Origin of the sequence: Tenacibaculum dicentrarchi, assembly GCF_964036635.1 — a bacterium.
Classification (GTDB): Bacteria; Bacteroidota; Bacteroidia; order Flavobacteriales; family Flavobacteriaceae; genus Polaribacter; species Polaribacter dicentrarchi.
Genome location: NZ_OZ038524.1, coordinates 2268700 through 2326370, shown reverse-complemented (window position 1 = coordinate 2326370; position 57671 = coordinate 2268700). Strand labels below are relative to the sequence as shown.

The 57671-nt window shown below is 29.8% G+C and carries 56 protein-coding genes and 2 tRNA genes (2 of these 58 only partly in view); 31 read left to right on the top strand and 27 right to left on the bottom strand.

Annotated elements, in window-relative coordinates; genetic code table 11:
• Positions 1–1228, bottom strand: the 5' portion of a protein-coding gene (locus tag ABNT14_RS10100) for a toxin-antitoxin system YwqK family antitoxin (RefSeq protein ID WP_101903092.1). 305 nt of this gene lie to the left of the window's left edge; the window shows 1228 of its 1533 coding nt (coding positions 1–1228); it begins with the start codon at positions 1226–1228; its stop codon lies off the left edge, out of view.
• 102 nt (positions 1229–1330) lie between these two features.
• Here ABNT14_RS10100 and ABNT14_RS10095 point away from each other — a divergent pair, with 102 nt between their 5' ends.
• Positions 1331–2308, top strand: a complete 978-nt coding sequence (locus tag ABNT14_RS10095; protein WP_101903091.1) for a polyprenyl synthetase family protein — start codon at positions 1331–1333, stop codon at positions 2306–2308.
• A gap of 203 nt (positions 2309–2511) precedes the next feature.
• On the opposite strand, the gene groL is transcribed toward ABNT14_RS10095, so the two are convergent.
• From groL to miaB, 6 genes are all read right to left on the bottom strand, one after another.
• Positions 2512–4140, bottom strand: coding sequence for a chaperonin GroEL (groL, locus tag ABNT14_RS10090; RefSeq protein ID WP_101903090.1), 1629 nt, complete (start codon positions 4138–4140; stop codon positions 2512–2514).
• A 43-nt stretch (positions 4141–4183) separates the two neighbouring features.
• Positions 4184–4459, bottom strand: coding sequence for a co-chaperone GroES (locus ABNT14_RS10085; RefSeq protein WP_058885769.1), 276 nt, complete (start codon positions 4457–4459; stop codon positions 4184–4186).
• Positions 4460–4624: 165 nt separating this feature from the next.
• Positions 4625–4963 (bottom strand): preprotein translocase subunit SecG, encoded by a 339-nt coding sequence (gene secG, locus ABNT14_RS10080; protein WP_101903089.1) that lies wholly within the window; start codon positions 4961–4963, stop codon positions 4625–4627.
• A gap of 144 nt (positions 4964–5107) precedes the next feature.
• Entirely contained in the window at positions 5108–5617 is a 510-nt protein-coding gene (locus ABNT14_RS10075; RefSeq protein WP_101903088.1) for an LptE family protein, read from the bottom strand.
• 25 nt (positions 5618–5642) lie between these two features.
• On the bottom strand, positions 5643–6887 hold the full coding sequence (locus ABNT14_RS10070) for a sigma 54-interacting transcriptional regulator (protein WP_101903087.1): 1245 nt from the start codon (positions 6885–6887) through the stop codon (positions 5643–5645).
• Between the two features lie 115 nt (positions 6888–7002).
• Positions 7003–8457: a tRNA (N6-isopentenyl adenosine(37)-C2)-methylthiotransferase MiaB gene (miaB, locus tag ABNT14_RS10065; protein ID WP_101903086.1), complete on the bottom strand. Its 1455-nt coding sequence runs from the start codon at positions 8455–8457 to the stop codon at positions 7003–7005.
• A gap of 200 nt (positions 8458–8657) precedes the next feature.
• Between miaB and topA the strand changes: the two genes are divergently transcribed.
• From topA to ABNT14_RS10030, 7 genes are all read left to right on the top strand, one after another.
• Positions 8658–11168, top strand: a complete 2511-nt coding sequence (gene topA, locus ABNT14_RS10060; protein WP_101903389.1) for a type I DNA topoisomerase — start codon at positions 8658–8660, stop codon at positions 11166–11168.
• A gap of 65 nt (positions 11169–11233) precedes the next feature.
• Positions 11234–12394: a formimidoylglutamase gene (locus ABNT14_RS10055; protein WP_101903085.1), complete on the top strand. Its 1161-nt coding sequence runs from the start codon at positions 11234–11236 to the stop codon at positions 12392–12394.
• 98 nt (positions 12395–12492) lie between these two features.
• Entirely contained in the window at positions 12493–13869 is a 1377-nt protein-coding gene (gldK, locus tag ABNT14_RS10050) for a gliding motility lipoprotein GldK (RefSeq protein WP_101903084.1), read from the top strand.
• Between the two features lie 50 nt (positions 13870–13919).
• Complete coding sequence (gene gldL / locus ABNT14_RS10045; protein WP_101903083.1) at positions 13920–14576, top strand: gliding motility protein GldL; 657 nt, start codon at positions 13920–13922, stop codon at positions 14574–14576.
• A gap of 44 nt (positions 14577–14620) precedes the next feature.
• Positions 14621–16159, top strand: a complete 1539-nt coding sequence (gene gldM, locus ABNT14_RS10040; protein ID WP_101903082.1) for a gliding motility protein GldM — start codon at positions 14621–14623, stop codon at positions 16157–16159.
• 19 nt (positions 16160–16178) lie between these two features.
• On the top strand, positions 16179–17042 hold the full coding sequence (gene gldN / locus ABNT14_RS10035) for a gliding motility protein GldN (protein ID WP_101903081.1): 864 nt from the start codon (positions 16179–16181) through the stop codon (positions 17040–17042).
• An 87-nt stretch (positions 17043–17129) separates the two neighbouring features.
• Positions 17130–18173: an NAD(P)/FAD-dependent oxidoreductase gene (locus ABNT14_RS10030; protein WP_101903388.1), complete on the top strand. Its 1044-nt coding sequence runs from the start codon at positions 17130–17132 to the stop codon at positions 18171–18173.
• Here ABNT14_RS10030 and ABNT14_RS10025 read toward each other — a convergent pair whose 3' ends face one another.
• On the bottom strand, positions 18174–18566 hold the full coding sequence (locus ABNT14_RS10025; protein ID WP_101903080.1) for a DUF983 domain-containing protein: 393 nt from the start codon (positions 18564–18566) through the stop codon (positions 18174–18176).
• Between the two features lie 75 nt (positions 18567–18641).
• Between ABNT14_RS10025 and ABNT14_RS10020 the strand changes: the two genes are divergently transcribed.
• Positions 18642–20558 (top strand): ABC-F family ATP-binding cassette domain-containing protein, encoded by a 1917-nt coding sequence (locus ABNT14_RS10020; RefSeq protein WP_101903079.1) that lies wholly within the window; start codon positions 18642–18644, stop codon positions 20556–20558.
• 97 nt (positions 20559–20655) lie between these two features.
• Here ABNT14_RS10020 and ABNT14_RS10015 read toward each other — a convergent pair whose 3' ends face one another.
• Positions 20656–21432, bottom strand: coding sequence for an NYN domain-containing protein (locus tag ABNT14_RS10015; protein WP_101903078.1), 777 nt, complete (start codon positions 21430–21432; stop codon positions 20656–20658).
• Positions 21433–21568: 136 nt separating this feature from the next.
• On the opposite strand from ABNT14_RS10015, the gene ABNT14_RS10010 reads away from it, so the two are divergent.
• From ABNT14_RS10010 to ABNT14_RS09990, 5 genes are all read left to right on the top strand, one after another.
• Positions 21569–22528 (top strand): 1-aminocyclopropane-1-carboxylate deaminase/D-cysteine desulfhydrase, encoded by a 960-nt coding sequence (locus tag ABNT14_RS10010; protein WP_101903077.1) that lies wholly within the window; start codon positions 21569–21571, stop codon positions 22526–22528.
• Positions 22528–23337 (top strand): glucosaminidase domain-containing protein, encoded by an 810-nt coding sequence (locus ABNT14_RS10005; RefSeq protein WP_101903076.1) that lies wholly within the window; start codon positions 22528–22530, stop codon positions 23335–23337. Before ABNT14_RS10010 ends, ABNT14_RS10005 begins: the two co-directional genes overlap by 1 nt.
• A 118-nt stretch (positions 23338–23455) precedes the next feature.
• Complete coding sequence (locus tag ABNT14_RS10000) at positions 23456–23977, top strand: gamma carbonic anhydrase family protein (protein WP_101903075.1); 522 nt, start codon at positions 23456–23458, stop codon at positions 23975–23977.
• A 61-nt stretch (positions 23978–24038) separates the two neighbouring features.
• A complete protein-coding gene (locus ABNT14_RS09995) occupies positions 24039–25016 on the top strand; it encodes an endonuclease/exonuclease/phosphatase family protein (RefSeq protein WP_101903074.1) in 978 nt (325 codons plus the stop codon).
• 259 nt (positions 25017–25275) lie between these two features.
• A complete protein-coding gene (locus ABNT14_RS09990; RefSeq protein ID WP_101903387.1) occupies positions 25276–25863 on the top strand; it encodes a CHAP domain-containing protein in 588 nt (195 codons plus the stop codon).
• Between the two features lie 60 nt (positions 25864–25923).
• Here the strand turns inward: ABNT14_RS09990 and ABNT14_RS09985 are convergent.
• Both ABNT14_RS09985 and ABNT14_RS09980 read right to left on the bottom strand, forming a co-directional pair.
• Positions 25924–25996: transfer RNA gene (locus ABNT14_RS09985), tRNA-Phe, on the bottom strand.
• A gap of 60 nt (positions 25997–26056) precedes the next feature.
• A tRNA-Phe gene (locus ABNT14_RS09980) sits at positions 26057–26129 on the bottom strand.
• 120 nt (positions 26130–26249) lie between these two features.
• On the opposite strand from ABNT14_RS09980, the gene ABNT14_RS09975 reads away from it, so the two are divergent.
• From ABNT14_RS09975 to ABNT14_RS09940, 8 genes are all read left to right on the top strand, one after another.
• Positions 26250–26981, top strand: a complete 732-nt coding sequence (locus tag ABNT14_RS09975; RefSeq protein ID WP_101903073.1) for a type III pantothenate kinase — start codon at positions 26250–26252, stop codon at positions 26979–26981.
• Positions 26974–28242, top strand: a complete 1269-nt coding sequence (locus ABNT14_RS09970) for a hypothetical protein (protein WP_101903072.1) — start codon at positions 26974–26976, stop codon at positions 28240–28242. Before ABNT14_RS09975 ends, ABNT14_RS09970 begins: the two co-directional genes overlap by 8 nt.
• 21 nt (positions 28243–28263) lie before the next feature.
• Positions 28264–29574 (top strand): tetratricopeptide repeat protein, encoded by a 1311-nt coding sequence (locus tag ABNT14_RS09965; RefSeq protein ID WP_101903071.1) that lies wholly within the window; start codon positions 28264–28266, stop codon positions 29572–29574.
• A gap of 9 nt (positions 29575–29583) precedes the next feature.
• A complete protein-coding gene (gene lptC / locus ABNT14_RS09960; protein ID WP_101903070.1) occupies positions 29584–30150 on the top strand; it encodes an LPS export ABC transporter periplasmic protein LptC in 567 nt (188 codons plus the stop codon).
• Between the two features lie 33 nt (positions 30151–30183).
• Positions 30184–30381: a hypothetical protein gene (locus ABNT14_RS09955; RefSeq protein ID WP_101903069.1), complete on the top strand. Its 198-nt coding sequence runs from the start codon at positions 30184–30186 to the stop codon at positions 30379–30381.
• Entirely contained in the window at positions 30381–31670 is a 1290-nt protein-coding gene (locus ABNT14_RS09950; RefSeq protein ID WP_101903068.1) for a hemolysin family protein, read from the top strand. The genes ABNT14_RS09955 and ABNT14_RS09950 overlap by 1 nt, the downstream gene beginning before the upstream one ends.
• A 78-nt stretch (positions 31671–31748) precedes the next feature.
• Entirely contained in the window at positions 31749–33866 is a 2118-nt protein-coding gene (locus ABNT14_RS09945; protein ID WP_101903067.1) for a peptidylprolyl isomerase, read from the top strand.
• Positions 33867–34024: 158 nt separating this feature from the next.
• Complete coding sequence (locus ABNT14_RS09940; protein WP_101903066.1) at positions 34025–35767, top strand: hypothetical protein; 1743 nt, start codon at positions 34025–34027, stop codon at positions 35765–35767.
• 324 nt (positions 35768–36091) lie between these two features.
• Here the strand turns inward: ABNT14_RS09940 and lpdA are convergent, their stop codons facing one another.
• Complete coding sequence (gene lpdA, locus ABNT14_RS09935) at positions 36092–37492, bottom strand: dihydrolipoyl dehydrogenase (RefSeq protein WP_101903065.1); 1401 nt, start codon at positions 37490–37492, stop codon at positions 36092–36094.
• Positions 37493–37677: 185 nt separating this feature from the next.
• Here lpdA and ABNT14_RS09930 point away from each other — a divergent pair, with 185 nt between their 5' ends.
• Both ABNT14_RS09930 and ABNT14_RS09925 read left to right on the top strand, forming a co-directional pair.
• The gene (locus tag ABNT14_RS09930; protein WP_200809381.1) at positions 37678–38913 is read left to right on the top strand and encodes a glycosyltransferase; all 1236 of its coding nucleotides are present in this window, start codon (positions 37678–37680) and stop codon (positions 38911–38913) included.
• A 29-nt stretch (positions 38914–38942) separates the two neighbouring features.
• The gene (locus ABNT14_RS09925; RefSeq protein WP_101903064.1) at positions 38943–39545 is read left to right on the top strand and encodes a hypothetical protein; all 603 of its coding nucleotides are present in this window, start codon (positions 38943–38945) and stop codon (positions 39543–39545) included.
• An 84-nt stretch (positions 39546–39629) separates the two neighbouring features.
• On the opposite strand, the gene ABNT14_RS09920 is transcribed toward ABNT14_RS09925, so the two are convergent.
• The 6 genes from ABNT14_RS09920 to ABNT14_RS09895 all read right to left on the bottom strand — a co-directional run bounded on the left by ABNT14_RS09920 (position 39630) and on the right by ABNT14_RS09895 (position 46994).
• Positions 39630–40115, bottom strand: coding sequence for a DUF4625 domain-containing protein (locus ABNT14_RS09920; RefSeq protein WP_101903063.1), 486 nt, complete (start codon positions 40113–40115; stop codon positions 39630–39632).
• A 74-nt stretch (positions 40116–40189) separates the two neighbouring features.
• Entirely contained in the window at positions 40190–40960 is a 771-nt protein-coding gene (locus tag ABNT14_RS09915) for a DUF4625 domain-containing protein (protein ID WP_101903062.1), read from the bottom strand.
• Positions 40961–41012: 52 nt separating this feature from the next.
• Positions 41013–41837 (bottom strand): hypothetical protein, encoded by an 825-nt coding sequence (locus tag ABNT14_RS09910; protein ID WP_101903061.1) that lies wholly within the window; start codon positions 41835–41837, stop codon positions 41013–41015.
• A gap of 50 nt (positions 41838–41887) precedes the next feature.
• The gene (locus ABNT14_RS09905) at positions 41888–44239 is read right to left on the bottom strand and encodes a TonB-dependent receptor (protein WP_159459549.1); all 2352 of its coding nucleotides are present in this window, start codon (positions 44237–44239) and stop codon (positions 41888–41890) included.
• A 252-nt stretch (positions 44240–44491) separates the two neighbouring features.
• Positions 44492–44779, bottom strand: coding sequence for a hypothetical protein (locus ABNT14_RS09900; RefSeq protein ID WP_348719384.1), 288 nt, complete (start codon positions 44777–44779; stop codon positions 44492–44494).
• 193 nt (positions 44780–44972) lie between these two features.
• Positions 44973–46994, bottom strand: coding sequence for a M3 family metallopeptidase (locus ABNT14_RS09895; protein WP_101903058.1), 2022 nt, complete (start codon positions 46992–46994; stop codon positions 44973–44975).
• A gap of 127 nt (positions 46995–47121) precedes the next feature.
• On the opposite strand from ABNT14_RS09895, the gene ABNT14_RS09890 reads away from it, so the two are divergent.
• Together ABNT14_RS09890 and ABNT14_RS09885 are read left to right on the top strand one after the other, a co-directional pair.
• A complete protein-coding gene (locus ABNT14_RS09890; protein ID WP_101903057.1) occupies positions 47122–47370 on the top strand; it encodes a type II toxin-antitoxin system Phd/YefM family antitoxin in 249 nt (82 codons plus the stop codon).
• Positions 47371–47628 (top strand): Txe/YoeB family addiction module toxin, encoded by a 258-nt coding sequence (locus tag ABNT14_RS09885; RefSeq protein ID WP_101903056.1) that lies wholly within the window; start codon positions 47371–47373, stop codon positions 47626–47628. It begins immediately after the preceding gene.
• A gap of 60 nt (positions 47629–47688) precedes the next feature.
• Here the strand turns inward: ABNT14_RS09885 and purE are convergent, their stop codons facing one another.
• From purE to ABNT14_RS09860, 5 genes are all read right to left on the bottom strand, one after another.
• Entirely contained in the window at positions 47689–48168 is a 480-nt protein-coding gene (purE, locus tag ABNT14_RS09880; protein WP_101903055.1) for a 5-(carboxyamino)imidazole ribonucleotide mutase, read from the bottom strand.
• Positions 48169–48193: 25 nt separating this feature from the next.
• On the bottom strand, positions 48194–48790 hold the full coding sequence (locus tag ABNT14_RS09875; RefSeq protein ID WP_101903054.1) for an HNH endonuclease domain-containing protein: 597 nt from the start codon (positions 48788–48790) through the stop codon (positions 48194–48196).
• A 2-nt stretch (positions 48791–48792) separates the two neighbouring features.
• Positions 48793–50067 carry an AAA family ATPase gene (locus tag ABNT14_RS09870; RefSeq protein WP_101903053.1) on the bottom strand — a complete coding sequence of 425 codons (1275 nt, stop codon included), beginning with the start codon at positions 50065–50067 and terminating at the stop codon, positions 48793–48795.
• Positions 50068–50088: 21 nt separating this feature from the next.
• Complete coding sequence (locus ABNT14_RS09865; RefSeq protein WP_101903052.1) at positions 50089–51246, bottom strand: 5-(carboxyamino)imidazole ribonucleotide synthase; 1158 nt, start codon at positions 51244–51246, stop codon at positions 50089–50091.
• 66 nt (positions 51247–51312) lie between these two features.
• Positions 51313–51723 carry a Rieske 2Fe-2S domain-containing protein gene (locus ABNT14_RS09860; protein ID WP_101903051.1) on the bottom strand — a complete coding sequence of 137 codons (411 nt, stop codon included), beginning with the start codon at positions 51721–51723 and terminating at the stop codon, positions 51313–51315.
• A gap of 106 nt (positions 51724–51829) precedes the next feature.
• On the opposite strand from ABNT14_RS09860, the gene greA reads away from it, so the two are divergent.
• Together greA and ABNT14_RS09850 are read left to right on the top strand one after the other, a co-directional pair.
• Positions 51830–52303 (top strand): transcription elongation factor GreA, encoded by a 474-nt coding sequence (gene greA, locus ABNT14_RS09855; RefSeq protein WP_101903050.1) that lies wholly within the window; start codon positions 51830–51832, stop codon positions 52301–52303.
• Between the two features lie 92 nt (positions 52304–52395).
• Positions 52396–52788 (top strand): HIT family protein, encoded by a 393-nt coding sequence (locus ABNT14_RS09850; protein ID WP_101903049.1) that lies wholly within the window; start codon positions 52396–52398, stop codon positions 52786–52788.
• Positions 52789–52802: 14 nt separating this feature from the next.
• Here the strand turns inward: ABNT14_RS09850 and ABNT14_RS09845 are convergent, their stop codons facing one another.
• Complete coding sequence (locus ABNT14_RS09845; protein ID WP_101903048.1) at positions 52803–53951, bottom strand: sensor histidine kinase; 1149 nt, start codon at positions 53949–53951, stop codon at positions 52803–52805.
• A 90-nt stretch (positions 53952–54041) separates the two neighbouring features.
• Here ABNT14_RS09845 and ABNT14_RS09840 point away from each other — a divergent pair, with 90 nt between their 5' ends.
• From ABNT14_RS09840 to ABNT14_RS09830, 3 genes are all read left to right on the top strand, one after another.
• Positions 54042–54902 carry a flavin reductase family protein gene (locus ABNT14_RS09840; RefSeq protein WP_101903047.1) on the top strand — a complete coding sequence of 287 codons (861 nt, stop codon included), beginning with the start codon at positions 54042–54044 and terminating at the stop codon, positions 54900–54902.
• An 8-nt stretch (positions 54903–54910) separates the two neighbouring features.
• Positions 54911–55276 carry a DUF3127 domain-containing protein gene (locus tag ABNT14_RS09835; RefSeq protein WP_101903046.1) on the top strand — a complete coding sequence of 122 codons (366 nt, stop codon included), beginning with the start codon at positions 54911–54913 and terminating at the stop codon, positions 55274–55276.
• 142 nt (positions 55277–55418) lie between these two features.
• The gene (locus ABNT14_RS09830; RefSeq protein WP_101903045.1) at positions 55419–56210 is read left to right on the top strand and encodes an NYN domain-containing protein; all 792 of its coding nucleotides are present in this window, start codon (positions 55419–55421) and stop codon (positions 56208–56210) included.
• 49 nt (positions 56211–56259) lie between these two features.
• Here ABNT14_RS09830 and ABNT14_RS09825 read toward each other — a convergent pair whose 3' ends face one another.
• The 3 genes from ABNT14_RS09825 to ABNT14_RS09815 all read right to left on the bottom strand — a co-directional run.
• Positions 56260–56517 carry a DUF1456 family protein gene (locus ABNT14_RS09825; RefSeq protein WP_101903044.1) on the bottom strand — a complete coding sequence of 86 codons (258 nt, stop codon included), beginning with the start codon at positions 56515–56517 and terminating at the stop codon, positions 56260–56262.
• Between the two features lie 24 nt (positions 56518–56541).
• A complete protein-coding gene (locus ABNT14_RS09820) occupies positions 56542–57165 on the bottom strand; it encodes a YqaA family protein (protein ID WP_101903043.1) in 624 nt (207 codons plus the stop codon).
• Between the two features lie 83 nt (positions 57166–57248).
• A protein-coding gene (locus tag ABNT14_RS09815) for an NAD(P)/FAD-dependent oxidoreductase (protein WP_101903042.1) crosses the window boundary here: on the bottom strand, positions 57249–57671 show its 3' portion. It continues 1134 nt past the right edge of the window; 423 of the gene's 1557 nt are visible here — the last part of the coding sequence; its start codon lies beyond the right edge, outside the window; its stop codon occupies positions 57249–57251.

Below are 57671 nucleotides of genomic sequence, written 5' to 3'. Positions count from 1 at the left end.
CAGTGGCATTGTTTGTTTTTCCAATTTGTTTGATAATTTCTTTTTTATTGCCATTTTCAAAATATAATTCTGAATTAATCAGTTCTCCATTTTCATAAAATTGCTTTACTAAAAGGACTTTATTTAAATTATATTTAAGGTAATTCCCATCTAATTTACCTTTATTATACGTTCCAGATTCTTTAATGTTTTCGTTTATATAGTATTTTTTATAATTATATTTTTCTGAATTTACATATGATTTTTCAAAAAATACACTTCCATTTTTATCTTTTTTATACCATTTTCCGCTAGGTTTACCTGCATTATACTCTTCTAATACAATATTTCCATCACTATATTTTCGAAACCATTTACCGTGCTTTTTATTGTCTTTATAAAATTCTACGATTGTTTTTTCACCTTCTTTATTATATCGAATATAGTCGCCATTAATACGTCCATTTTTATAGTTTTTTTGATATTTTAAAGTGTTGTTCTCGTGGTATCTTTTTTCGGTATAATCGTTATTTGAGTAATATTTTTTTTCCCATTTTAAATTACCTTCTTCACCTTTTTGAAACCAAGAACCAAAATAGTTACCATTTTTATATTCTTTACGACTTTTAATAGCACCATTTTTATGGTAATTTTTTAGTGTATATGTTTTTGGTGTTGTATATTTTTTCTTCCAAATAAGATTGTCATTATCTTTAGAAAACCAAGTTCCTTTAGGAAGTCCATCTTTATATTCTTTTTGAGTTACAATAATTTTATCTTGATGTAATCTAGATTTAGAATGTTCCCAAAACAGTCCATCTTTAATACCATTTTTATAATTTTCTACTGCAATTTCATCACCTTCTTTATTGTAGGTACTCCATTTTTCATTTTTTTTTCCAGCAATATAAAAACCCTTTCTTTTGATTGATTCATCAGTATAATAAACTGTAAATTCACCATTTTTAAGTCCGTTTTTATAGTTTATTTTCGAATATAAAATACCGTCAGAATCATAATTAAATTTTGTTTTTGAAATTAAACCATCCGAAAATGTAATTTTAGAGTAAGCACCATTATAGTCTGCTATTTTAAATAATCCTGTTAATTTTTCGCCTTTTAAATTTTTATAAATAGTTTCTTTTCCAAATTTTTGAATATCAACATCTCTCCAAAGCATTGTTTCTTGAGAAAAAACTACATTTTGATAGATTAAAAAAATAAGTAAGAAGTTTAAAGCTTTATTCATAGCGTTTTAGTAATAAAAAAAATAAATTATTGACTGTGAAATTATTGTTTTTATTATTATTAATCTAGTACTTTTACTTTTAAATTAATTTTTTTGTTGAACATGAAGCCAGTAGAACAAATTAAACTTCCTATTCAAAATGAAATGGAACTTTTTGAAAAAAAATTCAAAGATTCCATGTTATCAAAAGTTCCCTTATTGAATAGAATTACCTATTATATAGTTAGAAGAAAAGGAAAACAAATGCGTCCTATGTTTGTTTTTTTGGTAGCTAAAATGGTTTCTGATGGTGGATTTGATGAGCGAACTTACAGAGGTGCATCTGTTGTCGAATTAATTCACACGGCTACTTTGGTACATGATGATGTGGTAGATGATAGTAATCGTCGCCGTGGATTTTTCTCGGTTAATGCCCTTTGGAAAAATAAAATTGCCGTTTTAGTTGGTGATTTTTTATTATCAAAAGGATTGTTACTTTCTATTGATAATGAAGATTTTGATATTTTAAAATTGATTTCTATCGCTGTTCGTGAAATGAGCGAAGGGGAGTTACTTCAAATAGAAAAAGCAAGAAAATTAGATATTACTGAAGATATTTATTTCGATATTATTCGTCAAAAAACCGCTACTTTAATTGCTGCTTGTTGCGGAATTGGCGCGGCATCAGTAGGATCGAATAATGAAACGGTTCAAAAAATGCGAAAATTTGGAGAGTATATTGGAATTGCTTTTCAAATTAAAGATGATTTGTTTGATTATACCGAAGAAAAAATAGGAAAACCGACAGGAATCGATATTAAAGAACAAAAAATGACGCTTCCGTTAATTTATACCTTAAACAACTGTTCGAAAAAGGAAAAATCGTGGTTAATAAATTCGGTTAAAAAGCATAATACTAATAAAAAACGAGTAAAAGAAGTAATTGCTTTTGTAAACAATAACGGAGGTTTGGAATATGCCACAGCTAAAATGCACAGTTATAAAAATAAAGCCTTGGCAATACTTGAAAATTTTCCAGAATCGGACTATAAAAAATCATTAAAATTAATGATTGATTATGTAGTTGCTCGTAAAATATAAATTTTTATTAGAAGCTATTTCCCGCTTTCCGCACTCGCTTTTTTTTGAAGAAAAATCAAAAAAAGAGCTCAAACAGATGCTTCAATCGGGGCTAGGTATTTACAGCTAAACTAAAATAATTTAGATATTAAATATAAAAACAAACCCTCTTGATTATTTTTATCAAGAGGGTTTGTAAATTTATTTTATAATGATGTTAATTATTACATCATTCCTGGCATACCACCACCCATTGGAGGCATAGGAGCTGCATCTTCTTTAATATCAATTAAAGCACATTCGGTAGTTAAAATCATCCCTGCAACCGATGCTGCATTTTCTAAAGCAACACGAGTTACTTTTTTAGGGTCAATAATACCAGCTTCAAGCATATCAACATAAGCTTCAGATTTAGCATCATAACCAAATCCTTTTTTACCTTCTAAAACTTTGTTAATAACAACAGAACCTTCACCACCTGCATTTTCAACAATAGTTCTTAAAGGCGCTTCAATTGCTTTGTAAACAATTTGTATACCTGTAGTTTCGTCTAAGTTTTCAGTCGTAATAGCTTTTAAAACTTTTTTAGCACGAACTAAAGCAACACCACCACCAGCAACGATACCTTCTTCTACAGCAGCACGAGTTGCATGTAAAGCATCGTCAACACGGTCTTTCTTTTCTTTCATTTCTACTTCAGAAGCAGCACCAACATATAAAACTGCAACACCACCAGATAACTTCGCTAAACGTTCTTGTAGCTTTTCTTTATCATAATCAGAAGTAGTAGTTTCAATTTGAGCTTTAATTTGATTTACACGAGCTTTAATCTGTGTATCATCACCAGCACCATTCACAACAGTAGTATTATCTTTATCAATAGTAACTGTTTCAGCAGTACCTAATAAATCTAAAGTAGCGTTTTCTAAAGAGAAACCTCTTTCTTCAGAAATAACAGTTCCACCTGTTAAAATAGCAATATCTTCTAACATTGCTTTTCTACGGTCACCAAAACCAGGAGCTTTTACTGCAGCAATTTTTAAACCACCACGTAATTTATTAACAACTAAAGTAGCTAATGCTTGTCCATCAACATCTTCAGCAATAATTAATAAAGGTCTTCCTGATTGAGAAACAGGTTCTAATATTGGAAGAATTTCTTGTAAGTTAGAAATCTTTTTATCAAATAATAAGATATAAGGGTTATCTAAAGTAGCAATCATTTTATCAGCATCGGTAACAAAATAAGGAGATAAATAACCTCTATCGAATTGCATACCTTCAACAACGTCAACATAAGTTTCCATTCCTTTAGCTTCTTCAACAGTAATTACACCTTCTTTACCAACTTTACCAAAAGCAGTTGCAATTAAATCACCAATAACTTTATCGTTATTAGCAGAAATAGAAGCTACTTGTTGTATTTTTTCTGATGAATCACCAACTTCTTTCGATTGTTTAGCTAAATCTTCAGTAATAGCAATAACTGCTTTGTCAATACCACGTTTTAAATCCATAGGATTTGCACCTGCAGCAACGTTTTTTAAACCTTCTTTAACAATAGCTTGTGCTAATACAGTTGCAGTTGTAGTTCCATCACCAGCTAAATCGTTAGTTTTAGATGCTACTTCTTTAACCATTTGAGCTCCCATATTTTCTAGAGAGTCTTCTAATTCAATTTCTTTAGCAACAGTAACACCATCTTTTGTAACGTGAGGCGCACCGAAAGCTTTAGAAATAATTACATTACGTCCTTTAGGACCTAAAGTTACTTTTACTGCATTTGCTAATGCATCAACTCCACGTTTTAAACCGTTACGAGCATCTACATCAAATTTTATATCTTTTGCCATTTTTAGATCTGTTTTTTATTAATTTTAAATTGATAAGAGAAAATTAAATGATAGCGAAAATATCGCTTTCTCTCATAATTAAATAATCTTTTTCTTTGTGTTTTAAGTCAGTACCTGCATACTTTCCGTATAAAACAGTATCACCAACTTTAACAGTTAAAGGTTCTTTTTTTGTTCCTTTTCCAACGGCAACAACAGTTCCTTTTTGAGGTTTTTCTTTTGCGTTATCAGGTATAATAAGCCCAGATGCGGTAGTCGTTTCTGCAGCAGCAGGTTTTATAAGAACTCTATCTGCTAAAGGTTTTATTTTTAATCCCATTTTATATAAATTATGATTAAGTATTTTTGTTTCTACGCGTTAAAAATAGGCAGAAATTATGCCATTAAAAAATGTATGCCACTTTTTCTAAATCCTTGAAAATTGCGTACAAAAAAATGCCAACGTGTCATTTACGTTGGCATTTTATATTGTATGTTTATAAGATTACTTTACGCTATCTTTTGTAGTCGTTGTTGCAGGTACGTCAGGAGTTGTAGCTTCTACGTTTTCTAAAGCACTATCTAATTGAGGTGCATTAGTTGAAGTTCCTCTAGGAATTGCAAAATTCGCCATTAAAATTAAAGCAAACATAGCAATTGCTAAAGTCCAAGTACTTTTATCTAAGAAAGTATTTGTGTTTTGTACACCACCAATGTTTTGAGCACTACCACCTCCAAGAGAAGAAGATAATCCGCCACCTTTAGGGTTTTGCACCATTACAATTAAGATTAATGCTATTGCAACAATCAATATTAATACTAAAAGTAAAGTATATGTTGTCATTATTTATTTTGATTTAGTTTTCAATTTTATAAAAGTATAACATACTTTTATTAGAACTGCAAAGTAACTACTTTTTTCTGAATATTTCAAACTTAATCTTTTATAAGCTTTAATTTGATGTTTTTAGCAGGTTTTATTCTAAAATTACCATTTAGCTACAGAGGCATTAAAAACATCTTGTGTTATTCTCTCTAAAATTTTATTTAAAGCAGTTTCTAATACACCACCTGTTAATTGTTGTGTAGCCTGATAATCATGATAAAAAGAAAAACGTTTTTCAAAATTATCTTTTTCATTTAAGCTATTTTCAAAAATAACATTTACGGTAATTGTTAACCTGTTTTGTGCGGCTTTTTGATCGGCAGTAGCACTCATCGGATTAATTCTGTAATCTACAATTTCGCCAGAAAAATGTAACTGCCCGTTTGTGTTTACTAAGGTTAGGTTTGTTTGACGTGTAAATAACTCTTGTAAATCTTGGGTGAATTTTTGGCTTAAAGTTGGTTCAATTAAAGGTGCTTGATTTTGAAAAAAATCAACTTGAATTGTTTTAGCTTCGCCTGTATTTCCTCCTGTAAATGAATATGCACCGCAACCTAGTAGTATAAATAGTATGCTGATAGAAATTAAAAAGATGTTTACACAGTTTTTCATAATTTTAAGAATATTGTTGTTGCTATTATAAATCGTATTGTTTTATTTTACGGTATAAAGTTCGTTCAGAAATTCCAAGTTCTTTAGCTGCTAATTTTCGTTTATTGCTGTTTTTTTCTAAAGATTTTCGAATCATTTCAATTTCTTTTTCTTGTAATGATAAATTTTCGTCTTCTTCAATAGTTTCGGCGTATTCGTAATTATTTTCAGATGCTACTGCTGATGAGGTAGCCGATTGTGTAATTTGAACCACTTCTACATTTTCATTTTTCACAGGTTCTTTCTCTTGGTAAATACGTTCTATTAAGCCATGATTTTCTTCTTTTACTTGCTCGGTATTGCCACTTTGCATTAAATCTAGGGTTAATTTTTTTAAGTCATTGATATCGTTTCGCATGTCGAATAAAATTTTGTACATGATATCTCGTTCGTTAGCAAAATCAGAATTACCAGATTGTCCTCCTATAATTGTAGGGAAATTCTCTTTGTTTTTTGGAAGGTATTGGACTAGTTTCTCAGCAGTAATTAAACGGCTTTCTTCAACTACAGATATTTGCTCGGCTAAGTTTCTTAATTGACGAATATTACCTGGAAAGTGGTAGTTTAATAAAATTTTTATAGCATTATTTTCTAGGCGAATGGTTGGCATTCGATATTTTTGAGCAAAATCTGAAGCAAATTTTCTAAATAATAAGTGAATATCATTTTCTCGTTCTCGCAAAGGTGGTAATTCAATTTCAATAGTACTTAATCGGTAATATAAATCTTCTCTAAATTTTTCTTTAGATATTGCTTGTTGCATATTTACGTTGGTAGCAGCAACAATACGGACATTTGTTTTTTGTACTTGTGATGATCCTACTTTTATAAATTCACCATTTTCTAAAACACGTAACAAACGAACTTGAGTGGTTAGGGGTAATTCACCAACTTCATCTAAAAAAATAGTTCCTCCGTCGGCAACTTCAAAGTATCCTTTACGAGAAGTTGTTGCACCTGTAAAAGCACCTTTTTCATGCCCAAATAATTCGCTATCAATTGTTCCCTCAGGAATTGCCCCACAGTTTACCGCAATATATTTTGCGTGTTTTCGGTGTGATAATTGATGTATTATTTTAGGGATACTTTCTTTACCAACACCACTTTCACCTACAACCAACACAGAAATATCAGTAGGCGCAACTCGAATGGCTTTTTCAATAGCACGATTTAGCTGGGTATCGTTACCAATAATTCCAAAACGTTGTTTTATAGCTTGTAAGTTTTCCATATTTTATGATGTAGTTGCAAAGTTTTTAATTTGAAGGTTTTTTGGTGGTTTGATTATTGGAAGCTTTAAGGTTGATGATTTTTTATCAACCTTAAAACTTTTTAAATATATTTTGTTAATTGTTATCAGAATATCCAATAACAGTTCCTTTTAAGGTTGCAGAAGTGCAATCTTCTATTTTTATCATTACAAATTCACCTAATTTGTAATTTTCTTTAGGAAAAACAGCTACAGTATTTTGTGTATTTCTAGCTTTCCATTCATTCGGGTTTTTCTTAGAAGTACCTTCAATTAAAAACTCTTCAATTTTACCTAAATGTTGTTGTGTTCTATATAAAGCATGTTCTTGTTGTAAATCGATAATTTCTTGTAAACGTCTTTTCTTTACATCAAAAGGAACATCATCGGGCATTTTTTTAGCCGCTAAAGTTCCTGGTCTTTCAGAATAAGCAAACATAAAACCAAAGTCATATTTTACATATCGCATTAAATCTAAGGTGTCTTGATGGTCTTGTTCTGTTTCTCCACAAAAACCAACAATCATATCTTGCGATAAAGACATTTCAGGAACTATTTTGAAGATATTATCAACAAGTTCCATATATTCTTCTCTAGTATGTTGACGGTTCATGGCTTTTAACATATTGTTACTTCCACTTTGTACAGGTAAGTGAAGGTATTTACAAATGTTTTTATGTTTTGCCATAACACGAATCACATCTAAACTCATATCTTGTGGATTAGAGGTTGCAAAACGGAATCTCATTTTAGGAAACTCAGTAGCTGCCATATCTAATAATTGCGCAAAATCTACGGCAGTTGCTTGTGCCATTTCTGAAGATTTCTTAAAATCTTTTTTCAATCCGCCACCGTACCATAAATAACTATCTACGTTCTGCCCAAGTAAAGTAATTTCTTTAAAGTTTTTGTCGTGCATCGATTTTATTTCCTCTAAAACACTTTTAGGGTCTCTACTTCGCTCGCGTCCACGAGTAAACGGAACTACACAAAAAGTACACATGTTATCGCATCCACGAGTTATTGATACAAATGCCGAAACTCCGTTAGAGTTTAAACGTACAGGAGCAACATCACCATAAGTTTCTTCTTTAGAAAGGATTACGTTTATAGCATCTCTACCTGCATCAATTTCATCTAATAAATTAGGTAAATCTCTGTAAGCATCTGGTCCTACAACTAAATCAACTATTTTTTCTTCTTCTAAAAATTTTTCTTTTAAACGTTCTGCCATACATCCTAAAACACCCACTTTCATGGTCGGATTTGTTTTTTTAACAGCATTGTATTTTTGTAAACGTTTACGGATTGTTGTTTCTGCTTTTTCTCTAATAGAACAGGTATTTACTAAAACTAAATCGGCTTCCTCTAAAGTTTGTGTAGTATTAAAACCTTGTTCGGCTAAAATAGCAGCTACAATTTCGCTGTCATTCATGTTCATTTGACAACCGTAACTTTCTATAAATAATTTTTTTGAGTTTTCTTTTTTATGTGTTGTTACAAGTGATTTTCCTTGTACTTTTTCATCGATAACCTTCTCTGTGTGCTCCATATTCATAATAAAAATGATGGCAAAGATACAACCAAAATATAAGTTTTATGACAAATTGGCAGAAATTTATTATTGATTTTTTGCTATTTAGAGAGGAAAAGTTCAACAAAAAGTTTTTTTTAAAAAAAAACATTCTACTTTTGCAAACTCAAAGCATCGTTATAATAATAGGATGCAAAAAGAGATAATTGAACAGAGATATGGCAAAGAATTTAGTTATAGTTGAGTCACCTGCAAAGGCAAAAACGATTGAAAAATTCCTAGGAAAAGATTTTCAAGTAGAATCTAGTTATGGTCATATTGCAGATTTACCTTCGAAGGAATTAGGAATTGATGTTGAAGGTGATTTTAGTCCGAAATATATAATTTCTGATGATAAAAAACCAGTTGTTAAGAAGTTAAAATCTTTGGCTAAAAAAGCAGAAACTGTTTGGTTAGCAAGTGATGAGGATAGAGAAGGGGAAGCAATAGCTTGGCATTTAAAAGAGCAATTAAAATTAAATGACGATAATACAAAACGTATTGTTTTTCATGAAATCACTAAAAATGCTATTTTAAAAGCAGTTGAAAACCCTAGAGATATTGACTATAATATGGTCAATGCACAGCAAGCTCGTAGAGTTTTAGATAGGCTTGTTGGATATGAATTATCACCAGTTTTATGGCGAAAAGTAAAAGGAGGTTTATCGGCAGGTAGAGTACAATCTGTTGCAGTTCGTTTAATTGTAGAAAGAGAACGCAGTATTCTTGATTTTAAATCAGAAACACATTATAAGGTTATTGCTCAGTTTGCAAATACTAACGGAAAAACATTTAAAGCAACGATTCCTAAAAGTTTTTCATCTAAAAAATTAGCTGAAGATTTTTTAAAATCGTGTGCAGATGCTGAATTTTCTATTGCTGATTTAACTAAAAAACCAGCAAAAAAATCGCCAGCAGCACCATTTACAACATCAACTTTACAGCAAGAAGCTTCTCGTAAATTAGGCTTTCCTGTAGGGAAAACAATGCAGGTTGCACAGCGTTTATATGAGGCGGGTTTAATTACTTATATGAGAACCGATAGTGTTAATTTATCTGATGATGCAAGAAATGCAGCTGAAGAAGAAATTAGTAATTATTACGGAAAAGAATATAGTAAACAAAGAGTGTTTAAGTCGAAAGCAAAAGGTGCACAAGAGGCGCATGAGGCAATTCGTCCTACAAACATGAAAACACATAGCATTGATACTGAATACGATCAAACGAGGTTGTACGATTTAATTTGGAAAAGAACTTTAGCTTCTCAAATGAGTGACGCACAATTAGAGCGTACTAATGTGAAAATAGCTAATTCTGAAAATGAAAAAATATTTACTGCAAACGGTGAAATGATTAAGTTTGATGGTTTCTTAAAAGTATATTTAGAAGGAACTGATAACGAAGAAGAAGAGCAAGCAGGTATGTTACCAAATTTAACTACTGGCGAAAACTTAGCTTATAATTTTATTAATGCAACACAACGTTTTACAAGCCCTCCTTACCGTTTTACAGAAGCATCTTTAGTAAAACAATTAGAAGAGTTAGGTATTGGTAGACCATCTACTTACGCTCCAACAATTTCTACTGTACAACGAAGAGGTTATGTAGAGAAAGGAGAAAATGAAGGTGTAGAACGTAATTATGAACAGATGATTCTGTCTAATAAAGTTGTGCAAAGTGAATTATTAACAGAAAAAACAGGCTCAAATAAAAATAAATTAGTTCCTACTGATATAGGAAATATTGTAAATGATTTTTTAGTTGCAAATTTCTCTAATATTTTAGATTTTGGATTTACAGCCAGAGTTGAAAATTCTTTTGATGATATTTCAGAAGGAAATGAAGATTGGATAGAAATGATTAAAGGATTTTATATCGATTTTCATAAAACAGTAGAGCATGTAAAAGAAAACGCCGAAAGAGAAAGCGGAGAGCGCATTTTAGGAAAACATCCTGAATCAGGAAAAACAATTTTAGTTCGTTTAGGGAAGTTTGGACCAATTGCACAAATTGGAGCTCCTGAAGATGAAGAAAAACAATTTGCATCTTTAAATAAAGAACAACATTTAGGTACAATTACACTTGAAGAAGCATTAGAATTATTTTTGCTTCCGAAAAATTTAGGTACCTATGAAGATCAAGAGGTAATTGTTTCTAATGGACGTTTTGGACCTTATATTAAATTTGGAGCAATGTTTGTTTCTTTAGATAAAGGTGAAAATCCGATGGAAGTAGATTTGCCAAGAGCCGAAGAACTAATCGTAGCAAAGCAAAAAGCTGATGCACCAATTTACTTTTATGAAGAATTACCTGTGCAAAAGGGCGTAGGACGTTTTGGTCCATACTTAAAATGGAATTCAATTTTTATTAATGTAAATAAAAAATATGATTTTGATAATCTTACTGATGCCGATATTATTGAATTAATAGAGGTTAAAAAACAGAAGGAAATCGATAAAGTATTACACAATTGGGAAGATGTTGAAATTCGAGTAGAAAAAGCACGTTGGGGACGTTTTAATGTTATAAAAGGGAAAATAAAGGTAGAAATGCCTAAAACGACCGACATTGAAAAGATGACTAAAGAAGAAGCTGTAAAAATTATTGAGTCAAAAACACCTAAAAAGAAAGTTGTAAAAAAGAAGGCAACTAAAAAGGTAGTGAAAAAGAAAGTGGTGAAAAAGAAATAAAACATCGCTCAAAAAAAATAGTTTAGTATATTGCAAGCATCTTAAAAGCCCTAATAATTATAATAATGGATTTTAATTTTTTTATTCCTATAAAAGATACATTAGTAACGAATTTAACTTCGCAATCTATGAAATCTTTAGGCAGAAATATTGAAATACATACAAAGGTAAACGGTTTGCCCGATTTATCAGAAGTAAGTATTGTTGTTATAGGTGTAGAAGATGGTCGAGGAGCTCCTGATAACCAGGGTTGTGGTGATAATTTAGAAGCTATTCGTGAAAAATTATATAAATTATTTCCAGGTAACTGGAAAACTAAAGTAGCTGATTTAGGTAATATAGAACAAGGAAATACTCTTAAAGATACTTATTTTGCAGTGAGTTCTTCTATTGAATATTTGCTTAGTAAAAAAATAATACCTATATTAATAGGCGGTAGCCAAGATTTAACGTACGCAAATTATAGAGGTTATGATTCTTTAGAACAAACAGTTAATTTAGTATCGGTAGATAGTAAATTCGATTTAGGTGCAATGAATGAACGTTTACGTTCTAGTTCTTTTTTAAGTAAAATTATTATGGAACAGCCTAATAATTTGTTTAATTATAGTAATATAGGGTATCAAACTTATTTTAATTCACAAGAAGAAATAGAGTTATTAGATAAATTATATTTTGATGCCTTTAGGTTGGGCGAAGTTAAAGATGTAAGGCTTGTAGAGCCTATAATGAGAGATGCTGATATTATTAGCATAGATATTAGTTCTGTTCGCCAAAGCGAAGCACCAGCAAATAAAAATGCCTCACCTAATGGTTTCTATGGTGAAGAAATTTGTGCTATTGCAAGATATGCAGGAATAAGTGACAAAGTAACCTCTTTTGGTGTCTATGAATATAACAGCCTATTTGATTTGAACAATCAAACTGCAAGTTTAATAGCACAAATGATTTGGTTTTTTATTGAAGGAGTTAATGCTAGAGCTAAAGATTATCCATTTGTATCTAAAGATAATTACCGTAAATTTACGATATTATTAACAGACGATGATCCTATAAACTTTTATAAAAGTGATAAAAGTGGTCGTTGGTGGATGGAAATAAATATGATTTCGAATACTAAACACAAAAGGCATGCGTTAGTACCGTGTAACTATAAAGATTATGAACAAGCATTAAAAGGAAAGATGCCAGACAGATGGTATAAAGCGTTGCAAAAACTTGTTTAAGAATAAGTTATATTTAGATATAAAAAAGTAGAACACGTAATTGTTTTTTAATGAAAAAAATAATAGGTTTACCATCCCCATTATAAGAAAGATATAATATGAAAAAAGTAGTAATATTTGCATTGTTAGTATCTCTAATTTACGCTTGTGGTTCAAGTAGTGATAGAGGAGAGTTAGTAGGAGACAAGTCGAACAGAAAGTGGTTTGCTGAAAAACCGTTTGGAATGGCTAAAATTCCTGGAGGCTCTTTTACAATGGGTAAGCAAGATGAAGACCCTTTAGGGGCTATGAATGCTCCAACAAAAACGGTAACAGTACAGCCATTTTATATGGACGAAACTGAAATAACAAATAGCGAATACAAACAATTTGTTTTTTGGGTACGTGATTCTGTTACTAGAACAAAATTAGCCTATCAGGCTGAATTTGCTTCAGGAGGAGAAAGTGAAGAAGGAGGAAGTAAAAATGCTGAAGGTATTCAATTGTACGCTTTTGCATCAACAGATACGTTGAATGAATCACCATATGCAAAATATATGCGTGAAAATTACTACGAATTAGGTGAAGGGTTAGATTCTTTAAAACCTCTAAATTGGGAAGAAGATCTTGCTTGGGAACAACAGGAATATCCTGATGCTGATTATGTAGAAGTTATGGACTCTTTATACCTTAAAAAAGATGAATCCTTAAATGGAATAAGAACTTTTAATACAAAATTTTTAAAATATAGGTATTATTGGTTTGATAATGAGCAGGCAGCTAAAACAGGTAAAAATAGAAAAGATTTTATGAAAGATGAGGTTGTTGATGTATACCCTGATACCACTGTCTGGATTAAAGATTTTAATTACTCATATAATGATCCAATGCATCAGGAATATTTTGCACACAAGGCATATGAAGATTACCCTGTAGTTGGAGTTACTTGGAACCAAGCAAAAGCTTTTTGTCATTGGAGAACACAAACCAAAAATAATTTCCAACGATCTAAAAAGAAATTAGGATTAGTTCCTTCTTTCAGATTACCTACCGAAGCAGAATGGGAATATGCTGCTCGTGGTGGGTTAAATTTTGGAAAATACCCTTGGGGTGGTCCTAGTACAACAAGTGATAGAGGTTGTTTTTTAGCAAACTTTAAACCTGTACGTGGAGATTACGCTGCTGATGGCGCTTTATATACCGTAGAAGCAGACTCTTATAATGCTAATGAATATGGTTTGTTTAATATGTCAGGTAATGTTTCTGAATGGACAAACACAGCATACAATCAAATGTCTTACTACATGGGGTCAACAATGAATCCAAATGTAGAAATTAAAGAAAACCGAAGAAAAATTATCCGTGGTGGTTCATGGAAAGATGTAGCGTATTTCTTAGAAGTGAGTTCTCGTGATTGGGAATATGCTGATACAGCAAGAAGTTACATAGGCTTTAGAACAGTACAAGATTATTTAGGTACAAACAAAAGCAAGTAAACAAGAATTAATAATAGTAATAAATAATAATCCCCAACAAACAAACAATTATGGCACAGTCAAGAACAAAAAAGAAATTAACCAACATGGCGTATGGTTTAGGAGCATCTGTAGTAATATTAGGAGCTTTATTCAAAATTATGCACTTTAAAATCGGACCATTAACAGGTGGAGTAATGTTAACAGCTGGTTTAGTTGTAGAGGCACTTATTTTTGCAATGTCGGCATTTGAACCAATTGAAGAAGAATTAGACTGGTCAAAAGTATACCCAGAATTAGCAGGAGGACAGTCTTTAGGTAAAAAGACGAAGAATGTTGAAGCTGTACCTGAACAAGCACAAAGTATGTTATCTGAAAAATTAGACACTATTTTAAAAGAAGCAAAGTTAGATGCAAATTTAATTTCAAGTTTAGGAGAGAGTATTAAAGGTTTTCAAGGAGCTGCAGAAGGTTTAACAGCTACTTCAACGACAGTTGCATCAACAAATCAGTATAACGAGCAAATGTCAATGGCTGCTGCTAAATTAGAATCTTTAAACGGATTATATACTACACAAGTTGAAAATGCTGCAAAGCAATCAGAATTAAACTCTTCTTTAGTTGAAAATTCTCAACGTTTACAAGAGCAAATGCAATCATTAGCAACCAATTTATCTTCTTTAAATGGAGTATATGGAGGAATGTTAACAGCAATGTCAACTAAATAATTAATTAGTTTATCTAATTTTATTAACTAAACAAACTAATTAAAATGGCAGGAGGAAAACAGTCACCAAGGCAAAGGATGGTAAACTTAATGTACCTTGTATTCATATCGATGTTAGCGATGAATATGAGTAAAGAAGTTTTATCAGCATTTGGATTAATGAATGAAAAACTTTCGGAATCTAACATTAGATCTACCGAGAAAAATGCAGCAGCATATGCAACTTTAGCTGAAAAAGCGAGTCAACAAGCAAAGCAGTATGGTGAGGCTAAAAAGAAAACAGATGCACTTAAAATAAGCGCTGATAATCTTTTTTCTTACATTGCTGATTTGAAAACTCAAATGACCAGTGAGGTAAAAAAAGAAGACATGAAAAAGTATGAATCTATGGACAAATCAGGGTTCTTAGATCAATACTTTTTTGCTAGTGGAAAAACAACTGCTAAAGGAAAAGAATTTGTAGCAAAAATTAATGATTTTAAGAATAAATCTTTAACAACTTTAGGTGCTTCTGAATTATCAAAAGTAGTTGCTGCTCGTTTTAGTACAAATGATGTTAAAGGACAAGATGGCGTTACTAAAAAATGGTTAAGCTATAATTTTGAAGGATTTCCTTTAATTGCATCATTAACTAAATTAACACAAATTCAGGCAGATATTAAAACTACAGAAGCAGATGCTTTAACAGCTTTATTACAAGGTGAGTTAGAGAGTGCTGTATCTATGAGTAATTATGATGCAATGATTGTTTTTGAAAAAAATGCATATTATCCAGGTGAGAAATTATCAGGAAAAATCGTTTTAGGTAAAAATGATCCGAATTTAACAGCTGAAAAAGTTATTTTAAATGGTAAAGAAATGGCTGCTGATAAAATTCAAGCAGGACAGGTTATTTTAGATGGGCCAGCAGGTTCAGTAGGTGACAAAGAATTAAAAGGAGAATTTCAATTTAAACAAGGAGATTCGATAGTAACTATTCCTATTTTAGGAGGATATTCAGTAATTCCTAAACCAAATGAAGCAGTTGTTTCTGCTGATAAAATGAATGTTGTTTACCGTGGTTTATCAAATCCATTAACGATATCTGTACCAGGAGTATCAGGAAATAAAGTTTCTGCATCAGCACCAGGTTTAAAAAGAATTAAAGGAGATAAATACATAATGAATCCAGGTAAAGGAAGTGAAGTAACTATTAGAGTTTCTGCAACTTTACCAGGAGGAGGAAAAATTAGTACTCCTAAAAAATACAGAATTAAAGATATACCTCCAGCTGTTGGTATGGTAAGAAATCAATATGGAACAGTAAAAATGCCAAAAGCAAGTTTAGCTAGAATTAACGTAGCTGCTGGTTTACCTGATTTCTTATTCGATTTAAAATTAAATGTATCTAGCTTTAAAGTTAAAGTACCAGGACAGGTAACAATCCCTGTAAGTGGTAGAAACTTAAATGCTAGAGCAAAACAGGCACTTGCAAAAGCAAGAAGAAATGATATTATTGTTATTTATGATATTAAAGCTTCTGTTTCTGGGTCTAATTATAAGATTAAGAAAGTATTACCTGTCAGTATTGAGATTACTAATTAATAAGTAAAAATTTTAAAGTATGAATTGGAAGCGTTTTTATATGGTTTTATTTGCCCTTGCAACTACAAGTTATGTAGGTGCTCAGGCTAACCTTTTAAATTCTAAAAAGGTCGAAGAGATTGGATTTAAATCTGAAGCCCAAATTGCTTCAGAGGATGACAAACCACTTCCTTATGGCTATATTAGCGATAGAGATGTATTGTGGTCTAAAGTGGTATGGGAATATGTAGATATAAATCAAAAAATCAATTTACCTTATTATTATCCGGTTGATACTACAAATGCAGGTTTAACAAGACGTTCATTATTTGATACTTTATTAAAAGGTGTTAGTAATGGTGAAATTACAGAAGTATATAGTGATTCTTATTTTACAACAAAAATAGGAATGGAGGAAATTAAATCAATGACCTATAACGAACGTGACGATGGTTACGGAAATATGGATCCTTATTCAGTGCAATCTGCAGATATTAAAGGATACATGTTAAAAGGAATTTGGTATTTTGATAAAAGAGGAGGAGAACTTAAGTATCGTATGTTGGCTTTAGCGCCAATGGGTCCTGATGTTCAGGTTCTTGGAGTAGAAGGGATTGATGATAAAGATAGTGCGTATGAATTGTTTTGGGTATTTTTTCCAGATGCAAGAGAAACATTGCACAATTCTAAGGTGTTTAATCCTATAAATTCTTCAAAACCATTATCGTATGATAACCTACTTAATGCTAGAAGATTTAATTCAACAATAATAAAAGAAGAGAATATTTACGGAGATAGAAATATTAAAGATTATGTTCGAGGAAATTCTTTATTTCAATTATTAGAAGCCGATAGAATTAAAGAAGGTATTCGTAATCGTGAAATGGATATGTGGAATTATTAAATTCATATTTCATAAAAATTAAAAAGAGCTTACATTTGTAAGCTCTTTTTTTTTTGCAATAAATAGTACTATTTTTGTAGTATGGATATTAATGTAGATTATATTATAGTAGGTTTAGGTTTAGCAGGAATTGCTTTTACAGAAAAATTATTAAAGGCAAATAAGTCATTTGTGATTTTTGAAGATAATTCACAAACCTCTTCCTTAGTTGCTGGTGGTGTTTACAATCCTGTTATACTGAAACGCTTTAATGCCGTTTGGAATGGGCATCAACAAATACAAACAGCTTTACCTTTTTACAAGAATATAGAAGAGAAATTAAATATAAAATTAGATTATAAATTTTCTATTAAAAAAGCATTTACTAGTATTGGCGATGAAAATAATTGGTTTTTAGCTTTAGACAAGCCAACATTATTAAATTATATGAACCCTGAAATTAGTAAAGAAAAAGTTGCGGGGCTTCTTGGTGATTTTGGTTTTGGAGAGTTAAAAAATACAGGGCGTATAGATACTGCTTTACTAGTAAAATCATATAGAAATTATATTCGAAATTTAAATAGATTAATAACTGATTCTTTTGATTATTCAGCAATAACTATTTTAGAAGATGTAATTCAATATCAAAATATAACGGCTAAAAAAATAGTTTTTTGTGAAGGTTTTGGAATTACTGAAAATCCATTTTTTAATCACTTACCATTAAACGAAGCAAAAGGAGAAACTATAACAATACACGCCCCCGATTTAAAAATTGATTTTTTATTAAAATCAAGCGCTTTTGTAATGCCTTTAGGAGATGATTATTATAAAGTAGGTGCTACTTTTAATTGGACAGATAAAACCTGTAATCCAACAGAAGAAGCAAAACAAGAATTAGTAGAAAAACTAAAAAAAGTATTTACAGTTCCTTATACTATAACAGGGCATACCGCAGGAATTAGACCCACAGTAAACGACCGAAGACCAATGGTAGGAGTACATCCAAAACACAAAAATTTAGTCGTTTTAAATGGTTTAGGAACACGTGGTGTTATGATTGGACCAACAATTGCTCAAAATTTATTTAATCACCTAGAAAATGGAAGTGAATTAGATGCTGATATTGATATTAAACGATTTGACGAATAATTATTTCTTTGAAATTTTCTTAATATTTTTATCATAAGAAATAAAAATATTTATCCAAATAATTCTAGATAAACGCAAGGTAAATGGCGTAAGAAGTAATGAGACAACTATAATCGCAATAAAACTTTGTAAAATAGTTAAACCGATAAATACTTTTGAAATAATAAAAATAGCTACAAATAAGGCAACTGCTAATCCATAATTTACATACATTGCTCCAAAGAAAAAAGAAGGTTCCATCATGTATTTTAAATCACATTTTGGGCAATTATCGTGTAATTTAGTGATTTTTTTAGGATTAAGTGTCATCTTATATTTGAAGAATTCACCTTCATGACATTGCGGGCATTTCCCTTTAAAAATACTATATAATTTGCTTCCTTTTTTAAACATAATCAATTATAAATTTATATATTTTTGCAAAGATAATTTTTTTATCATTCACCATAAGTAACAATTATTACATATATGTTAAACGTACACAATTTATCGGTTTCTTTTATGGGAACTGATTTGTTTTCAGGAATTACTTTCAAGTTAAATAAAGGGGATAGAATTGGACTCATAGGAAAGAATGGCGCAGGAAAATCAACTTTATTAAAAGTACTTTCTAAAGATATTGAAACTAGTGGAGGAACAATGGCTTTTGATAAAGATATCCGTATGGGTTTTTTACGTCAGGATATTGATTTTGTTGAAGGAAGAACAATTTTAGAAGAAGCATATCAAGCTTTTGAAGAAATTAAAGAAATTGAATTAAAGTTGGATGATATTAACAATCAATTAGCTATTAGAACCGATTATGAAAGTGAAGAATATAGTCAATTAATTCACGATTTAACAGATTTAACCGAACGTTATGAACTTTTAGGAGGATATAATTATCAAGGTGATACCGAGAAAATTTTACAAGGTTTAGGATTTCAACGTGAAGATTTTGATAAGCTAACAAATACCTTTTCTGGAGGATGGAGAATGCGTATTGAACTTGCAAAATTATTACTGCAAGACAATGATATTTTATTGTTGGATGAGCCTACAAACCACTTAGATATTGAATCTATTATTTGGTTAGAGAATTTTTTAAAGTCATATTCAGGGGCAATTGTATTAGTTTCTCACGATAAAATGTTTTTAGATAACGTAACTAACAGAACTATTGAAATATCATTAGGACAAATTTATGATTATAAAAAACCGTATTCTGAATTTTTAGTTTTAAGAGCTGAAATTAAAGAAAAACAGTTACAAGCTCAGAAAAATCAAGAAAAAGAGATTAAGCAAAAACAACATTTAATCAATAAATTTAAGGCAAAAGCAAGTAAGGCTTCAATGGCACAATCGCTAATGAAACAACTTGATAAAGTACAACTTATTGAAGTTGATGGCGATGATAATGCCGCAATGAATGTAAAGTTTGCAATATCAAAAGAACCTGGTAAAATTATTGTTGAAGCTGATAGTTTATGTAAAAGTTATGGAGATAAACATGTTTTACAAGATGTTGATTTATTAATTGAACGTAACAGTAAAATTGCTTTTGTTGGGCAAAACGGACAAGGTAAATCTACTTTAGCAAAAATGATGGTTGGTGAAATTCCGTTTGAAGGAAATCTGAAATTAGGTCATAATGTTGAAATAGGATATTTTGCTCAAAATCAATCTGAAGAATTACCACCAGAAAAAACGGTGTTAGAAATTATGGAAGATGCCGCTTCTGACACTAACAGAATGCGTGTTAGAGATATGTTAGGTTCTTTCTTATTTGGTGGAGATGCTGTTGATAAAAAAGCAAAAGTATTATCAGGAGGCGAGCGTAACCGATTAGCATTATGTAAATTATTATTATCACCATTTAACGTGTTGGTAATGGATGAGCCTACAAATCACTTGGATATAGCCTCTAAAACAGTATTAAAAACTGCTTTAAAAAACTTTGATGGAACATTAATCGTTGTATCTCACGATAGAGATTTTTTACAAGGATTAACATCAACTGTTTACGGATTTAAAGACAAAGAAATTAAAGAATATTTAGGCGATATTGATTATTTCTTAGAACAGCATAAGATGGAAAATCTTAGAGAAGCTGAAAAAAGAACGGTTGTTAAAACTGAAAAACCAACAGCTAAAAAAGAAGCATATCAATTATCTAGAGAGCAAGAAAAAGAGTTGAAAAAACTTAAAAATAAGTTATCTAAAACAGAAAGAGATATTGCTGATTTAGAAGATGAAATTGCTAAAATAGATTTAGAATTAGCAAATAATTATGACGAAGTTTCGGCTCGTCCTAATTTCTTTGAAAAATATAAAGCTAAAAAAGCATCATTAGATACTTTAATGGCTGATTGGGAAAAAATAGAAGAACAAGTTTCTAATTTTTAAACTTAGTTTTTATAAAATAGTATTATAAAAAACTACTTACAACAATCTTAAATGATTTTAGTAAGTAGTTTTTTTATTAAAAATCAGAAAAAAATAATTATTTAATTCGTAATAACGGATGATTTAAACCGCCAACTTCATTTTTAATAACTTCATATTTATCAATATTTTCAAAAAGACGAGTTAGGTTTTTAAAACCATAACTTCTAGGGTCAAAACTTGGGTCAATTTTTCTAATATTTACACCTAATGTAGAAATATATGCATTTTCTTCTTCATTAGTAGAAATGTCAAAAGCTTTATTAATTGTTTTTAAATCTGCTCTTGATAATCTAATTTTTTCAATAATAGTTTTATTTTTTATATTACTATTTTGTTTTATTGATTTTGATTTTACAGTTTCATTTTGATTATTTAATTGATTTTGAATTACTTGTTCATTTTTTAAATTTTCAGTAAATGTGAAAACTTCACACGATTTTACAAAGGATTCGGGTGTTTTTTTCTCACCAATTCCCATCACAAAAAGACCTTCTTCTCTAATTCTTTTTGCAAGTCCAGTGTAATCACTATCGCTAGAAACAATACAAAAACCTTCGGTATTTTTTCCGTGTAAAATATCCATAGCATCAATAATTAAGGAGCCATCTGTAGAATTTTTACCAGTAGTATATGAAAATTTTTGAATCGGGCTGATAGAATGTTGATTGATAATAGCCTTCCAACTATTCATTTGCGGAGTTGTCCAATCGCCATAAATTCTTCGGATAGTTGCTTTTCCGTATTTAGAAACTTCTTCAATAATTTCTTTTAATAATTTTGGTTGTGCATTATCGCCATCTATAAGTACAGCGATATTAAATTTATTTTCCATATTTATTAAGATATTTAGAAATTTGAATTATAATGCTAACAAGTTCGTGTTTTTTTATTGTAAAATCAAGTTTAAAATAGGTATTAATTAATAGATAAATCTAGTATTTTTGCCGAAATAATTTTGCTTTTTTTAGATGAATATAAATGAAAAAAAAATTTTTGAACAAGATTTTATTAGTGAAAATCAACAAGTAATTCATACTATTTTAGAAAAAAAAAATATTGAATTATGTATCAAAAGAGAAGATGAAATTCATCCGTTTGTTTCAGGAAATAAGTTTCGAAAATTAAAATACAATATTATTGAAGCCAAAAATCAACAAAAAAATACGTTATTAACTTTTGGAGGTGCGTTTTCAAATCATATTGTAGCCACTGCCGTAGCAGGAAATTTAGCAGGTTTTAAAACTATTGGAATTATCCGAGGCGATGAATTAGCAAAAAATATTGAAAAAACATTAGCAGGAAATTCAAGTTTACAAAAAGCCCATCAAAATGGAATGGAATTTAAGTTTGTTTCCAGAGAAATTTATCGAAATAAAACATCCGAAGAATTTATACAAGAATTGAAAAATGAATTTGGTAATTTTTATTTAATTCCTGAAGGAGGCACAAATATTTTGGCAATTAAAGGTTGTGAAGAAATCTTAACTGAACAAGATAATAAATTCGATTATATTTGTAGCGCAATAGGTACTGGAGGAACTATTTCAGGATTGATAAATTCAGCTAAAGAACATCAAAAAGTACTTGGTTTTCCTGCTTTAAAAGGTCATTTTTTACAAAAAGAAATAGAAGGATTAATTGCTGATACTAATAAAAACTGGCAGTTAATAACTGACTATCATTTTGGTGGTTACGCAAAATATAATCAAGAATTAATTCGTTTTATAAACGAGTTTAAAACACAAACAAATATTCCGTTAGACCCTATTTATACAGGGAAAATGCTATTTGGAATTTTAGCGATGCTTCAAGAAGATTATTTTGAAAAAAATAGCCGTATTTTAGTAATTCATACAGGAGGTTTACAAGGAATTAATGGGGTTAACAAAAAAATAAAAAATAAAAATCAAGAATTAATTATATTTTAATGAGAATACAGTCTGTTTTTTACATCGTACTAAGTGCCACTTTTTTAATAAGTTGTGGTTCAAATAAAAATATCGTTTCTAAGCCTCGAAAAAAAGTGCTTGTTAAGCAAAAAGTAATTATTGAGCAAGAAGAAGAAGTTGCTCCTGAAGTTTATCAGTTAGAACAGGTAAAAGTTACAAGTAAAACAACTAAAAATCATACCGAAGCTTATATTCAAAAATTTGCACCTATTGCCGTTACAAAAATGCACGAACATAAAATTCCTGCTAGTATTACCTTGGCGCAAGGTGTTTTAGAATCGGGTAGTGGAAGAAGTGCCTTGGCAATTCGTTCGAATAATCACTTCGGAATTAAATGTCATAAAGGTTGGCAAGGAAAAAGTGTAACGCATGATGATGACGAAATAGGAGAGTGTTTTAGAAAATATAAATATCCGCAAACCTCGTATGAAGACCATTCACAATTTTTAATTTCTAGAAGTCGTTATGCAAGTTTATTTAAACTAGGACATACCAATTATAAAGGCTGGGCGTACGGATTAAGAAAAGCAGGCTATGCAACTGATAAACGATATCCACAGAAATTAATTTCGATTATTAATAAATATAATTTAACGAAATACGATAGAATTAAGCCTAAAAAAGAAACAAGTATAGCAAGTACTAAAACGCTGCATCACCAAGTGCAAAAAGGTGATACTTTATATTCTATTGCTAGAAAATATCAAATATCGGTAGGTGATTTGAAAAAAATTAACAGCCTTATTAACAACAGCATTAGTATTGGTGAAAAATTAATAGTCAACTAAAAATAGTGTTTTTTAGTATTTTAAAAAGTCGTTATTCAAGATATTTCTTAGAATAACGACTTTTTATGATTGTTATTTAAGTAAAAAGAGGTAAAATTATATTTTTTAAAATAAGCAGATGAAAGTTATAAAAACGATAAACGGAAAAACACCTCAAATTCCTGCCGATTGTTATGTTGCAGAAAATGCAACAATTGTTGGCGATGTACAAATGGGAAAACAGTGTAGTGTTTGGTTTAATGCCGTAATTAGAGGTGATGTTCATTATATTAAAATGGGCGATAAGGTAAACATTCAAGATGGTGCAATAGTTCATGCAACCTACAAAAAATCACCTACAACTATTGGAAATAATGTGTCGGTAGGACATAATGCAATTGTACACGGTTGTACAATTCACGACAATGTTTTAATAGGTATGGGAAGTATTATTATGGATGATTGTGTCGTGGAATCAAACTCAATTATTGCCGCAGGTGCTGTAGTTACTAAAAATACTCGTGTAGAAAGTGGAAGTATTTATGCTGGTATTCCTGCTAAAAAAGTAAAAGATATTTCGAAAGAATTAATTTCAGGTGAAATTGATAGAATCGCCAATAATTATGTAGAATATTCTAGTTGGTTTAAACACGAAAAGTAAAAAAGTTGATTTGTTTTTAATTGACTTATATAGATTAGTTTAAACGTAATTTTAACACTTTATGAAAAATAAAATCAGCCTTTTAGTAAAGGTAATATCCGTATTAATAGTCGCTTTTTTCTTGTTTTTTTACTGGGCATCATCCCCAACAATTAATAAAGAAGAATATGCTAAATTGATTACATTAGAAAATAATAACAGTCTAAAAAACGATTCAATACATAGTATTATTACTTATAACGTTGGTTATTTAAGCGGAATGACCAATAATTTACCCGTAGCAAAATCAAAAAAATTATTTAACGATAATTTCAATAAAGTTAAAACTGAACTTCAAAAAATAACTCCCGATATTATTGCTTTTCAAGAAATTGATTACAACGCTTCAAGGTCTTACAAAGTAAATCAAGAAGCCGAATTTATGAAATTAGGCTATAAATATGCCGCAAGAGGCGTTAATTGGGATGAAACCTATGTGCCGTTTCCATATTGGCCGCCAAGCATGCACTTTGGGAAAATTGTTTCAGGGCAGTCGATTCTTAGTAAATATGAATTAAAAAATTATGAACGTATCGTTTTAGCCCGTGTTCCTGATAGCCCTTTTTATAGAGATGCCCTGTATTTAGACAGACTTTTACAAGTTGTAAAAGTGCTAATTAACGGCAAAGAAGTTGTTGTTTTAAATATTCATTTAGAAGCCTTCGACACCGAAACTCGTGTTAATCAATTTGAACAGGTTTTAGCTGTTTTTAATTCTTATAAAGACAAATTTCCAACTATTTTATTGGGCGATTTTAATTCAAAAGCAAGAGATAATACAGCGATTATTCAGCAATTAATAACAATGAAAGGAATTGGAAACGCAGCTTTTACGGCAAATAACCCTGCAAATACTTTCGATACCAAAGATTTATATGAGCGTATCGATTATATTTTTTATACCGAAAAAACTATAGAATATATAAGCGGAAAAGTACTAAATAGTTTTGGGCAAGCTTCCGATCATTTACCGATAGAAATGAAATTTAAGTTAAAGTAATTTTTTAAAAATGATTATTAGAAGCAATTTCCCGCTTTCCGCACTCGCTTTTTTTTTGAAGAAAAATCAAAAAAAAGAGCTCAAACAATTGCTACAATCGGGGCTAGGCATTTGTGCTATTTAAGAATATTTCAGCTATTAAAAGCCTGTTTTAACTTTATCTGAAAGAAGAAAACACGTCCTTACGGTGTTTTTACTGTTGATGTATTGTTGGACTAAATTTAGTATGATATTTATCTATTTTAAAAATAAATCTAAAATGGCAAAAATTAACACCCTAATTATAGTAGTTTTAGTAGTGTTTATTAGTGGTTTTTACACGATAAAAATGCCTCGTTCACAACTCGCTCCTGTATTTGGCGATAAAATAGATAGTTTAAACGGCGTTATGGTGTATTACAACGGACATGTAGGAACTATAAAAGGGCGAAATCGAGCTAAAGACGGCTATAATATTGGGTTAAAATATCAATGTGTAGAATTTGTAAAACGGTATTATTATGAATATTTCAAACATAAAATGCCTAATAGTTACGGACACGCAAAAAGTTTTTTCAATACGCGTTTAAAAGATGGTAAATTAAATAAAGACCGAAATTTAATACAATATACCAATGCGAGTAAATGGAAGCCTAAAAAGAACGATTTACTAGTTTATAGCGGTACTATTTTTAATCGGTATGGGCATGTTTCAATTGTTTCAAAAGTAACGGATGGTAAAATTGAAATCATACAGCAAAACCCAGGTGTTTTAGGTAAATCACGAGTAGAATTTGATTTGAAAAAAGAAAATAATACCTGGAAAATTGAAAATAGTCAAATTTTAGGTTGGTTAAGGATGCGTTAGTTTTCAGATAAATGCTTTAAAATAAAAAACCTGAACAAATAAATGTTCAGGTTTTTGCGGTGGTGCCTCCAGGAATCGAACCAGGGACACAAGGATTTTCAGTCCTTTGCTCTACCAACTGAGCTAAGGCACCGTTGTGCTTATATAAAAGTAACAAATAAGTTTAGCAATTTTGCAATTGAAAAAATTATTGTGGTGCCTCCAGGAATCGAACCAGGGACACAAGGATTTTCAGTCCTTTGCTCTACCAACTGAGCTAAGGCACCAGTTTGCTACTTTCGTTTAGCGGGTGCAAATATACAACTCTTTTTTACTTACACAAACTTTTTGATGATATTTTTATTAAAAAAATGTAATGTAACTTTGAAATCTAAAAAAATACAACCATGAATTTGAGTATTGATATTGGAAATACAAGAGGTAAAATAGCTGTTTTTCAGAATGATATAATTGTAGAGGTTATTGTTTTTGATACTTCCGAAATTATAAAAATTATCGAAAAAATAATTTCAAAATATTTTGTTTCAGCAAGTATTATAGCTTCAGTAGCTAGTATTTCAGAAAAAACATCCGAAGAAATAAAAAAGAGATTAAATCCTATTTATTTGACAAATCAAACAAAAGTGCCTTTTAAAAACCTTTATGGAACACCAAAAACTTTAGGAGTAGATAGAATTGCACTCGCAGCTGCCGCCGTGAAAATTTATCCGAAGAAAAATATTTTAGTAATTGATGCCGGAACTTGTATTACTTTTGACTTTATCAATCATAAAAAAGAATATTTAGGAGGCGCAATTTCGCCAGGTATTGCTATGCGATATAAAGCTTTGCATCATTTTACATCAAAATTACCGTTATTAGAAACAAAAGAAGTTGATAATTTTATAGGATTTAACACAAATACTTCTATACATTCGGGAATTGTAAATGGTGTATGCAATGAAATAAATGGCATTATTGAGCAATATCAAAAAAAGTTTAACGATTTAACAGTTGTTTTAACAGGAGGTGACACCTTTTTCTTGGCTAAACAATTAAAAAGTGGCATATTTGCCCATCCAAATTTTGTTTTGGAAGGATTACATACCGTTTTGACATATAATTTAACAAATGATTAAGAAACTTATATCAGTATTACTTGTATTAAGTGCAATAACAACATTTGCACAAAGAAATAGTGCTTCGCCTTATTCTTATTTTGGAATTGGTGAAACTTTTGAAGGAGCAACTGTAGAAAATGTTTCTATGGGAAGAATTGGAGTTGCTTTAAATGATATGCATCATTTAAACTTTGTAAATCCAGCAGCAAATGCATCTTTAAGAGTTGCTACTTATGGCATTGGAGCTAGTTCAAATTTTTTAACACTACAAAAAGAAAATACTTCAAGTTCGGGGAGTTCAACAAGTTTACGATATGTTTCTTTAGGGTTTCCTGTAGGTAAAAAAGCAGGGTTATCGGTAGGTTTACAGCCATTTACATCTGTAGGATATTCATTATTAAATACGGAAAATAAAGATGAAATAACTTCTTTTAAAGGCGAAGGGGGAACAAACAAAATATATGCTAGTTTTGGTACTTATATAATTAAAGGACTTTCTGTTGGAGTTGAAGCAGGTTATGTTTTTGGAAACCTAGAAAATAACGTAATCTATCAAAAAAACGGACTTCCTTTAGCTACAAAATATCAAGATAAAATAGATGTAAGAGGTGGTGTTTTTAAATTTGGAGCACAATATAAAACTCTTTTGAATGATAAAATAAACCTATATACAGGTGCTTCTTTTGTTGTTAAAAGTGATTTATCGACTGATGGAAACAAAAAGATGTCTTCAATTATTTTAAATGTTTCAGGGAAAGAATCAGAAAAAAAGCAGTTTTTTGATAAATCTGTTAACGGAAACGTAACAACTCCTATGAAAAGTATTTTTGGTTTTGGTTTAGGAAAAGAAAATAAGTGGTATGTAGGAGTTAATCAAGAATTTAAAAGTGCTCTAAATACCGATAATAATTTAGCCGCTGATGGTAGCCAATATAAATATGATGATTCAAGTAGGTTGTCAATAGGAGGATATTATATTCCTAAAATCAATTCAATATCAAGCTACTGGAAAAGAGTTACTTATAGGGCTGGTTTGCGTTTTGAAGATACAGGGTTATTAATGCAAACAGGTACTGATTTTACAGAAATAAAAGACTTTGGCATAAATGTTGGATTAGGATTGCCATTGCCAAGACAATTATCGAATGTAAATATTGGCTTAGAGTACGGGCAAAAAGGAACAGTTAGTAATAACTTAATAAAAGAAAAATATTTTAATGTTCGATTAAGTTTATCTTTGAATAGTACTAAGTGGTTTCATAAAAGAAAAATAGATTAACAAAACAAAACGATTAATAGGATGAAGAAAATTACGTATTTGCTAACAGGATTATTTTTGTTTGTGGCAGTAAACGGTGTCAAGGCGCAAGCAAGTCAAGAGTGTAACATGAAGTACAACCTTTTTAAAGGAGACACAAAAACAGGTAAGTATGATGCTGCCAAAATAAGTTTAGAATACTTATTAACAAATTGCCCAAAATTATCTGTTAATATTTATAAATACGGATCTAAAATAGCAAGTAAAACAAAAGATCCTGTCTTAGCTAAAAGAATTTATGAAGCGAGGTTACTAAATTTTCCTGTAAAAGGTGCTGCAAAAGCACATAGTGATTACGCAACTTATTTAGTGAAAAATAAATTAGCTACAGACCAAGAGGTTTTTGTGTATCTGAAAAAAGCATACGATATTTCTCCTAAAGATATGGGAGTAAAAAATATTTTTAGATACTTTAAATCAACAGCAGAAGCAAACAAAGATACAAATCCTCAAAAAGTTTTTGATACTTATGATGATGTAATGGAGTCTGTTAATGAAAAATTAGAAGATTACAATAAAAAAGTATCAAAATTACAATTGAAAGATTCTTTAGGAACTATTGGAGCTAGAGAAAAAAGAAATTTAAAAGCTTTTACAATTAATTCTACTGCTTTAGGACAAGTAGAAGGAGGTTTAGATGCTATGATTTCTAAAATAGCAACTTGTGAACGATTAATCCCTATTTATACTAGAGATTATGAAGAAAATAAAACCGATGGAGTTTGGTTAAAAAGAGCTGTTTCAAGAATGTATAATAAAGGATGTCAAACAGACCCTTTATTTGAAAAGTTAGCAAATTCATATGCTGAAACAACACAATCGGCTGATGCTTACAATTTCTTAGCAGGAGTTTTAGCTAAAAATGGTGATAAAAATGGAGCTACTCAAATGAAAAAGAAAGCTTTTGATTTAGAAACAGACCCATTTAAAAAGGCAAAATATAAATTAAGAGAAGCACAAAGTGCAGGAGGAAATAGAGGAAGAGCTTTAGCGTATGAAGCGTTAAAATATAACCCAAACATGGGGAAAGCATATTTATTTATCGCAAGTTTATATCAAAGAAGTGCCAATTCTTGTGGTGCTGATGAATTTGAAAAAAGAATGGTATATGTAGCTGCTTTAAACAAAGCTTTAAAAGCGAGTAAAGTAGATCCAGGATGTGGTGCTAATAGATATATTGCTAGCTATAGAAAAAATATGCCATCAAAAAAATTAGTATTCCAAAAAGGAGTTGCTTCAGGAGCAACGCATAAAATTGGATGTTGGATTGGTGAAACTGTTCGTATTCCATAATAAATATTGATGAAGCAAAATATCACAAATAAATGTAAAAGCATTGTTGCCATTTTTATGGTAACAATGCTTTTTTCATGCGTAAATTCTAAAAAAGAAGTACGAGATTTTTTAGCCGATAAAAATATGCCCGTAGGAACGGCTAAAAATATGTATCATGTTAAAAAAGATTCAGGGAAAATAACCTCTAAAACAAAAGCGCCTATTTTTCATGATTTTTCTAACCGTAAAGACCATCCTTATATGGAATTCCCAAAAGGAATTAAAATTGTTTCTATTGATAAAACCCAACGTGATTCAACAAGTATTTCGGGGAATTATGCCATAACATATACTAAAACGGCTATTTCTGAAATTAAAGGAAATGTGGTTATTTTAAATTATAAAGAAAATACCAAGTTAGAAACCAATCAGTTATTTTGGGATCAAAAAGAACATTATTTCTTTACCGAAGATGGTTTTAGATTAACAACATTAAATGATACTATCAATGGTTTTGGTTTTGAATCGAAAGAAAACTTAACCAAATGGATTGCCAAAGATATAACAGGAAATTTACAAGCTAACCAAAAATAAAACACAGGCTAAATACAAGCATAGATAAAATATATGAACACTTTTTGGAAATATTTACAATACGGCTACTTAGTTATTGGCGTACTTTTTTTTATTGAAGGGATTTTAAAATTTAATTCAGATAAAGAAGAAGCATTTATTATGTTTGGTTTTGGTATCTTTATTACTTTAATTTTCTTTTTTAAACGTCATTTTAGAAGAAAACTAGCCAAGAGAAATCAACAAAAATAATGGAATTTGAAATCATTGTAATTTTTGTATCAATATTATTTTCAGCCTTTTTTTCAGGAATGGAAATCGCTTTTATCTCAGCCAATAAATTACATATTGAATTAGAGAAAAATAGAGTAGGATTTTTACCTAAAATTTTAGCAATATTAACCGAAAAATCTTCAAAATTTATCACTACAATGCTAGTTGGTAATAATGTAGCTTTGGTTATATATAGTTATTTTATGGGGCGATTGCTAATACACTGGTTTCACTTGCTCTTACCAAGTAATATTATTTTTATAAACTATTTATTAGATGATTTAAGTTTGTTAACTCAAACAGTAATATCTACCATTGTTATTCTAATAACAGCAGAGTTTTTACCAAAAACAATGTTTCGAATTTATGCAAATGAAATGCTTAAGTTTTTTGTAGTTCCTGCCTATTTTTTTTACTTGTTATTTTATGGAATTACATGGGTTATTACTAAAATTTCTGATTTTTTTCTCTTCCTTATCTTCAGAATAAAAGAAAACGAAACTAAAACTGAATTTAGTAAAGAAGAACTAGGAAATTATATTGTAGAACAACTAGATAGGGGAAATGATGATGATATTGATTCAGAAATTCAAATTTTTCAAAATGCCTTAGAATTTCACAAGGTAAAAGCTCGTGAAATAATGGTACCTCGTACCGAAATAGTGGCTATTGATATGCACGAATCAGTAGAAAACCTAAAAAACATATTTATAACAACAGGTTTATCTAAAATATTGGTGTATAAAAATTCGTTAGACGATATTTTAGGATATATAAATGCTTTTGAATTATTTAAAAATCCTATGTCTATTAAATCAATACTATTGCCAGTTGAATTTGTGCCAGAATCAATGATAATTAACGATGTTTTAAACAGTTTAATGAAAAAAAGAAAAAGTATTGCTGTTGTTGTTGATGAATATGGAGGTACTTCGGGTATTATTACTGTAGAAGACGTGGTAGAAGAATTGTTTGGTGAAATTGAAGATGAACACGATAGCCAAGAATTGTTAGAAGAAAAAATAAACGATTTTGAATTTAATTTTTCAGCACGTTTAGAGGTTGATTATTTAAATGAAGAATACGATTTAAACATTCCCAAAGAAGAAGCTTATGAAACCTTAGGGGGGTTTATTATAAATTATACTGAAACAATACCCGAGCAAGGTGCTATTTTACAGTTAGATAAACTCTATATAAAAATACTAAAAGTAAGTGCCACAAAAATTGACGATTTGTATTTAAAAATTACCGATAAAGAAGCTTAAAAAAAACAGCTTTAAAAAACATTGTTTTATTTAAAGCGAAATTGTATTTTCGCTCACTGTTAATAAAATAAATAACGTATGGCAATTTTATCGAAAATTAGAGAACGTTCAATGTTCTTAATTCTTGTAATTGGTTTAGCACTTTTTGCTTTTGTATTAGACCCTTCTACAATATCAGACTTTTTTAATGCAAGTAAAGTAAATGAAATTGGCGAAGTAAATGGAGAAACCATCTCTCGTCAAGAATTTGCGGAAGCTTTAGAAGCATATAAAACACAAACAGGTAACCGTGTTTCTGAAATGCAGGCAGCAAAAACTGTTTGGGGAAATATTGTTAGACAAAAAATTTATAAAACTCAGCTAGAAGAAGCAGGAATTACTATTGGTGATGCTGATATTATGAATAGTTTATATGAAACAGAGTTTATACAAAATGATCCAAGGTTTCAAACTTCAAATATTTTAGATAAAAATAAACTAAAAAGTTATTTAGTTACAATTAAAGAAGAAAATGGTGCTGATTGGAGAAATTGGCAAAATTATATGGCTTCTTTAAAAAATAACCTTGAAAAAACAGCATACGATAATCTGGTTTCGGCTGGTTTAGGTGCATCTTTAAAAGAAGGTGAGGCACAATATTTAAATGCAAACACAAAAATTTCTGGTAAATATGTATATGTTCCTTACACGTCAATTAAAGATGATGAGGTAAAAATAACAACAAACGATATCCAAAATTATATTAGTAAGCATTCTGCAGAATTTCAAGTGGCTGCTTCAAGAGATATCAACTTTGTAAAGTTTGATATTAAAGCAACAACTCAAGATGAAACGGCTATTAAAGCACAAGTTGCTACTTTAATTGAAGATTCTGTAACTAAAGGAAATGTTCCTGTAAAAGGATTAAAAAATACGACTGATTATGCAGTGTTTTTATCAGAAAATAATTCTGATACAACACTTGATAACAATTACAAATTCAAATCTCAAGTACCACAAGTGGTAGCAGAAGCTATTTTTGAAGGTAAACAAGGCGATGTTTTTGGTCCTTATAAAGATGCAAATTATTTTAAATTATCAAAAATAACAACGGTAACTCAATTACCAGACTCTGCTAAGGCAAGTCATATTTTAATCCCTTTTGTTGGAGCTGCAAGCGCAGATGCTACGGTTACCCAAACAGAAGAACAAGCAAAACAAACTGCTGATAGTTTATTGGCAATTGTAAAAGGAAGTAGTGCTAAATTTGCTGCTTTAGCAAAAGAGTTTTCTTCGGATAAAGGTTCTGCTGAAAAAGGTGGTTTTTATGATTGGTTTGGTTATAACAGAATGGTTCCTTCTTTTAGAGATTTTGTTTTTGAAGGAAAAAAAGATGCTGTAGGGGTTGTAAAATCTCAATTTGGATTCCATGTAATTAAAATTGATGGTCAAAAGAATTTTCAGCCAGTGGTTAAATTAGCAACATTTTCTCGTAAAATTGAAGCTTCTGAAGCAACTGAAGATGCTGTTTTTAAAAATGCCGAAACATTTGCTTTAGCATTATCAAACGGTAAAAGTTTTGACGAAGTGGTAAAAGATAAAAAATTAACTTCTCAGCCAGCAATTGGTTTAAAACCTTTAGATGAAACAGTAGCAGGTATTGGAAAAGAAAGAGAAATTATTACCTGGTCTTTTAACAAAGAAACCAAAAAAGGCGCTTCTAAACGTTTTGATATTGAAGGTGGTTATGTAGTAGCAACTTTAACTGGTAAAACAGCAAAAGGTTTAATGTCGGCTGAAAAAGCAACTTCAAAAGTGCGTCCTATTTTAACAAACTTAAAAAAAGCTAAATTAATTGAAGCTAAAATTAATGGAGCTACTTTAGATGAAATAGCTAAATCAGTTTCACTAACTGTTAAAAATGCTACAGATGTAAATTTACAGTCACCAACAATTTCTGGTGTAGGGTATGAACCAAAAATAATAGGTGCAATGCTTAACGCTAAAGAAAATACTGTAATTAAAAATGTAGTAGGTGATAAAGGTGTTTTTGCTTTTCAAGTAACAGCTAAAAAATTACCAACAGCATTACCAAATTACGATTCTTTTAGAAAGCGTTTAGTAAACGAAAGAAAAAATAAAACATTCCAAATGTATGAAGCGATTAAAAAAGCATCAAACATTGAAGACAATATGACTTCTTTTTACGGAATCTAAAAACTAAATAAAATATTAAAAAGCCAAACAAATTTGTTTGGCTTTTTTTTTGTGCTTTTTTTAAATTTAAAAGGATTTACTATTGCTGATTATAATTAAAAGATTAATTTTGTATTTTATTAAGATTGAATAAAAATAAGTAGAAAAAATCAAAGAAAATGAAAAAAAGTAATTTAATTTTTAGTGTACTACTATTAGGGTTTTTAACCCTATTAACTATGGTTTCTTGTTCTGAAGATGAGCCAATCCCTATAGTAGATATCGAATTAAACAGTAAAGAATTAACGCTTACCGAAAAAGGAACAGCAGGAATTATCAATGTTTTAAAAGGGAATGGAGCTTATAGTGTAACTTCATCAGATAAAAAAATAGCGACAGCTAGTATAATTATTGATAAAGAAACTCAAAAAACAACAATTTCAGTAACACCTGTAAGCGCAGGAACAGCCACCATTACGCTTGTTGATGCTGCCGATAAAAAATCGGAAATTACTGTATTGGTAAAAACACCTGATGTGGCTATTGAAAAATCATTAGTAAATATTTTAGTAGATGAAATTGCTACCGTTAAAATTTTAGCAGGTTCTAGCCAGTATGAAATAAGTGTAAATAATAGCAATGTAACTGCCGAAATAGTAGGCATGGATATTAAAATTACAGGGAAAGTATTAGGAGAATCTGAAGTAACTTTAACTGATGTTAAAACTAAAAAAACCGCTGTAATAACCGTTAAAATTACACCAGCACCTGAATTAACTCTTGATAAAGAAAAAGTGGAGTTTATTTTAACACAAACAGGAACAGTAACTATTTTAACAGGAACAGCTCCTTATGTTTTAACAGATAAATATACTTGGAGTAAATCAGAATCAACTTATAAAATTGTAAATAAAGAGGGGCAAGAAGATGTTAATGGAAATATTATTGTTTTTGATAGTGCCAAAACAGCTTCAGATAGTTATGTTATTACCGATGCTAAATCAAAAGAAATAGATTTAGATGTAAAGGTATTTAAGGCATTAAGTGTATCGGAAACTGAATTAGAAATTCCAATGGGAAAATCGGTTGAAATAACTGTGGAGGGTAAAATAGATGCGATATCAGTAAGTTCAACAAATTCAAGTGTTGCAACTGCTGAAATAAAAGATGAATATGGCTCAAGTAGCCGTACAGTAGTTATAAAAACAACTCAAGTTGGTTCGGCAGAATTAACCTTTACCGATGGAGTTACCACAGAAAAAGTAACCGTAATAGTTGTTGCACCAAATCCATTAGCTATTTTTAATGATGATATTGAGGTAAACGCTACAACTCTTTATGATTTAAGCTATTTAGATTTAACTCTTCAAGGAGGAATTGGTGAATATGATGTTACTTTTAGTAAAGAAAATATTTTAACTTTTGATGAAATACAACAATCACCTTTAGATGATAGCAAGTATTATTTAAAATTAAATCGTAATTTTTCTGTTAGAAAAGGAGGTGAGGTAGTTGTTACGGTATCAAGAAAAGATGATGCTACTGATTCAAAAAGTTTTACAGTAAAATATAAAACATTAATATCAGCTTCAATTAAAATAAATGGTGTGGATGTTATTCAGAAAGATAGTTCAGAATACGGAATGGCGACACCTTATTTTACAGCAAATCAAGAAAAAAGTTATGATGTTTATGTAGCATTAGGTGCTACTATTGATTTTGAAATTTTTAATAATACTATTGATAATTGTACCGTAGATGCTTCAGGTTATGGTTCAGACCGTGGAGAAATTACTGGCGATGCTACTAAATTTAGTGTAAAAACACTAAAATCGGGTAATTATTATTTGTCGATAGTAAAAGGAAATCCTGATGATAAAAATAAAGAACAAGTACTTTTAATAACTGTTAGAATTCAATAATTAAATTGTTTTAGATAAAATTAAAATTTATATATACAAAAAGCAATCTCAAAATGAGGTTGCTTTTTTTTTCTAATTATTTTTTAAAAGAGATAAACGTCATGCTGAATTTATTTCAGCATCACATCAAAAGGAGAATTTTGGCAAATTAGCTAAATTAAAGTTGACGGACTCGAATTCTAGCCCCGATTGAAGCAATTGTTTGAGCTCTTTTTTGTTTTTTTCAAACAAAAAAAGCGAGTGCGGAAAGCGGGAAATAGCTCCAAAAAAAAAAGACAATCTCAAAACGAGATTGCCTTTTAAAAAAATGTATTTTAAAATATTCTAAGCATTCAAAGGCTGACCATCCCAGGCACCTTTTGCAGCTTCTTTTACAGCCTCTGAATAAGTTGGGTGACCATGACAAATTCTTGCCAAATCTTCGGCAGATGCTCTAAATTCCATGGCAACGGCAGCTTCCATAATTAAATCGGCAACACGTGCACCAACCATGTGAACTCCTAAAATTTCATCGGTATTTTTATCGGCTAAAACCTTTACAAAACCGTCTAAATCGCCACTAGCTCTAGAACGACCTAAAGCACGCATTGAAAATTTACCCACTTTATAAGCAACATCAGCATCTTTTAATTCTTGCTCTGTTTTACCAACAGCCGCAACTTCTGGCCAAGTATAAACAATTCCAGGAATTAAATTATAATCAATATGAGGTTTTTGCCCTGCTAAAAATTCAGCTACAACAACACCTTCTTCTTCGGCTTTATGCGCTAACATTGCTCCACGAACAACATCACCAATTGCATAAATATTAGAAACACTTGTTTGTAAATGGTCATTTACATCAACCATTCCTCTGTCGGTAAGTTTTACACCCGCTTTTTCTAAATCTAAGCCTTTTGTAAATGCCTTACGACCAACAGCAACTAAACAATAATCACCAGTAAAAGTAACTTCTTCGCCTTTTTTGTTAGTCGCTTTTACGATAACTTCATCGCCATTTCTTTGAACAGAAGTAACACCGTGATTGGCGTTAATTTTCATTCCTTGTTTCTTTAAAACTTTAGTAAGTTCTTTAGAAACATCAGCATCCATAGTAGGTGTAATTTTTGGAGCGTATTCAATTACCGTTACATCAGCACCTAAACGCTTGTAAACAGAACCTAATTCCAGTCCAATAACTCCACCACCAATAACTAATAAATGCTTAGGAACTTCTTTTAAATTTAAAGCTTCTGTAGAAGTGATAACACGCTCTTTATCTAATTCAATAAAAGGTAAAGTTGACGGTTTAGAACCTGTAGCAATAATGATATTTGTACCTTCAATTACTTCTGAAGTTCCATCATTTTTAGTAACTTTTACGTGTGTAGCATCTTCAAAAGAACCCAAACCTTCATGAACAGTAATTTTATTTTTGTCCATTAAATATTTAATTCCAGCAGTAGTAGTTTCTACAATATTATCTTTTCTTCCTACCATTTTGTTGAAATCGAAAGAAGGCTTTTCAACGGTAATTCCGTGTGCATCAAAATGATTTACAGCATCGTGATAATGATGTGAAGAATCTAACAATGCTTTTGAAGGAATACATCCAACATTTAAACAAGTTCCTCCTAAAGTCGAGTATTTTTCGATAATAGCTACATTAGACCCTAATTGTGCCGCTCTAATAGCTGCAATATATCCACCAGGACCAGAACCAATAACGATTAAATCATATTTCATAAGTCGTATTTTTAATATTTATGTTTTGCTGATAAAGTTACAAATTATCAGTTTTATGTTTAGTTTTTAAGTTGAAAATCAAGAATAATACTTGCAAAATTACATATAATAGTTGATTTGCTGAAGTATGTATTCGATTAGTTTTTACCAAAAAATAACATTAAATATCCTAACTTTGAAGCCTTATGAAGCAATTATTAATTATCGGATATGTTTGGGTAGAACCAAACTCTTCTGCGGCAGGAAGCAGAATGTTACAATTAATTGAATTATTTAAAAAAAATGATTATAAAATAACCTTTGCATCGCCAGCACAAAAGGGCGAAAAGGCGTTTAATTTATCAGAAATTGATGTAAATGAAGCGTCAATTGCATTAAATTCGGCTTCTTTTGATGATTTTATCAAAAACCTAAATCCGTCAATTGTGCTTTTTGACCGTTTTATGATGGAAGAGCAATTTGGTTGGCGTGTTGCCGAAAATTGCCCTGATGCGATACGTATTTTAGATACCGAAGATTTACATTTTTTACGTAAAACCCGTCATCAGCAATTAAAAAAAGGTCAAAATTTTTCTACGGATGCGTTGTTAAAATCTGTGGATGCAAAACGAGAAATTGCGTCTATTTTAAGATGTGATTTGAGTTTGATAATTTCTACGTATGAAATGACATTGCTTAAAAATGTTTTTAAAATTGATGAAAATTTACTGTATCATTTGCCTTTTTTATTAGATGAAATTGATGATAAAATCATCAATAATTGGAAATCTTTTAAAGAGCGAGAAAATTTTATATTTATCGGAAATTTTTTTCACGCTCCAAATGTGGATGCCGTTTTAACGTTGAAAAATTATATTTGGAAAGAAATTCGGAAGCAACTTCCAAAAGCCGAAATTCATATTTATGGAGCGTATGCAACTCAGCAAATAAATCAATTACATAATAAAAAAGAAGGATTTTTAGTAAAAGGTTTTGCTTCGGATGCTATAGAAGTTGTAAAAAATGCAAAAATTGTTTTAGCTTCAATACGTTTTGGAGCAGGCATCAAAGGGAAATTAACAGAAGCGATGATTTGCGGAACGCCAAGTGTTACTACAAATATTGGAGCAGAAGGAATGCACGATACTTTGCCTTGGAATGGTTTTATTGAAGATGATTTTGAAGAATTTGCCAATAAAGCGGTAGTAATTTATTCTGATGAAAATCAGTGGAAAAAACACCAAGAAAACGGCATTGAAATTATCAATACTATTTATGACAAAGAAAAAATTGAAGTTCCTTTTATAAATCAGCTAAAAAAAATCCAAGAAAATTTAAGCGAACATCGCACACAAAATTTCCTTGGAAGTTTATTACAGCATCAAACCATGCAAGCCACAAAATACATGAGCAAATGGATTGAAGCTAAAAATAAGGTGTGATTTTTGATGTAACCTATCAAAAAAATCAGATGTTTAAAAAAATACTTTTTGCTTTTATTGTATTAACTTTAATAATTTCATGTTCTTTTAAAAGAGTTGTTTGTACGTATAATTATAACACGGTTGCCCACGGAATTGATTTTAAAAACACCAACAGTACCAACGGAAAATGGGCATTAAATATGTTAAATATTCGTGGAATTAGGGGAACTGTTGATGATAATTTAAACACTATTGTTTTTGATAAATTTATGATTTGGACGAAAGGAAAAGTGGTTAAAAAAGAAAATTTTAAAGATAATCAAGGGAAGCAATATCCTTTTGAAATTTCAGAAAACCCTACAAAAGAAGATTTAATAAATTTTAAAAAAACAACAAATTATAATTATTTAATCAATATTTTTTTGCTAGAAGATACCCAAAAATCTAAAAATAGAGAAATAAAAGTAGTTATAAATATTTATGATTTAGGGAGTCAAAAAATGATGTTGAGCCAAGAAGTAATTGGTTTTTTAGATAAAGAAAATGGAACAGATATTGGGGGTGATTTTAAGGTTAATGTGATACCCGATATGATGTATAAAATATTGACAAAAGGGCTTAAGCGAATTGAAAAAAAATCTATTTATTAATTTTTTATCATCATGGTTTGTAATTTAAAAATCAAAAAAAATCTAATATATTTTTAAATATATCAGATTTTTAGGCTTTCGTAATTACTGAATTTTAATATCAACCGATGTTCTACTTTGCCAACCCGTAATATCAATTACTGAAATTTGACAATGATAATCACCTGAATCAATATTTGTAGGAATTGAAATTTCTTGTGAAATTTCATAAGTTTTAGGATTGTTTGTAATATCATAATTTTCCATAAAAATAAGCGGAGAAACAGGCGTTTTTATAGGGCTTAAATCGCACAAACTTCCTTGGTCATCGTGTGTATGATGGTCAAAATTATTATGAATATCAATGGCATAGGAAGCCAAACCGATATTATCGGCAACTTTTACTTTTATCGTGTATTTTTTACCTTTTTTTAATACGGTACAGGATTGTGGAAATCCACCAGTATAATTAATGCTAATACTTGGTTTTTCTTTGTCAATTTCTTCAGATGTATCGTTACAACTTATCAGAAATAAGCTTAAAAATAATAAAATTCCTGTTGATTTGATGGTTGATTTTAATAACGTCATTTTATATAATTATTATAATAAAGCCTACAAGAAAGAAATTCAAGTAGGCTTTTTTAATGTTTATTACTTGCTGCTTATTTTACTGTTAATGCGTACGATTTAATTACTCGTTCCTTGTTTTTATCTTGAACAATAATATCTAAATCGTATGTTTTATTTGATTTTAAAGCATTGGTAATCATTAATTTTTCGTTTAGGTTGATTTCTTTAATATTTTTATCAGAATAATTAAATTCTTTTTCGATATGATATTTCCAACCTTCTCCTTCTATAAATTCTGAAACTGATACCACTACATTTTTTATAGATTCTCTTGATTTTATAAGCCCTTGAATGTTTAAATTTTCACCAATAATAGCTGTTTTATCATTGTTACTAGCAGTTCCGTATGTAATATCTTTTAGTAAAATATCATAAGGCATTACTTTTAAAACATCTTCTCTTGTTTTCTTTTTCCCTTTTTCATCTTCCACAGTTATTGAAAAAATATAATCGGTAGCTTTGGCATCGTAAGAAATATCGACATGTTTATGAAAATTTACTTCTTTAGCGCCTTGATAACCTTCTGTAAATAGTTCTTTTAGTTTCCAATCGCCCTTTACGCTATCTTTTAAATAAATTTCAACAAGAATATTTTTAATTTTTTCATCTGCAAAAATTCCTGCTCCGATATGGATATTTCCTCCTTGTTTTATGGTTTTATCGCTACTATGCCCAGCGCCAAATTCTAAATTAATAATTCCTAAAGCGGGTGCTACTATAATTTCTTCTTTTGTACAAGAAATCATGGTTATTGCAAATACAGTTGCTAAAATAAAGATGTTTAAAATTTTTTTGTAATTCATTTTAATTGGTTTTATTATTGATTTTGGTTATTATTAATTTTGATTATTGCGATTATTTTATGTTAAAAAGAACAGATAGTTTTACCATTTCTTTTTCACCTTTTTCTTGTACATAAATGTTTAGCCAATATTCTTGTTTTGGTGATTCTGCTAATAAATCATAATGATAATGTATGTGCGGATTTTTAATTCCTTCATATAAATTTTTAGGAAGTATGGTTACTACGCTATTCCATTTTCCGATGGCTACTTTTTGGTTAGCTCTCCATTCTTTAAACCATAATTCATACTTAATTTGTGTTACCGTATTTGGTTCAGAAATATATTCAAATTCAGTATGTAGTTCATCTTCACCAAAATTTACAGTATTATTTTCGCCAATTTCTAAGTGTTTAAATTTTTGAAGAATACTTAATTTTTTAGTGATAACACTTTTTGTTCCGTCTTCATGTTCAACGGTAATTTTAAAGTTATAAATGCCTGTAGCAGCTTTAAATGAAGGGTTTTGCTTGTTTTCTTCATCAAAATATAAATGATAATGAATGTGTGGATTTAATTGATTTTCATAATTTTTAACAGGAACTACATGATTTTTCAAGCCCCAAATTACTTCGCCTTTATTGGCTTTGGATGTGTTATAATCTTCAACATCGAAATAAATTTTAGTTACTTTACTTGTTCCTAAATAGTCAAATTCAATATGAATATCTACGTTTGATTGTGGCAAAATAAAATCAGAATTACCAATTTCTAAGCCTTTAAATCTCTCTTGATTGATATTTTCTTCAAAACTATCAGGCGTTGGATCTTCGTTATTACACGATATAATAAAAAAAGAAGTTACTAGTAAAAACAATGTTTTAAATGTGTTTTTCATGGTGTAAAAATTAAAATGTTTGAATAAAAAAGTGATTATAATTAAGTTGTTTAAAATGTTTGTATAATACTTATTGAAAAATTTCTATTAGGTTCAGGAACTTCAATTAATCGATAAAAACTGGTGTGGTTAAAAACTGTTTTATTGAAAATATTATTTAATTTCCCTTGAATTTTTAGCGGATTTTTTTTCGAAAAAACTGAAATATTAGAGTGTAATCCTGCATTAATTACGGTAGCTCCATTGGTTGGTTTTTCAGGAGGAACAATATCATGTTGATTTACTGTGCTTCTTAGATTCGAGAAAAATTTAGTTTTTTCAAAAAATGCCCAATCCTTAAAGGTGTATTCAAAAGAAAAAACACCTGTTAATGGCGGCGAAAACGGCAGTGCAAAATTCTTCTTTTCACCGTTTAATTGTCTCGATTTTACGTATTCTAAAGAAGCAGTAAAGGCTATTTTTTTAATAGGAGTATATTCTAAGGTAATTTCGCCACCATATCTAAAAACCTTATTTTGAGTATATTTATATTTCTGAAGCGTTTCATAATAGCCAGAAGTTGGGGTTAAATAAATATAATTATCAAAATAATTAGCAAAAGGCGTTAGTTGAATACTTGCTTTTTTAAAATTATTAAATTTAGAAAAATCAGCTTTAAATTCTGTATCTATTTGATACGAGCTTTCGGGTTTTAAATCAATTTTTCCTTGCTCATATCGATACATATGATAATTTACGCCATTAGAAGCAAGCTCATTGGCTAGCGGAATTCGAAAACTTTTACCAATATTTATTTTATAAAGCGTATTTTTTAACAAATAACTAATTCCTGCGGATGCACTAAAATTATCAAAATGCAAGTTGTTTTTTGTGGAACGCTGTAGTTTTTGCATCGAAATAACACCATTTTTATTAACAGGAGATACAAATGATTCGTAATAGGGTTGTGTTTTTAGGTTTCCGTAATCGTAACGAATACCAGCATCAATATGTAAATTGGTATTAATTTTTAGTTGATTATATACAAAAGCTCCCATAGTAAAACGGGTATATTCAGGAATAAGAAAGCCCCAACCAGCAATTTTATTATGCTGATATTCTACATTAATTCCTATTGCTATTTTATAATTATCAAAATAATAATTCTCATTTTTGATATTAAAATTATAGGTATTTTTATTAAAACGGCGTTCCATAGTGCTTGTCGGTTTTGACATATATCCGTGTGCAATAGGCTCAGAATGTTCTTCTCTATCATTTTTTTGAAAACCAATTTCGATATCTAGCATGTTGTTTTTAAACGTAAAATGGGTATTGTTATTTATTTTAAAATGATTTACTTTATGAAGTGGTAAATCAATATCGTTGCTACTTTTATCGTAATCAATTTTAGAAGTTCGCACTTCTAGCCCGTGAGCATTGGCAAAAAAACCGTTTTTAGCATCAACATTGCTAATGTAAGTGGTGGAGTTCAGGGCATCATCGGTATATCCTAAACTAAAACCGATATTATGATTTTTCCCTGCGGTATTTCGCAAATAATTTTGATGTAAATCAAAAATATAATTGTCATACGTTATTTTATCAACAGGCACTTTGTAATCGCCATATTGCTGATGCGTAATTCGAGTTTTATAATACCAATGTTTGTAGCGTTGCTTTACACCGAATGAAATTCCGTATAAATTATTGTTATTTTTATGAGTGATATTCACTTCTCCTGCTAAAGAATTTACATCGGGTAGGGTATTATTTTTGATATTAATGACCCCCGCAATAGCATCAGAACCGTACGTTAACGAAGCTGCTCCTTTGGTAATTTCAATACTTTCAACATTGTATTGATCAATTTCTAAACCATGATCGGCACCCCATTGTTGCGCTTCATGTTTTATACCATTTTCAACCACCACAACCCTGTTAAAACCAAGCCCTCTTATAGTAGGTTTTGACTGCCCCGAACCAATAGTTATCGCACTAACTCCTGGTATATTTTGAAGTGTTTGCATTAGGCTATTATCCCTATTTTGAGCTAAAAATTCCGTGTTAATTTTTTGCTTATTGCCACTGTATTTAATAAAACTTTTCACAGGTTTTTGTGTAATAGTAACCTCGTTTAATATGGCGTTATCTGGTGTAAGCGGAATGATTAGTAGGGCATTTTTTTTAGAAAAACCAACTGTTTTTTGATAATTAACATAGCCTACGTGCGTAATTCTTAGCAGTTTTTTAGGGCTTTTTTCTTCGGATATTTCATCAGATATTTGATGAAATATAGCATTTCCGTTAAGGTTTGTATAGGTGTGTTTCCTCCCGATGCTCACATGAGCATTAGGTAGCACTTTATGTGTTGTTTTATCAATTATAGTTATAGTAAGATCCTGCTTTTTTTGAGAAAGCATTTTTTGACTAAAAAATAAAAGATGAAACAATACACAAAATAAAGCGCTGAAGCTTTGTTTTGTCATAATGATCTAAAAAATAATAAAAAGTAAGTGGTTGTTTTACAGTTGAATAGAGGTTTTTTAAACGGGTATTTAATGCTGAAACAGATTGAAGAATAGATATTTATACCGATAAATAAATCACACAAAAACATCATCAACTAATTTAGGTTGATTATTGTATAATAGCTAAATAAAAAGCATAAATATTTAAGCAATAGTAGGCGGTGCTCTTAATCTTTTAATGGAAGAATAACAAAAAGATAAGGTTATTGATTTATAATTTTCAATAACAATTTTATTAGCAGTAAAAGTTACTGCTTCGGTAAAAATATTCGATGAAAAATTAAACGAAGAAAACGCAAAGTAACATACATCACAATGATCGTTTACAGACTCGTGTAAGTGTGTTAATTTTTCTTTACAATTATGGTGCTCATCATTTTCATGATGATGGCTTGCTTTAACAATACTAGGAAGCATAAGAAGAAACACCAAAAATATAGCGGTGATTTTACTTAAGAAACTATTTTGTTTTACGACCATTTATTTATTAAAAAAAGCAAAGGTAAGTTATAAATTAAATAAGGAGTAAATAGTTCTGTTAAAATTTGTGTTTTTTTACGAGATATGTAAAATCAATAATTACGGATTATAATTTTATAATCCGTAATTATTGATTGTTTATTTTTTATGAAATTAATCCAGCACGTTTTAAAAGTGCATCTGGTTTTGGTTCTTTTCCTCTAAAGCGTTTGTATAATTCCATTGGTTTTTCAGTTCCACCTTTTGAAAGTACATTTTCTTTAAATTTAGTAGCAACTTCTTTGTTGAAAATTCCTTTTTCTAGGAAATACTCAAAAGCATCAGCATCTAAAACTTCCGCCCATTTATACGAGTAATATCCAGCAGAATATCCTCCTTGAAAAATATGAGAAAAAGCGGTACTCATACAATTTTCGGCAACTTCAGGATATAATTTAGTATCAGCAAAAGCATTATTTTCAAATTCTTTAACTGATTTAATTGTTTCTGGTGATTCGTTACCGTGCCATTGCATATCTAATAATCCGAAACTTAATTGACGTAAAGTTTGCATTCCTTCATGAAAACTAGCCGATTCTTTAATTTTATCAACATATTCCATCGGAATTGTTTCTCCAGTTTCATAATGCTTTGCAAATAATTCTAAAGCATCTTTTTCGTAACACCAATTTTCTAAAACCTGACTTGGCAATTCTACAAAATCCCAAGAAACCGAAGTTCCTGATAAACTTGTGTACGTTGTATTAGCAAGCATTCCATGAAGTGCGTGTCCAAATTCATGGAATAGGGTAGTGACTTCGTTAAAAGTTAATAAAGAAGGTTTTGTTTCGGTTGGTTTGGTAAAATTACAAACAATAGAAACTTGCGGACGCTCGTTAATATCATTTTTAATTTGTTGCGATTTATAAGAAGTCATCCAAGCACCGTTTCTTTTTCCTTTTCTTGGGTGAAAATCAGCATAAAAATGTGATACAAAATTTCCGTTAGTATCGGTAACATTGTATGTTTTTACGTCTTCGTGATATTTATCTATTGATGTAATTTCTTCAAATTTTAAATCGAATAATCTATTTGCTATTTCAAAAGCACCATCAATTACATTTTCTAATTTGAAATAAGGCTTCAATAATTCTTGATCTAAAGAAAAAAGTTCTTTCTTTAATTTTTCAGAATAATAAGCGCCATCCCATTTTTGAAGCTCATCGATACCGTCTAATTTTTTAGCGTAGGCTTCTAAATTATCAAATTCACGTTTTGCAGCAGGTTTTGCTTTTTTCAATAAGTCATTAGAAAATGATAAAACTTTTTCAGGATTTTCCGCCATTCTTTCTTCTAAAACAAAATGAGCATGGGTTTTATAACCTAATAAATTAGCTCTTTTATAACGAAGATTTACAATATCTAAAACGACTTGTTCATTATTGTATTTATTATCTTGAAAAGCTTTTTTACCAGCTGAAATAGCGAATTTTTTACGTAATTCTCGGTTATCAGCATAAGTCATAAAAGGAATATAACTTGGATAATCTAAGGTAAAAATCCAACCTTCTTTTTCTTTTGATTTTGCAATTTCTGCAGCTGCTTCTTTTACACTTTCTGGTAATCCTGATAAATCATTTTCATCAGTTAAATGCATTTGAAAAGCATTGGTTTCTGCTAAAACATTTTCACCAAATTGTAATGATAATTTAGATAATTCTGCATCAATTTTACGTAATTCTGTTTTATCAGCATCGTTTAAATTAGCACCATTTCTAGCAAAACTCTTGTATTGCTTGTCTAATAACGTTTGTTGCTCTGGTGTTAAATTTAAAGAATCTTTAGTTTGATAAACACTTTTAACTCTATTAAAAAGAGCTTGATTTAAAGTAATGTCATTTCTAAACTCACTTAATAAAGGTGAAATATCTTTTGCTATTTTTTGAATTTCATCATTAGTTTCAGCAGAATTTAAATTGAAAAAAATTGATGTAATTTTATTTAATTTTTCCCCTGTAAAATCTAAAGCAACAGTTGTATTTTCAAATGATGGAACATCAGAATTTTTAACAATTGTGTTAATTTCTTCTTTTGCTAATTCGATTGCTTTTTCAATAGCTGGTTTATAGTGTTTTTCTTCTATTTGAGAAAAAGGAGGTGTTTTAAAATCTTGTAATAAAGGATTCATTAAATAAGTGCGTTTTAAAATGAATAAAAAAGTAAAAATAATGAAATTTACTTGTAGTAAATAATGTATTGTTGCGTAAGTTTTTTAAAAAAGTACCTTTTTAAGTACTTTTTTGTATATTTGTACTATGGAAATAGTAAATTATACAGACTTTCGTTCAAATTTAAAATTTTGGTTTGATAAAGTAGTCAATGATGTAAGTGATATCATTATCAAGCGTAAAAACGGTAAAGATTTAGTTTTAATATCATTGGATGAATATAACTCATTAAAGGAAACGACCTATTTGTTAACAGGAAAAAACAGAGATATTTTGTTAAATTCTATCAAAGAACTTGAGCAATACAAAGGTGTTCAAAAAAACTTAATCGAGTAGATGAAATTAACGTGGTCTACTTCTTCTTGGGAAGATTATTTATTTTGGCAGAAAGTCGATAAGAAAATAGTAAAGCGAATTAATGAACTTATTAAAAACTGTATGCGAACACCTTTTGAAGGTATCGGAAAACCTGAAGCTTTAAAAGGTGATTTACAAGGTTACTGGTCAAGGCGTATAACATCAGAACATCGATTGGTTTATAAATACGAAAATGAACAACTATTAATAGCAGCTTGTCGTTATCATTACCGCTAAGTAAAAAACCTCACCAATTTTTAAAATTGATGAGGTTTGATATTTATAAAGATTTACTTTTTATTTACGTACTCTTTCAGACGCTTTTTCAACCTTTAGTTTTAATTCTTCTTTATAAGCGATAATTTTATCTAAAATTGTAGCATCCGAAGCACCAATAATTTGAGCTGCTAAAATACCTGCATTTTTAGCACCATCTAAAGCAACAGTTGCAACTGGTACGCCTCCTGGCATTTGTAATATTGATAAAACAGAATCCCATCCATCAATAGAATTTCTGCTTTTTACAGGAACTCCAATAATTGGTAACGGACTCATAGATGCTACCATTCCTGGTAAATGAGCCGCTCCACCTGCACCTGCAATAATTACTTGAATTCCACGTTTGTGGGCATTTTTAGAATAATCAACTAATTTTTCAGGAGTTCTGTGAGCAGAAACAATATCTACTTCTATTTTGATATCAAAGCTTTCTAAAATATCGATTGCTTCTTGCATGATTGGAAGATCTGAATCGCTTCCCATTATAATACCTACCATAATTTTATGTTTTTGTGTTGTTTTTTTATTGAATTTCAGGAAGTAATTCCCAAATATTGATATTAAATTCTTCGTTGATAGCTCTTAAATAATTAACAGCATTAATATCGTCATTAATTAATGTTTCAAAGAAAATAGTTGCAGATTTACCAGAAAGTTTAATATATACTTCTTTTCTCTTTATATATTTTTTTCTTTCCTCTGCTAAAAGAAGGTCATCTAATTGAAGTAAATCAATAAGATTTTTAGCTTCAATATCGTTTGCATCTGCTAAAAAATAATGACCATCTTGGTATAAAATTCTATCTTCAAAAGTGGCATCTGTTGGATGTAAAATAGGTTGAAATTTCTCCCATTTAGAAGATTTTTCTTTATTCCATTGATGTTTTACTAAAAACCAATTTTGATAAGAATCAGCTTCTTTTCCTTTTAATGTTGGGTTAAAATGCTCGATATCTTTCGCATCTGTTCTGCCAATATATTTTTCTGTATAAGCACAAAATCCTTTTTGCTCTTTGTATAAAATATTAGAAATTTTTTTATTATTTGCAGAATTTCCAACAATATAATTTAAGTTTTCTTTTAGAATTTTAGAATCCTCTTTTTTTATGCTTCTTTTCATACCTAAAAATTATAAGTATCTCCTAGTTTCATAAATTCAAAAAGCATCTTTTTCTTCTTTTCAGTATCTTTTTCCTTTGGAATAGCCTGTTTTAAATTCAGGTATTTTTTGTAAGCATTTTGCCCGTGTTTATTGTAATAATTAATTCCAAAATCATTTTTTAACATATCGTTTGGGTCATCGCCAATAGGAGAACTTCCTCTTTTAACAGCAACTTTTCCATCGGTATCAAAATATAAAATAAAGCGTTCTTCAGGTTCAAAAGAAGCAGCAATAAAAGGAGAATGTGTGGCTACAATAAACTGCGCATCTGGAGCAAGGTTTTGATAATTTTCCATCAAAGACATTTGCATATCAGGATATAAAGAACGCTCAGGTTCATCCATTAATATAATTGCATCTTTGGTATTTAATTTGAATAACGGCAAAAAAGAAAGTAATAATCCTTTAGTTCCAGTACTTGTGTGTTGTATCGGAATTATTTCTTCATTTCTTTTATTGATGATAGGAATGGAATATTCGGTATTAACTAAGTCAACTTCTAAATTTAATTTTTCTAATAACGGATTAAATTTATCAGCAAATTCCATTAATTTATTAGGGTTTTCTTTTTGCCATTTTGAAAACTCAATACTTAATTTTTTTTGGTCATTTAATAAACCTTTATGAATCAGTTCCGACATTTTTTGAGTAAACTTTTTCCTGTACTCAAGAATGTCTTTTATAAGTGATAACAATATTTCTTTTGAAACCTTATTATCAAAAATGTGAATTAATTTATCGGCATCATCATTGGTTATACTAGGATATTTTTCAATTAAATTTATAGGGTTTTCTGTAAATACTTCAATATTTTCATCTGAAATAATATTTGCTTTGAAAAATAAGAGATTTGATTTATGGCTATAAGGAATTAAATGACCTACCATTCCACCTCCATTTCCCATCATCTGTTTATATTCAAGCTCTTTATAAGTAGTTACTTCATTTTTAATTTTATAAATATCATTTTTGAAATTTATAATCAATTCACCTTTTAATTGTTTTGTAAAATTATTTATAGAATAAAGAGTTTCATCAATTACCTCTTGATTTAAAGCTTGTTCTATTTTCGAAAATAACAACTCCAGTAAATTAGTTTTTCCAGTAGCACTTTGCCCAATAAAACAAATTTTATCTAAAGGCTCACCTTTTCGTTCTCCACTTTGATAGGTAAAATCAAAATCTAGATTTTCTAGGTGTTTATACTGTGCTATTTTTAATTTTGAAATCTTCATTTTTGGAGTTGAATAAAAATATTATTTACTAATAACTCTAATTGTTTCTTTTACTTGTTGTGCAACTTGTCTTGCGATATCAATATCTTCATTAACAATTGTTACGTGTCCCATTTTTCGGAAAGGTTTTGTAGTCTTTTTTCCGTAAATATGTGGAGTAACACCATCAATTTTTAAAATTGTACTCATGTTTTCATACACAACATCACCTGTATATCCTTCTTCACCAACTAAATTTACCATAATTCCGGCAACTTTACTATCGGTATTTCCTAAAGGAAGGTTTAAAATACTACGTAAATGTTGTTCAAATTGATTGGTATAACTTGCTTCAATTGAATAATGTCCAGAATTATGAGTACGTGGAGCTACTTCATTTACTAAAATTTCATCAGTTGAAGTTTGAAACATTTCAACAGCTAATAATCCGACGAAGTCTAAAGTTTTAGCAACTTTTAAAGCAACTTCTTGTGCTTTTTTAGCTACTGATTCATCTATTCTAGCAGGACAAATAACATATTCAACCTGATTTGCTTCTGGATGAAATTCCATTTCAACGACAGGATATGTTTTGATATCGCCATCAGAATTTCTAGCAACTATAACAGCTAATTCGTTTTTAAAAGGGACTAATTTTTCAGCAATACATTCACCTTCAGGTAAAGATTGTAAATCATCAGAATTACGAACAACTTTTACACCTGTACCATCATAACCAAATTGTGCTGCTTTCCAAACAAAAGGAAATTCAATAAGTTTGTTTTCGTATGCTTTTTTTAATTCATCAACAAAAGCAAAACGAGAAAAATCAGCCGTAGGAATTTGGTTTTCTTTATAAAAAGTTTTCTGACGTGCTTTATTTTGAATAATTCTTAAGTTAGCAGGTTTTGGAAAAATAGTTAAACCTTCAGCTTCTAACTTATCAAGTGCATCAATATTAACATTTTCTATTTCAATAGTTAATACATCTACTTTTTTACCGAAATTGTAAACGGTATCAAAATCAAATAAGTCACCTTGATGAAATTCATTACAAATTTGTGCACAAGGCGCTTCGTTGTTATCACCTAAAATAACGGTGTAAATATCAAATTTTTGTGTTTCGGTAAGTAGCATTCTACCTAATTGACCGCCACCGAGAACACCCAGTTTAAAGTCTGAAGAAAAATAATTTTTCAAGGATAAATATTTTAATATGTTGTTGTTACCGCAAAAATAAGAATCTTAAGTCTAGTATAAATAAAATTAACGAGATAATCTTAATTGTGAGCTATTAATAGGTGTTACAAAATACATTAAAGCACTACATCCTTGGTTATCAATAGGTGCTCCGTTAGTTAAATAATTGTATTTTTTATTATCACAAGGACATTTAATATGAACTCCATCAAAAGACATTAAATCAGCACAATTATTTTCAGGACATTGTTGGTCAAAAGCTTTATAACCGTTAGTTCCTGTTCTAAAAATAAAAATATTACGACCTTGAATTTTATTTTGAGAGCTACCATTAGGAACTAATAATCCTTGAAATTCTGGTAATGTTAAATCGATAATTGTATTCATTTCTATACTTGTAAAACAATTATTAACAGGTACATTATCAGAACAGCTGATGGTAATTATTAAAATAAAAAGGTAAAATATTTTTTTCATTATTTAAAAATTGAGTTTATTAAGGAAAGTTACGAATTTACAAATATTTTGTATATTTGTAAAGCAATCTCATTCCTATCGGTATGAGATTTTTAAATTAAAAATTATGAGTGAAGTATCATATTATAGTGCAGAAGGATTAAAAAAATTAAAAGACGAGTTATCACAACTAGAGCATGTTGAAAGACCAAGAGTTTCTCAAGAAATTGGTGATGCCATAGATAAAGGAGATTTAAGTGAAAATGCAGAGTATCATGCTGCAAAAGAAGAGCAGTCTTTATTAGAAACTAAAATTGCGAAGCTTAAAAATGTAGTTGCGAATGCTCGTATTATTGATGAGAGTCAGTTAGATTTATCTAAAATATTGATTCATTCTATCGTAAAATTAAAAAATACAACTAACGGTATGGAGTTTACATACACTTTAGTTGCAGATTCTGAAACTGATATTAAGAAAGGTAAATTATCAGTAAATTCACCTATAGGAAAAGGATTGTTAGGGAAAAAATTAGGCGATATTGCCGAAATTAAAGTACCTAGTGGTATTATGAAATTTGAGATTATGGAAATTTCTAGATAATAATACATACATAATATTTTTTAATAAAAGTATTGCATCTGCAATGCTTTTTTTATTTTTACAAAACACTAAACATTAAAATAATATAACAGATGGCAAGTATTTTTACCAAAATAATTTCAGGAGAAATTCCTTCATATAAAATTGCAGAGGATGAAAATTTTATTGCTTTTTTAGATATCAATCCGAATGCAAAAGGACACACTTTAGTTGTACCTAAAAAAGAAGAAAACAAGCTTTTTGATTTATCGAAAGAAGAATATACTAATTTAATGGATTTCTCTTACCGTGTAGCAAAAGCGATTGAAAAATCGATTCCTTGTAAACGTGTAGGAATGAGTGTAATTGGTTTAGAAGTACCACATGTTCATGTACATTTAATTCCTTTAAATGCTATGTCAGATATTCAATTTATTGAAAAAGTAAAATTATCTGAACAAGAATTTTTAGCATTATCTGAAAGTATCGCTAGTAATTTTGAGTAAAAAATAAAGGATTATTAAACCTTAATTAATGAAATTTTAAAGGTTGTACCTTTATTTATTTCTGAATTTTGAACAGCTATTCTCCCTTTGTGATAATCTTCAATAATACGTTTTGAGAGCGATAAACCTAAGCCCCAACCACGTTTTTTTGTTGTAAAACCTGGGGTGAATATTTGTTTAAATTCTGATTTTTGAATTCCTTTACCAGAATCTGTAACTGTAATTTTTATATATTTAGGAGTGTCTTTAATTTTTAAAGATATACTACCTTTTCCTTGCATAGCATCAATAGCATTTTTAATTAAGTTTTCTATAACCCAACCATATAATTCTATATTTAATTGTGCGAAAAGTTCTTTTTTATCCGAAGAAAAAGAAAAATTAATTTGTTTAGAACTTCTTGATTTTAAGTAATTAAAGGCTTTTTCTGTTTCTGAAACAATATTGTATTTTTTTAATTTAGGTAAAGAACCAATTTTAGAAAAACGATTTGCAATCGTATTTAATCGGTCAACATCTTTTTCAATTTCAACAATATATTCTTCATTAACATTTTCAGACCTTAAAATAGCTATCCAACCTAATAATGAAGATAAAGGCGTACCTATTTGATGTGCAGTTTCCTTTGCCATACCTGTCCAAAGTTTATTTTGTTCGGCAACTTTACTAGATTTATAAACCATAAATACAATGGTTAAAAATAATCCTAAAATTAATAATAAGGCTAAAGGATAGTATTTTAGTTTGTATAATAAATCTGAATTTCGATAATAAAGATATTGTGTAATTCCAAAATATTCAATCATAATAGGGGAGTTTTGTCCTTTCATAATTGCTAATTGAGCTTTTAGATATTCGGGTTTTTTAGATTTTAGTGTATCTAAATTTCGATACAAATCAATATCACCATTTTTATTGACCAAAATAGTAGGAATATCATCAATAGTTTGGTATATTTTATTAATTAAATTGGTGTTTTCGTTTAAATCAGGATTTGCTGTTAGTTCTTTAAAAGCAGCCGCAAATATTTCAATTTTACCACGTTCTTCTTCTTTAAATTTTTGGAAAAAAATGTAGGTATTCCATAGGATAAAAGAGACAATTAATAAAGATATAAAAACGCTAATTCGTTTTGCCCAATAGGTGTTTTTAAAAAAAATCATGGTTAAAATATAAACTATTCATAAAATATTATAAGAGAATAACTTCATTTGTGAAAGCGTAGTATATTTACAGTAAAAAATAAATCAAATATGTTGTCATTAGATCCTAAAGAATTGCCCGTAGCAAAATTACATAGTTATTTATTAGGAGCCATAGCGCCCCGACCAATTGCTTTTGCAAGTACTGTAGATGCCGATGGAAAGCCTAACTTATCGCCTTTTAGTTTTTTTAATGTTTTTGGAGCAAATCCGCCGATGTTAATTTTTTCTCCAGCAAGAAGTGTAAGAGATAATACGAAAAAACATACCTTAGAAAATGCCGAACAAACAAAAGAAGTGGTTATAAATGTGGTTAATTATGATATTGTACAACAAATGTCGTTAAGTAGTGCCATGTATCCTAAAGGTGTTAATGAGTTTGAAAAAGCAGGTTTTACAATGTTATCTTCGGATAAAATAGCACCTTTTAGGGTTGCCGAATCACCCGTGCAATTTGAGTGTAAAGTAACCGATATTATTGAAACAGGAACGCAAGGTGGCGCAGGAAATTTAATTATTTGTGAAGTTGTTAAATTACATATTAATGAAAATGTATTAGCCGATGATGGAAGTATCGATCAGCATAAAATAGATGTGGTAGCTAGGGCAGGAGGAAGCTATTATACCCGTGCTAGAGATGGCTTTTTTGAAATACCTAAGCCAATTTCGGAAGTAGGAATTGGAGTTGATAAAATACCTACAGAAATTAGAAATAGCACTGTTTTAACAGGAAATAATTTAGGAATGTTAGCCAACGTAGTACAATTGCCTAATCAGGAAGCTGTTAATAACTTTGCGCAAGAACATCCCAAATATTTTTCGCTTACAATTGAAAAAAAACATACATTTGCACAGCAGTATTTAAAGAATAATGATGTAGAAAGTGCTTGGAAAGTACTTTTAATTAAATAGATAAGAATATGGAAGTTATTGGAAAGATTAAATTAATTAACGAAGCGCAAACATTTGGAGCTAGCGGATTTAGAAAACGTGAATTAGTGGTAACTACAGATGAGCAGTATCCTCAAATGATTTTGATTGAATTTGTACAAGATAAATGTGATCTTTTAAACAATTATTCAGTAGGACAAGAGGTAAAAGTATCTATTAATTTAAGAGGTCGAGAGTGGATTAATCCAGAAGGTGTTGCAAAATACTTCAATGCTATTCAAGGATGGAGAATTGAAAGCTTAGCACAAGCGGCACCTCAAAATGTACCACCTGTTGATAGTTTTCAGCAAGCACCAGACTTATCGGCAAATGAGCCAGATGATTTACCTTTTTAATTAAAGGTTTATAAATAGGATAAAAGAGCGCTATATGCGCTCTTTTTTTGTGCTAATAAGATCTTTTTTAATTATTTCTTTTTTATTTTTAAATAAGTATTGTAATTTAAAAAAATCAATACAAATATGATGAAATAAGTTTATGAAAAAGAAAAATAAGAACATAGCCATATTAATAGATGGTGACAATGCACAGGCTAAATATTTACAAAATATACTAGAAGAAGTATCAAAATATGGTAGAATAACAATTAAAAGAATTTATGGTGATTGGTCGGGAAATCGTATGAAAAAATGGAAAGAACAATTGGGTACTTACGCCATTAAACCAATTCAAGAATTTGCATATACAACGGGTAAAAATGCTACTGATATTGCACTTGTTATTGATGCAATGGATATTTTATATCGAGAAAAAATAGATGTTTTTTGTCTTGTTTCAAGCGATAGTGATTTTACAGGAATAGCTAATAGAATACGAGAAAGTGGTTTAAGTGTAATGGGAATTGGTAAAGAACAAACGCCAAAATCATTTGTAAACGCTTGTGATATTTTTATGTTTACCGAAAAATTTAAAGTAAAAGTATCCGAAGAAGTATCTGAAAAAAAACAGGTAAAAGCATCCGAAGAAAAAATAATAGAATCAAAATCAAAAAAGAACAAAAAAAAGTCAAAGAAGAAGAAATTAAAAAACATACTGAAAATTGATATTTCTTTTCTTAGACGTGCTTTATTGGCAGTTAAGCAAGAAAATGAGGAGGTTTTACTAAGTCAGTTAGCAGAATCAATTAATCGATTAGATGCTAATTTTGATTCAAAAACATATGGATATAAAAATTTTAATAAAATGTTTAGTGCTTTAACTTCTGATTTTGAAATGATTTATCATGATGATAATTCTACCATTTCTATAAGAGATAAAAAAGTTGCTTAACTTATATAATAAAAAACCTTCTAAATTATTAGAAGGTTTTTATTATAAATTATTTTTTTGGTTCAACTTTTTTCTTAGGTGGCATTGGGCCTCTTAAATGAATGACTAATCCATTTAAAAAATTTCTAAGAATTTGGTCACCACATTCCATGTATTTAGGATGTTCCTCATTTCTAAAAAATGCTCCCAATTCTCCTTTAGAAACTTTAAAATCTACTAAAGCACAAATGTCAACAATATCAGTATCACGTAATTTGTGTGCTACTCTTAATTTTTTAAATATATCGTTGTTTGATAAGCCTCCCATAATTTTGTTTTTAATAATATTAATTTAATTAACCATACTGAAAATAGCCCAAGCATAAATAGCAAAACGTAAAAAACGAAATAGTCCAAAAAAGACCACTTTTTTAAACGGATACTTAATCATACCTGCTGTTAAACAGCTAATAGCAAACGGCAATGGTAATAATGCGCCTACTAAAATTAAAATACCTCCCCATTTACTGGTATTTTTAAGGTTTTTAGCCATTTTAACTTCCAGATAATTTTTTATTGACTTAATTTTTAAAGCAGATCTTCCTATAAAATACGCCGTTAATCCTCCTAGATATGATAAGGTTGCTAAAAGTGATAAGTTTAATAGTGGGTCGGCTGTTTTCTTTGACCAAGCAATAAAAATTTCAGGCGGAATTAACCCTAAAATTGTTTCAGAGATAAAAAAAGTAGCTAAAATACCAAGTCTAGAAAATGTTTCTGTTACTATTTGTAAGCCATCGTTAATATTATAAACATATCTATTAAATAAAAATACACCTACAACAGCAAGTACTATTGGTAAAAAAGCTGCTTTTAAACTTTCCCAAATAAACATGTAAAAACCAGTGCGTTGATAATAAATATGCAAACGCTTTACGTGTGGTTTTTTATTTTTTATGATTCTTTTTTTCTTCACTTTATAGTTACTTAATTATCTAAGCCTTTTTAGATTACAAAAATACGAGGTAATTACAGATAAATCAACACAAATATTGTTAATTATAAGTTAGCGATAGCAGCTTCAGCACAACGCTCGCCATCCATAGCTGCTGAGATAATTCCACCAGCATAACCACCACCTTCACCACAAGGGTATAAACCTTCTAATTGTGGGTGTTCTAGGTTTTCTTTTCTAGGGATATTTACAGGTGATGAGGTACGAGATTCAACCCCTATAATATTTGCTTCGGATGTATAATATCCGTGCATTTTTTTACCAAAAGCATCAAAACCTTTACGTAATCTACCGCCAATTATTTTTGGAAGTAATGAGTGTAATGGCGATGATTTTAATCCAGGTTGATAAGAAGTTTCATTTAATGATGATGATAAATTACCTTCCACAAAATCAGTTAAACGTTGTGCTGGTGCAACTTGGCTTTTACCTCCTGCATTAAAAGCTAATTTTTCTAAATCTTTTTG

Bases quoted from the DNA above. Each gene is read 5' to 3' on its own strand.
- ABNT14_RS09915 (WP_101903062.1), bottom strand. From the start codon at position 40,960: ATGAATTACAAAAAAATTTTAAACATCTTTATTTTAGCAACTGTATTT.
- ABNT14_RS09945 (WP_101903067.1), top strand. From the start codon at position 31,749: ATGGCAATTTTATCGAAAATTAGAGAACGTTCAATGTTCTTAATTCTT.
- greA (WP_101903050.1), top strand. From the start codon at position 51,830: ATGAGTGAAGTATCATATTATAGTGCAGAAGGATTAAAAAAATTAAAA.
- ABNT14_RS09860 (WP_101903051.1), bottom strand. From the start codon at position 51,723: ATGAAAAAAATATTTTACCTTTTTATTTTAATAATTACCATCAGCTGT.
- ABNT14_RS09975 (WP_101903073.1), top strand. From the start codon at position 26,250: ATGAATTTGAGTATTGATATTGGAAATACAAGAGGTAAAATAGCTGTT.
- groL (WP_101903090.1), bottom strand. From the start codon at position 4,140: ATGGCAAAAGATATAAAATTTGATGTAGATGCTCGTAACGGTTTAAAA.
- ABNT14_RS09870 (WP_101903053.1), bottom strand. From the start codon at position 50,067: ATGAAGATTTCAAAATTAAAAATAGCACAGTATAAACACCTAGAAAAT.
- ABNT14_RS09930 (WP_200809381.1), top strand. From the start codon at position 37,678: ATGAAGCAATTATTAATTATCGGATATGTTTGGGTAGAACCAAACTCT.
- ABNT14_RS09990 (WP_101903387.1), top strand. From the start codon at position 25,276: ATGGCAAAAATTAACACCCTAATTATAGTAGTTTTAGTAGTGTTTATT.
- ABNT14_RS09925 (WP_101903064.1), top strand. From the start codon at position 38,943: ATGTTTAAAAAAATACTTTTTGCTTTTATTGTATTAACTTTAATAATT.
- ABNT14_RS10085 (WP_058885769.1), bottom strand. From the start codon at position 4,459: ATGGGATTAAAAATAAAACCTTTAGCAGATAGAGTTCTTATAAAACCT.
- ABNT14_RS10000 (WP_101903075.1), top strand. From the start codon at position 23,456: ATGAAAGTTATAAAAACGATAAACGGAAAAACACCTCAAATTCCTGCC.
- ABNT14_RS10005 (WP_101903076.1), top strand. From the start codon at position 22,528: ATGAGAATACAGTCTGTTTTTTACATCGTACTAAGTGCCACTTTTTTA.
- topA (WP_101903389.1), top strand. From the start codon at position 8,658: ATGGCAAAGAATTTAGTTATAGTTGAGTCACCTGCAAAGGCAAAAACG.
- ABNT14_RS10020 (WP_101903079.1), top strand. From the start codon at position 18,642: ATGTTAAACGTACACAATTTATCGGTTTCTTTTATGGGAACTGATTTG.
- ABNT14_RS09840 (WP_101903047.1), top strand. From the start codon at position 54,042: ATGTTGTCATTAGATCCTAAAGAATTGCCCGTAGCAAAATTACATAGT.
- ABNT14_RS10010 (WP_101903077.1), top strand. From the start codon at position 21,569: ATGAATATAAATGAAAAAAAAATTTTTGAACAAGATTTTATTAGTGAA.
- lptC (WP_101903070.1), top strand. From the start codon at position 29,584: ATGAAGCAAAATATCACAAATAAATGTAAAAGCATTGTTGCCATTTTT.
- ABNT14_RS10075 (WP_101903088.1), bottom strand. From the start codon at position 5,617: ATGAAAAACTGTGTAAACATCTTTTTAATTTCTATCAGCATACTATTT.
- ABNT14_RS09895 (WP_101903058.1), bottom strand. From the start codon at position 46,994: ATGAATCCTTTATTACAAGATTTTAAAACACCTCCTTTTTCTCAAATA.
- gldK (WP_101903084.1), top strand. From the start codon at position 12,493: ATGAAAAAAGTAGTAATATTTGCATTGTTAGTATCTCTAATTTACGCT.
- ABNT14_RS09830 (WP_101903045.1), top strand. From the start codon at position 55,419: ATGAAAAAGAAAAATAAGAACATAGCCATATTAATAGATGGTGACAAT.
- lpdA (WP_101903065.1), bottom strand. From the start codon at position 37,492: ATGAAATATGATTTAATCGTTATTGGTTCTGGTCCTGGTGGATATATT.
- ABNT14_RS09950 (WP_101903068.1), top strand. From the start codon at position 30,381: ATGGAATTTGAAATCATTGTAATTTTTGTATCAATATTATTTTCAGCC.
- ABNT14_RS09890 (WP_101903057.1), top strand. From the start codon at position 47,122: ATGGAAATAGTAAATTATACAGACTTTCGTTCAAATTTAAAATTTTGG.
- ABNT14_RS09910 (WP_101903061.1), bottom strand. From the start codon at position 41,837: ATGAAAAACACATTTAAAACATTGTTTTTACTAGTAACTTCTTTTTTT.
- ABNT14_RS10095 (WP_101903091.1), top strand. From the start codon at position 1,331: ATGAAGCCAGTAGAACAAATTAAACTTCCTATTCAAAATGAAATGGAA.
- ABNT14_RS09955 (WP_101903069.1), top strand. From the start codon at position 30,184: ATGAACACTTTTTGGAAATATTTACAATACGGCTACTTAGTTATTGGC.
- ABNT14_RS09850 (WP_101903049.1), top strand. From the start codon at position 52,396: ATGGCAAGTATTTTTACCAAAATAATTTCAGGAGAAATTCCTTCATAT.
- ABNT14_RS09835 (WP_101903046.1), top strand. From the start codon at position 54,911: ATGGAAGTTATTGGAAAGATTAAATTAATTAACGAAGCGCAAACATTT.
- ABNT14_RS09940 (WP_101903066.1), top strand. From the start codon at position 34,025: ATGAAAAAAAGTAATTTAATTTTTAGTGTACTACTATTAGGGTTTTTA.
- ABNT14_RS09845 (WP_101903048.1), bottom strand. From the start codon at position 53,951: ATGATTTTTTTTAAAAACACCTATTGGGCAAAACGAATTAGCGTTTTT.
- gldN (WP_101903081.1), top strand. From the start codon at position 16,179: ATGAATTGGAAGCGTTTTTATATGGTTTTATTTGCCCTTGCAACTACA.
- ABNT14_RS09885 (WP_101903056.1), top strand. From the start codon at position 47,371: ATGAAATTAACGTGGTCTACTTCTTCTTGGGAAGATTATTTATTTTGG.
- ABNT14_RS09970 (WP_101903072.1), top strand. From the start codon at position 26,974: ATGATTAAGAAACTTATATCAGTATTACTTGTATTAAGTGCAATAACA.
- ABNT14_RS09920 (WP_101903063.1), bottom strand. From the start codon at position 40,115: ATGACGTTATTAAAATCAACCATCAAATCAACAGGAATTTTATTATTT.
- gldM (WP_101903082.1), top strand. From the start codon at position 14,621: ATGGCAGGAGGAAAACAGTCACCAAGGCAAAGGATGGTAAACTTAATG.
- ABNT14_RS09825 (WP_101903044.1), bottom strand. From the start codon at position 56,517: ATGGGAGGCTTATCAAACAACGATATATTTAAAAAATTAAGAGTAGCA.
- ABNT14_RS09875 (WP_101903054.1), bottom strand. From the start codon at position 48,790: ATGAAAAGAAGCATAAAAAAAGAGGATTCTAAAATTCTAAAAGAAAAC.
- ABNT14_RS09965 (WP_101903071.1), top strand. From the start codon at position 28,264: ATGAAGAAAATTACGTATTTGCTAACAGGATTATTTTTGTTTGTGGCA.
- miaB (WP_101903086.1), bottom strand. From the start codon at position 8,457: ATGGAGCACACAGAGAAGGTTATCGATGAAAAAGTACAAGGAAAATCA.
- ABNT14_RS10025 (WP_101903080.1), bottom strand. From the start codon at position 18,566: ATGTTTAAAAAAGGAAGCAAATTATATAGTATTTTTAAAGGGAAATGC.
- ABNT14_RS09905 (WP_159459549.1), bottom strand. From the start codon at position 44,239: ATGCTTTCTCAAAAAAAGCAGGATCTTACTATAACTATAATTGATAAA.
- ABNT14_RS09995 (WP_101903074.1), top strand. From the start codon at position 24,039: ATGAAAAATAAAATCAGCCTTTTAGTAAAGGTAATATCCGTATTAATA.
- ABNT14_RS10055 (WP_101903085.1), top strand. From the start codon at position 11,234: ATGGATTTTAATTTTTTTATTCCTATAAAAGATACATTAGTAACGAAT.
- purE (WP_101903055.1), bottom strand. From the start codon at position 48,168: ATGGTAGGTATTATAATGGGAAGCGATTCAGATCTTCCAATCATGCAA.
- secG (WP_101903089.1), bottom strand. From the start codon at position 4,963: ATGACAACATATACTTTACTTTTAGTATTAATATTGATTGTTGCAATA.
- gldL (WP_101903083.1), top strand. From the start codon at position 13,920: ATGGCACAGTCAAGAACAAAAAAGAAATTAACCAACATGGCGTATGGT.
- ABNT14_RS10070 (WP_101903087.1), bottom strand. From the start codon at position 6,887: ATGGAAAACTTACAAGCTATAAAACAACGTTTTGGAATTATTGGTAAC.
- ABNT14_RS10015 (WP_101903078.1), bottom strand. From the start codon at position 21,432: ATGGAAAATAAATTTAATATCGCTGTACTTATAGATGGCGATAATGCA.